Source organism: Pseudomonas sp. NBRC 111130, from assembly GCF_001320485.1.
GTDB classification, from domain to species: Bacteria; Pseudomonadota; Gammaproteobacteria; order Pseudomonadales; family Pseudomonadaceae; genus Aquipseudomonas; species Aquipseudomonas vlassakiae.
Genome location: NZ_BCBG01000014.1, coordinates 1 through 56,906 on the forward strand (window position 1 = coordinate 1; position 56,906 = coordinate 56,906).

At 63.2% G+C, this 56,906-nt stretch carries 52 protein-coding genes and 1 other RNA gene (1 of these 53 running past the window's edge); 17 read left to right on the forward strand and 36 right to left on the reverse strand.

Going from position 1 to position 56,906, the window contains the following annotated elements; all coding sequences use genetic code 11:
- Nucleotides 1-155 precede the first annotated feature (155 nt).
- The 5 genes from APH33_RS07840 to APH33_RS07860 all read left to right on the forward strand — a co-directional run bounded on the left by APH33_RS07840 (nt 156) and on the right by APH33_RS07860 (nt 8,197).
- Nucleotides 156-1,583: a di-heme oxidoredictase family protein gene (locus tag APH33_RS07840; RefSeq protein WP_054884591.1), complete on the forward strand. Its 1,428-nt coding sequence runs from the start codon at nt 156-158 to the stop codon at nt 1,581-1,583.
- 19 nt (nt 1,584-1,602) lie between these two features.
- Nucleotides 1,603-2,667: an imelysin family protein gene (locus APH33_RS07845; protein WP_054884592.1), complete on the forward strand. Its 1,065-nt coding sequence runs from the start codon at nt 1,603-1,605 to the stop codon at nt 2,665-2,667.
- A 2-nt stretch (nt 2,668-2,669) separates the two neighbouring features.
- On the forward strand, nt 2,670-3,767 hold the full coding sequence (locus APH33_RS07850) for a DUF1513 domain-containing protein (protein ID WP_054884593.1): 1,098 nt from the start codon (nt 2,670-2,672) through the stop codon (nt 3,765-3,767).
- A 223-nt stretch (nt 3,768-3,990) separates the two neighbouring features.
- On the forward strand, nt 3,991-5,139 hold the full coding sequence (locus APH33_RS07855; RefSeq protein ID WP_054884594.1) for an efflux RND transporter periplasmic adaptor subunit: 1,149 nt from the start codon (nt 3,991-3,993) through the stop codon (nt 5,137-5,139).
- Nucleotides 5,140-5,152: 13 nt separating this feature from the next.
- Complete coding sequence (locus APH33_RS07860) at nt 5,153-8,197, forward strand: multidrug efflux RND transporter permease subunit (protein WP_054884595.1); 3,045 nt, start codon at nt 5,153-5,155, stop codon at nt 8,195-8,197.
- A gap of 207 nt (nt 8,198-8,404) precedes the next feature.
- On the opposite strand, the gene APH33_RS07865 is transcribed toward APH33_RS07860, so the two are convergent.
- The 5 genes from APH33_RS07865 to colR all read right to left on the reverse strand — a co-directional run bounded on the left by APH33_RS07865 (nt 8,405) and on the right by colR (nt 12,090).
- On the reverse strand, nt 8,405-8,623 hold the full coding sequence (locus tag APH33_RS07865) for a hypothetical protein (RefSeq protein ID WP_054884596.1): 219 nt from the start codon (nt 8,621-8,623) through the stop codon (nt 8,405-8,407).
- The gene (locus APH33_RS07870; protein ID WP_054884597.1) at nt 8,620-9,321 is read right to left on the reverse strand and encodes a lipopolysaccharide kinase InaA family protein; all 702 of its coding nucleotides are present in this window, start codon (nt 9,319-9,321) and stop codon (nt 8,620-8,622) included. The genes APH33_RS07865 and APH33_RS07870 overlap by 4 nt, the downstream gene beginning before the upstream one ends.
- Before the next feature lie 6 nt (nt 9,322-9,327).
- Nucleotides 9,328-10,008, reverse strand: coding sequence for a class I SAM-dependent methyltransferase (locus APH33_RS07875; RefSeq protein WP_054884598.1), 681 nt, complete (start codon nt 10,006-10,008; stop codon nt 9,328-9,330).
- 107 nt (nt 10,009-10,115) lie between these two features.
- Nucleotides 10,116-11,417 (reverse strand): HAMP domain-containing sensor histidine kinase, encoded by a 1,302-nt coding sequence (locus APH33_RS07880; RefSeq protein WP_054884599.1) that lies wholly within the window; start codon nt 11,415-11,417, stop codon nt 10,116-10,118.
- On the reverse strand, nt 11,407-12,090 hold the full coding sequence (colR, locus tag APH33_RS07885) for a two-component system response regulator ColR (RefSeq protein ID WP_003255215.1): 684 nt from the start codon (nt 12,088-12,090) through the stop codon (nt 11,407-11,409). Before colR ends, APH33_RS07880 begins: the two co-directional genes overlap by 11 nt.
- A 180-nt stretch (nt 12,091-12,270) precedes the next feature.
- Between colR and APH33_RS07890 the strand changes: the two genes are divergently transcribed.
- The gene (locus tag APH33_RS07890; protein ID WP_054884600.1) at nt 12,271-12,999 is read left to right on the forward strand and encodes a phosphatase PAP2 family protein; all 729 of its coding nucleotides are present in this window, start codon (nt 12,271-12,273) and stop codon (nt 12,997-12,999) included.
- A 58-nt stretch (nt 13,000-13,057) separates the two neighbouring features.
- On the opposite strand, the gene groL is transcribed toward APH33_RS07890, so the two are convergent.
- From groL to APH33_RS07915, 5 genes are all read right to left on the reverse strand, one after another.
- Complete coding sequence (gene groL / locus APH33_RS07895) at nt 13,058-14,698, reverse strand: chaperonin GroEL (RefSeq protein WP_054884601.1); 1,641 nt, start codon at nt 14,696-14,698, stop codon at nt 13,058-13,060.
- 50 nt (nt 14,699-14,748) lie between these two features.
- A complete protein-coding gene (locus APH33_RS07900; RefSeq protein WP_054884602.1) occupies nt 14,749-15,042 on the reverse strand; it encodes a co-chaperone GroES in 294 nt (97 codons plus the stop codon).
- 251 nt (nt 15,043-15,293) lie between these two features.
- Nucleotides 15,294-15,755 (reverse strand): FxsA family protein, encoded by a 462-nt coding sequence (locus APH33_RS07905; RefSeq protein WP_054884603.1) that lies wholly within the window; start codon nt 15,753-15,755, stop codon nt 15,294-15,296.
- Nucleotides 15,756-15,822: 67 nt separating this feature from the next.
- Complete coding sequence (locus tag APH33_RS07910; protein ID WP_054884604.1) at nt 15,823-16,554, reverse strand: HugZ family protein; 732 nt, start codon at nt 16,552-16,554, stop codon at nt 15,823-15,825.
- Between the two features lie 93 nt (nt 16,555-16,647).
- Nucleotides 16,648-17,658 carry a DUF481 domain-containing protein gene (locus APH33_RS07915; RefSeq protein ID WP_054884605.1) on the reverse strand — a complete coding sequence of 337 codons (1,011 nt, stop codon included), beginning with the start codon at nt 17,656-17,658 and terminating at the stop codon, nt 16,648-16,650.
- 153 nt (nt 17,659-17,811) lie between these two features.
- On the opposite strand from APH33_RS07915, the gene APH33_RS07920 reads away from it, so the two are divergent.
- Together APH33_RS07920 and APH33_RS07925 are read left to right on the forward strand one after the other, a co-directional pair.
- Nucleotides 17,812-18,165, forward strand: coding sequence for an MGMT family protein (locus APH33_RS07920; RefSeq protein WP_054884606.1), 354 nt, complete (start codon nt 17,812-17,814; stop codon nt 18,163-18,165).
- A 43-nt stretch (nt 18,166-18,208) separates the two neighbouring features.
- Nucleotides 18,209-19,756 carry an AmpG family muropeptide MFS transporter gene (locus APH33_RS07925; RefSeq protein WP_054884607.1) on the forward strand — a complete coding sequence of 516 codons (1,548 nt, stop codon included), beginning with the start codon at nt 18,209-18,211 and terminating at the stop codon, nt 19,754-19,756.
- A gap of 127 nt (nt 19,757-19,883) precedes the next feature.
- Here the strand turns inward: APH33_RS07925 and APH33_RS07930 are convergent, their stop codons facing one another.
- The 3 genes from APH33_RS07930 to APH33_RS07940 all read right to left on the reverse strand — a co-directional run bounded on the left by APH33_RS07930 (nt 19,884) and on the right by APH33_RS07940 (nt 22,797).
- Complete coding sequence (locus tag APH33_RS07930; RefSeq protein WP_054884608.1) at nt 19,884-21,128, reverse strand: MFS transporter; 1,245 nt, start codon at nt 21,126-21,128, stop codon at nt 19,884-19,886.
- A 224-nt stretch (nt 21,129-21,352) separates the two neighbouring features.
- Nucleotides 21,353-22,195, reverse strand: coding sequence for a mechanosensitive ion channel family protein (locus tag APH33_RS07935; protein WP_054884609.1), 843 nt, complete (start codon nt 22,193-22,195; stop codon nt 21,353-21,355).
- A gap of 116 nt (nt 22,196-22,311) precedes the next feature.
- Nucleotides 22,312-22,797, reverse strand: coding sequence for a YajQ family cyclic di-GMP-binding protein (locus APH33_RS07940; RefSeq protein ID WP_054884610.1), 486 nt, complete (start codon nt 22,795-22,797; stop codon nt 22,312-22,314).
- A 102-nt stretch (nt 22,798-22,899) separates the two neighbouring features.
- Here APH33_RS07940 and APH33_RS07945 point away from each other — a divergent pair, with 102 nt between their 5' ends.
- Genes APH33_RS07945 through APH33_RS07955 form a run of 3 tightly spaced genes read left to right on the forward strand, consistent with a single transcriptional unit; the run spans nt 22,900 to nt 26,446 of the window.
- Nucleotides 22,900-23,817, forward strand: coding sequence for a putative 2-dehydropantoate 2-reductase (locus APH33_RS07945; protein WP_054884611.1), 918 nt, complete (start codon nt 22,900-22,902; stop codon nt 23,815-23,817).
- Between the two features lie 30 nt (nt 23,818-23,847).
- Nucleotides 23,848-25,878: an ATP-binding protein gene (locus tag APH33_RS07950; protein WP_054884612.1), complete on the forward strand. Its 2,031-nt coding sequence runs from the start codon at nt 23,848-23,850 to the stop codon at nt 25,876-25,878.
- A 1-nt stretch (nt 25,879) separates the two neighbouring features.
- Nucleotides 25,880-26,446, forward strand: coding sequence for a cob(I)yrinic acid a,c-diamide adenosyltransferase (locus APH33_RS07955; protein WP_054884613.1), 567 nt, complete (start codon nt 25,880-25,882; stop codon nt 26,444-26,446).
- A gap of 131 nt (nt 26,447-26,577) precedes the next feature.
- On the opposite strand, the gene APH33_RS07960 is transcribed toward APH33_RS07955, so the two are convergent.
- The 4 genes from APH33_RS07960 to secA form a co-directional block, all read right to left on the reverse strand.
- Nucleotides 26,578-27,522 (reverse strand): Nudix family hydrolase, encoded by a 945-nt coding sequence (locus APH33_RS07960; RefSeq protein ID WP_054884614.1) that lies wholly within the window; start codon nt 27,520-27,522, stop codon nt 26,578-26,580.
- Nucleotides 27,519-28,151 (reverse strand): glutathione S-transferase family protein, encoded by a 633-nt coding sequence (locus APH33_RS07965; protein WP_054884615.1) that lies wholly within the window; start codon nt 28,149-28,151, stop codon nt 27,519-27,521. Before APH33_RS07965 ends, APH33_RS07960 begins: the two co-directional genes overlap by 4 nt.
- 141 nt (nt 28,152-28,292) lie before the next feature.
- The gene (gene argJ, locus APH33_RS07970) at nt 28,293-29,510 is read right to left on the reverse strand and encodes a bifunctional glutamate N-acetyltransferase/amino-acid acetyltransferase ArgJ (RefSeq protein ID WP_054884616.1); all 1,218 of its coding nucleotides are present in this window, start codon (nt 29,508-29,510) and stop codon (nt 28,293-28,295) included.
- 172 nt (nt 29,511-29,682) lie between these two features.
- Nucleotides 29,683-32,418 (reverse strand): preprotein translocase subunit SecA, encoded by a 2,736-nt coding sequence (gene secA, locus APH33_RS07975; RefSeq protein ID WP_054884617.1) that lies wholly within the window; start codon nt 32,416-32,418, stop codon nt 29,683-29,685.
- A 353-nt stretch (nt 32,419-32,771) separates the two neighbouring features.
- Between secA and APH33_RS07980 the strand changes: the two genes are divergently transcribed.
- Complete coding sequence (locus APH33_RS07980) at nt 32,772-33,233, forward strand: DUF721 domain-containing protein (protein WP_054884726.1); 462 nt, start codon at nt 32,772-32,774, stop codon at nt 33,231-33,233.
- 53 nt (nt 33,234-33,286) lie between these two features.
- Here APH33_RS07980 and lpxC read toward each other — a convergent pair whose 3' ends face one another.
- From lpxC to rsmI, 18 genes are all read right to left on the reverse strand, one after another.
- The gene (gene lpxC / locus APH33_RS07985; protein ID WP_054884618.1) at nt 33,287-34,198 is read right to left on the reverse strand and encodes a UDP-3-O-acyl-N-acetylglucosamine deacetylase; all 912 of its coding nucleotides are present in this window, start codon (nt 34,196-34,198) and stop codon (nt 33,287-33,289) included.
- Nucleotides 34,199-34,312: 114 nt separating this feature from the next.
- Nucleotides 34,313-35,509 (reverse strand): cell division protein FtsZ, encoded by a 1,197-nt coding sequence (ftsZ, locus tag APH33_RS07990; RefSeq protein WP_003260772.1) that lies wholly within the window; start codon nt 35,507-35,509, stop codon nt 34,313-34,315.
- Between the two features lie 55 nt (nt 35,510-35,564).
- Nucleotides 35,565-36,827 (reverse strand): cell division protein FtsA, encoded by a 1,263-nt coding sequence (gene ftsA, locus APH33_RS07995; RefSeq protein ID WP_027594020.1) that lies wholly within the window; start codon nt 36,825-36,827, stop codon nt 35,565-35,567.
- 14 nt (nt 36,828-36,841) lie between these two features.
- Nucleotides 36,842-37,711, reverse strand: a complete 870-nt coding sequence (locus APH33_RS08000; protein ID WP_054884619.1) for a cell division protein FtsQ/DivIB — start codon at nt 37,709-37,711, stop codon at nt 36,842-36,844.
- 5 nt (nt 37,712-37,716) lie between these two features.
- On the reverse strand, nt 37,717-38,673 hold the full coding sequence (locus APH33_RS08005; protein ID WP_054884620.1) for a D-alanine--D-alanine ligase: 957 nt from the start codon (nt 38,671-38,673) through the stop codon (nt 37,717-37,719).
- Nucleotides 38,670-40,118, reverse strand: a complete 1,449-nt coding sequence (gene murC, locus APH33_RS08010; RefSeq protein WP_054884621.1) for a UDP-N-acetylmuramate--L-alanine ligase — start codon at nt 40,116-40,118, stop codon at nt 38,670-38,672. The genes APH33_RS08005 and murC overlap by 4 nt, the downstream gene beginning before the upstream one ends.
- On the reverse strand, nt 40,111-41,190 hold the full coding sequence (gene murG, locus APH33_RS08015) for an undecaprenyldiphospho-muramoylpentapeptide beta-N-acetylglucosaminyltransferase (protein WP_054884622.1): 1,080 nt from the start codon (nt 41,188-41,190) through the stop codon (nt 40,111-40,113). Before murG ends, murC begins: the two co-directional genes overlap by 8 nt.
- Nucleotides 41,180-42,391, reverse strand: coding sequence for a putative lipid II flippase FtsW (ftsW, locus tag APH33_RS08020; RefSeq protein WP_176508371.1), 1,212 nt, complete (start codon nt 42,389-42,391; stop codon nt 41,180-41,182). Before ftsW ends, murG begins: the two co-directional genes overlap by 11 nt.
- Nucleotides 42,391-43,737 (reverse strand): UDP-N-acetylmuramoyl-L-alanine--D-glutamate ligase, encoded by a 1,347-nt coding sequence (murD, locus tag APH33_RS08025; RefSeq protein WP_054884624.1) that lies wholly within the window; start codon nt 43,735-43,737, stop codon nt 42,391-42,393. Before murD ends, ftsW begins: the two co-directional genes overlap by 1 nt.
- 6 nt (nt 43,738-43,743) lie before the next feature.
- Nucleotides 43,744-44,826, reverse strand: coding sequence for a phospho-N-acetylmuramoyl-pentapeptide-transferase (gene mraY, locus APH33_RS08030; protein ID WP_054884625.1), 1,083 nt, complete (start codon nt 44,824-44,826; stop codon nt 43,744-43,746).
- Nucleotides 44,826-46,193, reverse strand: a complete 1,368-nt coding sequence (gene murF, locus APH33_RS08035; RefSeq protein ID WP_054884626.1) for a UDP-N-acetylmuramoyl-tripeptide--D-alanyl-D-alanine ligase — start codon at nt 46,191-46,193, stop codon at nt 44,826-44,828. Before murF ends, mraY begins: the two co-directional genes overlap by 1 nt.
- Nucleotides 46,186-47,676 carry a UDP-N-acetylmuramoyl-L-alanyl-D-glutamate--2,6-diaminopimelate ligase gene (locus APH33_RS08040; protein ID WP_371263240.1) on the reverse strand — a complete coding sequence of 497 codons (1,491 nt, stop codon included), beginning with the start codon at nt 47,674-47,676 and terminating at the stop codon, nt 46,186-46,188. Before APH33_RS08040 ends, murF begins: the two co-directional genes overlap by 8 nt.
- A complete protein-coding gene (locus APH33_RS08045; protein ID WP_176508370.1) occupies nt 47,673-49,406 on the reverse strand; it encodes a penicillin-binding protein 2 in 1,734 nt (577 codons plus the stop codon). The genes APH33_RS08040 and APH33_RS08045 overlap by 4 nt, the downstream gene beginning before the upstream one ends.
- Complete coding sequence (gene ftsL / locus APH33_RS08050) at nt 49,406-49,699, reverse strand: cell division protein FtsL (protein ID WP_054884628.1); 294 nt, start codon at nt 49,697-49,699, stop codon at nt 49,406-49,408. Before ftsL ends, APH33_RS08045 begins: the two co-directional genes overlap by 1 nt.
- Nucleotides 49,696-50,643 carry a 16S rRNA (cytosine(1402)-N(4))-methyltransferase RsmH gene (gene rsmH / locus APH33_RS08055; RefSeq protein ID WP_054884629.1) on the reverse strand — a complete coding sequence of 316 codons (948 nt, stop codon included), beginning with the start codon at nt 50,641-50,643 and terminating at the stop codon, nt 49,696-49,698. Before rsmH ends, ftsL begins: the two co-directional genes overlap by 4 nt.
- Entirely contained in the window at nt 50,640-51,095 is a 456-nt protein-coding gene (gene mraZ, locus APH33_RS08060) for a division/cell wall cluster transcriptional repressor MraZ (protein WP_011535546.1), read from the reverse strand. Before mraZ ends, rsmH begins: the two co-directional genes overlap by 4 nt.
- 309 nt (nt 51,096-51,404) lie before the next feature.
- Nucleotides 51,405-51,764: RNase P RNA component class A (rnpB, locus tag APH33_RS08610), an RNA gene on the reverse strand.
- A 67-nt stretch (nt 51,765-51,831) separates the two neighbouring features.
- Nucleotides 51,832-52,674 carry a 16S rRNA (cytidine(1402)-2'-O)-methyltransferase gene (rsmI, locus tag APH33_RS08065; protein WP_177332364.1) on the reverse strand — a complete coding sequence of 281 codons (843 nt, stop codon included), beginning with the start codon at nt 52,672-52,674 and terminating at the stop codon, nt 51,832-51,834.
- Between the two features lie 221 nt (nt 52,675-52,895).
- Between rsmI and APH33_RS08070 the strand changes: the two genes are divergently transcribed.
- The 5 genes from APH33_RS08070 to APH33_RS08090 all read left to right on the forward strand — a co-directional run bounded on the left by APH33_RS08070 (nt 52,896) and on the right by APH33_RS08090 (nt 56,644).
- Nucleotides 52,896-54,713, forward strand: a complete 1,818-nt coding sequence (locus tag APH33_RS08070; protein WP_054884631.1) for a penicillin-binding protein activator — start codon at nt 52,896-52,898, stop codon at nt 54,711-54,713.
- Nucleotides 54,713-55,084: a YraN family protein gene (locus tag APH33_RS08075; RefSeq protein WP_054884632.1), complete on the forward strand. Its 372-nt coding sequence runs from the start codon at nt 54,713-54,715 to the stop codon at nt 55,082-55,084. The genes APH33_RS08070 and APH33_RS08075 overlap by 1 nt, the downstream gene beginning before the upstream one ends.
- Nucleotides 55,085-55,170: 86 nt before the next feature.
- Nucleotides 55,171-55,764, forward strand: a complete 594-nt coding sequence (locus APH33_RS08080; RefSeq protein WP_054884633.1) for a phosphoheptose isomerase — start codon at nt 55,171-55,173, stop codon at nt 55,762-55,764.
- Nucleotides 55,761-56,339 carry a BON domain-containing protein gene (locus APH33_RS08085; protein WP_054884634.1) on the forward strand — a complete coding sequence of 193 codons (579 nt, stop codon included), beginning with the start codon at nt 55,761-55,763 and terminating at the stop codon, nt 56,337-56,339. The genes APH33_RS08080 and APH33_RS08085 overlap by 4 nt, the downstream gene beginning before the upstream one ends.
- 86 nt (nt 56,340-56,425) lie before the next feature.
- The gene (locus APH33_RS08090) at nt 56,426-56,644 is read left to right on the forward strand and encodes a YgdI/YgdR family lipoprotein (RefSeq protein ID WP_054884635.1); all 219 of its coding nucleotides are present in this window, start codon (nt 56,426-56,428) and stop codon (nt 56,642-56,644) included.
- Between the two features lie 47 nt (nt 56,645-56,691).
- Here APH33_RS08090 and APH33_RS08095 read toward each other — a convergent pair whose 3' ends face one another.
- Nucleotides 56,692-56,906, reverse strand: partial view of a ClpXP protease specificity-enhancing factor gene (locus APH33_RS08095; RefSeq protein WP_054884636.1) — the 3' portion only. 217 nt of this gene lie beyond the right edge of the window; the window shows 215 of its 432 coding nt (coding positions 218-432); the start codon falls outside the window, past its right edge; its stop codon occupies nt 56,692-56,694.

Consider the following 56,906-nt stretch of genomic DNA (forward strand, 5'->3'; position numbering starts at 1 on the left):
CGATCCGACTTGCCCGCGAAGAGGCCGGTGCAGACTGATGAAAATGCTGGCATTTAACATTCTTTTCACCCGGGTAATTGCAAATTGCTCTTATTCAAACAAGGCTGGCCTGCTAAGCTTGCACGCCGGTTTTTCGTCCACGCCCAGGATTTTGCATGTCCTCGTCGCTGTCCCGACTCTCCCCTCTGCTGCTGGCCCTCGCCCTTGCCGCCTGTGATGACGCCCCGCGTTTCACCCAGGCCGAGCCCGGCGAAGCGCTGTCTGGCGGCCAGGCAACGGTTCAGCGCGACGACCGCAAGGCGTTTTCCCTGCCCTCGGCCAACCTTTCGGCCGAGCGGCGCCTGGACTTCGCCGTGGGCAACAGCTTCTTCCGCAGCCCTTGGGTGATCGCCCCGTCCACCACCACCGCGCGTGATGGCCTAGGCCCGTTGTTCAACACCACGGCCTGCCAGAACTGCCACGTGCGCGATGGCCGCGGGCATCCACCTGGGCCCGATGACAGCAATGCCGTGGGCATGCTGGTGCGCCTGTCGATCCCCGATCAGCCTTACCTGGCCAAGCAGATCGAGCGCCTGGGCGTGGTCCCTGAGCCGGTCTACGGCACCCAGCTGCAGGACATGGCCATCCCCGGCGTGGCGCCAGAGGGCAAGGTGCGGGTGAACTACTCCACCCAGACCGTCACCTTCAAGGACGGCCACCCGGTCGAACTGCGCCGCCCGACCCTGCAGATCACCCAGCTTGGCTACGGCCCGATGCATCCCGACACGCGCTTCTCGGCCCGTGTCGCCCCGCCGATGATTGGCCTGGGCCTGCTCGAAGCCATCGCCGAAGCCGACATCCTGGCCAACGAAGACCCGGACGACCGCAACCACGATGGTATCCGCGGCCGCGCCAACCGGGTCTGGGACGACGCCCAGGGCAAGACCGTGATCGGCCGCTTCGGCTGGAAGGCCGGGCAGCCCAACGTCAACCAGCAGAACGTGCACGCCTTCAACGGCGACATGGGCCTGACCAGCCGCTTGCAACCGAAGGACGACTGCACCCCGGCCCAGGTCGACTGCCTGGCCGCGCCCAATGGCGACGGTGAAGGCGACGAGAAGGAGGTCAGCGACAACATCCTGCGCCTGGTCACCTTCTACACCCGCAATCTCGGCGTGCCGGCACGTCGTGACGTCGCCGCACCGCAAGTGCTGGCCGGCAAGAACCTGTTCTTCCAGGCCGGCTGCCAGGCCTGCCATATCCCGCAGTTCACCACTGCCGCCAACACCGCCGAAGCGGAGCTGGCCAATCAGGTGATCCGCCCCTACAGCGACCTGCTGTTGCACGACATGGGCCCAGGCCTGGCCGACGAGCGAACCGAATTCGCCGCCAACGGCCAGGACTGGCGTACCCCGCCGTTGTGGGGTATCGGCCTGACCGAAACGGTCAGCGGCCACACCCAGTACCTGCACGACGGCCGCGCCCGCAACCTGCTCGAAGCCGTGCTCTGGCACGGCGGCGAAGCACAGTCGGCGCGCGACCATGTATTGACCTTCAATGCCGAGCAGCGCGCCGCGTTGCTGGCTTTCCTGAACTCACTTTGAAACGCGCAAGGAGCCGGGCATGTTCCGACCCAAACTGTTGTTCACCAGCCTCGCCGCACTCGCCTTGGGTGCCTGCTCGCCGCAGGACCCGCAGGCAGTGACTTCCGCCGCCATCGCCAAGCAGGTGATCCTGCCGACCTACAGCCGCTGGGTCGAAGCCGACCGCCAGCTGGCCGCCAGCGCCCTGGCCTACTGTGAGGGCAAGGAAAGCCTGGACACCGCCCGCGCCGATTTCCTCAATGCGCAAAAAGCCTGGGCCGAACTGCAACCGCTGCTGGTCGGCCCGCTGGCCGAAGGCAACCGCGCCTGGCAGGTACAATTCTGGCCGGACAAGAAGAACCTGGTCGGCCGCCAGGTCGAGCAGCTGGTCAATGGCGACAAGCCGGTCGATGCCGCCGCCCTGGGCAAGGCCAGCGTCGTGGTACGCGGCCTGTCGGCTTACGAGTACATCCTTTTCGACAGCAAGCCAGACATCGCCACTGCCGAGCAGAAGGCCCGCTATTGCCCGCTGCTGGTCGCCATTGCCGATCACCAGAAGGCCCTGGCCGAGGATATTCTCAAGACCTGGAACAGCACCGACGGCATGCTGTCGCAGATGACCAAGTTCCCCAACCAGCGCTACGCCGACTCCCACGAGGCGATCGCCGACCTGCTGCGCTCCCAGGTTACCGCCCTGGATACCCTGAAGAAGAAGCTGGGCGCCCCCATGGGCCGGCAGAGCAAGGGCATCCCACAACCGCTGCAGGCCGAAGCCTGGCGCAGCCACTCCTCGCTGAAAAGCCTGGAAGCCACCCTCAAGGCCGCCCAGGCGGTGTGGGTCGGGGTCGACAACCAGGGCCTGCGCGGCCTGCTGCCCAGCGATCAGAAACCCCTGGCGCAGAAGATCGACGACGCCTACGCTACGGCGCTCAAACTGCTGGCCGACAACCAGAAGACCCTCGGCGAGCTGCTGGCCGACGACGCCGGGCAGCAGACCCTCAATCAGATCTACGATGCTCTGAACGCCGTCCACCGCCTGCACGAAGGCGACCTGGCCAAGGCGCTGAACATCCAGCTGGGCTTCAATGCCAACGACGGTGACTGATCATGCTGCGACGCCAGGCCCTCAAACTCGGTAGCGTATTGCTCAGCGCCCTGACCTTGGGCGGCTGGAGCCTGCTGCGCAACAAAGGTAGCGAACCCTTGCTGTTGTCGGCGCGGGACGATGGCGACGGCAAGCATTACGCGGTCGGGTTCCGCCTGGACGGCACCCAGGTGTTCAGCACCCAGGTTGCCCAGCGTTGCCATGCCATCATCAACCACCCCGAGCTGCCGATCGCCCTGTTCGTCGCCCGTCGCCCCGGTACCGAAAGCTACCTGGTCGACCTGCGCGATGGGCGCCTGCTGCAGACCATCACCTCGCAACCAAACCGCCACTTCTATGGCCATGCGGTGATCCACAAGGGTGGCGAATGGCTGTATGCCACCGAAAACGACACCACCGACCCAGGCCGCGGTGTGCTCGGCGTGTACCGTTTCGAGGGCGAGCGCCTGGTGCACAGCGGTGAGATCCCGACCCATGGCATCGGCCCCCACGAGCTGGCCTGGCTGCCGGACGGCGAAACCCTGGTCGTGGCCAATGGCGGTATCCGCACCGAGGCCGAGAGCCGGGTCGAGATGAACCTCGACGCCATGGAACCCAGCCTGGTGCTGATGCAGCGCGACGGCACCCTGCTGAGCAAGGAAACCCTGGCCCAGCAGATGAACAGCGTGCGCCACCTCGCAGTGGGCGACGATGGCACCATTGCCGCCTGCCAGCAGTTCATGGGGGCTGCCGACGAAACCGCCGAGCTGCTGGCGATCAAGCGCCCGGGCGAGCCGTTCAAGGCCTTCCCGGTGCCGGAGCGCCAGCTGCAATCGATGGCCCAGTACACCGCCAGCGTCGCCATCCACAGCGACCTGCGCCTGGTAGCGTTGACCGCACCGCGGGCCAACCGCCTGTTCGTCTGGGACCTGGACAGCGGTGCGGTGAAGCTCGATGCCCCGATGCCCGATTGCGCCGGGGTCGGTGCGGTCGAGGATGGATTTGTCGTGACGTCCGGGCAGGGTCGTTGCCGCTTCTACGATTGCCGCAAGGCCGAGCTCATCGGGCAACCGATGGACCTGCCGTCCGGGTTCTGGGACAACCACCTGCATCTGGTCTGATTTTTCTGCCGCCTGTGCCGGCCTATTCGCGGGCACGCCCGATCCCACAGGGACCGCGCACCCTCTGACTGCGCGGTCCCTGTGGGAGCGGCTTTAGCCGCGAAAGGGCCGGCACAGGCAATCTCCTCCCCCTTCTGCAATACTTCCTCCATCCGCACGTGGGCAGGATCGCCCGTTGTCGTGTTCGAGCGAATAACAATCACGCATCCAAGGAACCGGACTTATGCTACGCCGCCGCATGCTCATCATGTTGGCTGTCGTTCTGTTGATCGTGCTGGCCCTGGGGGGCTACAAGGGCTTCTCGATCTACCAACAGATCCAGATGTTCTCTGCGCCCAGGCCACCCATCACTGTTGCGGCCGCCCCGGCCGAACAGCGCCAGTGGCAGGAGCGCCTGCCTGCCGTCGGCAGCCTCAAGGCCCTGCAAGGCGTCGAACTGAGCCTGGAAGTGGAGGGCATCGTCAAGGCCTTGTACTTCGACTCCGGGCAGAAGGTCAAAGCCGGGCAACCGCTGCTGCAGCTCAACGACGACCAGGAAACCGCCCTGCTCGGCACTGCCCAGGCCGACCTGGGGCTGGCCAAGGTCGACTTCGGTCGCGGCAGCCAGCTGGTCGGTGATGCCGCCATCTCCCGCGGTGAATTCGATCGCCTGTCCTCCCAGTACCGGCGCAATCAGGCGGTGGTTGAACAGCTCAAGGCGCAGAAGATCAAGAAAAGCATCAACGCGCCGTTCAGTGGCACCATCGGCATTCGCCAGGTGGACATCGGCCAGTACCTGGCCGCCGGCACGGTGATTGCCACCCTGCAGGATTTGTCCAGCCTGTACGTCGACTTCAACGTCCCAGAGCAGGCGTTGCCGCGCCTGAGCCTGGGCCAGCAGGTGCTGGTGCAGGTGGCCGCCTACCCTGGCCAGACCTTCCCGGCCAGCCTCAGCGCGATCAACCCCAAGGTCGATGAGAACACGCGCAACCTGCTGGTTCGCGCGACCCTGGCCAACCCGGAAGACAAACTGCTGCCAGGCATGTTCGCCAACCTGCTGATCCTGCTGCCCGACCCGCAACCCGAGGTGGTCGTGCCGGAAAGCGCAATCACCTACACCCTCTATGGCAACTCGGTGTACGTCGCCACGCCGAAGCAGGACAAGGACGGCAACCCCGTCACCGACGAAAAGGGCGAGCCACAGCTCAGCGCCGAACAGCGCACCGTACAGACCGGCGAACGCCGCGATGGGCTGGTGGTGGTCAGCAAAGGCCTCAAGGCCGGGGAGCAGGTGGTCACCGCCGGGCAGCTCAAGCTGACCCCTGGAGCGGCAATCCGGATTGGCCAGGACAGCGCGCTCAAGCCCGAACAGGGCGCACCGCGCAGCGACTGAGCAGGAGGCAGGCATGGCGTTCACCGACCCGTTCATCCGCCGCCCGGTGCTGGCCAGCGTGGTCAGCCTGCTGATCCTGCTGCTCGGTTTCCAGGCTTGGCACAAACTGCAGATCCGCCAGTACCCGAAAATGGAGAACGCCCTGATCACGGTGACCACCGCCTACCCCGGGGCCAACGCCGAGACCATTCAGGGCTACATCACCCAGCCGCTGCAACAGAGCCTGGCCAGTGCCGAAGGCATCGACTACATGACCTCGGTCAGCCGCCAGAACTTCTCGGTGATTTCCATCTACGCGCGCGTCGGCGCCGACAGCGACCGCCTGTTCACCGAACTGCTGGCCAAGGCCAACGAAGTGCGCAACCAGCTGCCGCAGAACGCCGAAGACCCGGTGCTCAGCAAGGAGGCCGCCGACGCCTCGGCACTGATGTACATCAGCTTCTACAGCAAGGATATGAGCAACCCACAGATCACCGACTACCTGTCGCGGGTGATCCAGCCCAAGCTTGCCACCTTGCCAGGCATGGCCGAGGCGGAAATCCTTGGCAACCAGGTGTTCGCCATGCGTATCTGGATCGACCCGGTGAAACTGGCCGGCTTCGGCCTGGCCGCCAGCGACGTGACCAATGCCGTGCGCCGCTACAACTTCCTCTCCGCCGCCGGCGAGGTGAAGGGCGAATACGTGGTCACCAGCATCAACGCGAGCACCGAGCTGAAATCGGCCGAAGCCTTTGCCGCCCTGCCGCTCAAGGTGTCCGGCGACAGCCGGGTACTGCTGGGTGATGTGGCACGTGTGGAAATGGGCGCGGAAAACTACGACACGGTCAGCTCGTTCGACGGCACGCCGTCTGTCTATATCGGCATCAAGGCCACTCCGGCAGCCAACCCGCTGGACGTGATCAAGGAAGTACGGCGCATCATGCCCGAGCTGGAGAGCCAGCTGCCTTCGGCGCTGAAGGTATCGATCGCCTACGACGCCACACTGTTCATCCAGGCCTCCATCGACGAAGTGATCAAGACTCTCGGCGAAGCGGTGCTGATCGTCATCGTGGTGGTGTTCCTGTTCCTCGGCGCCCTGCGCTCGGTGCTGATCCCGGTGGTGACCATTCCGCTGTCGATGATTGGCGTGCTGTTCTTCATGCAGATGATGGGTTACTCGCTGAACCTGCTGACGCTGCTGGCCATGGTGCTGGCCATCGGCCTGGTGGTGGACGACGCCATCGTGGTGGTAGAGAACATTCACCGGCACATGGAGGAAGGCAAGTCCCCCTTCGACGCGGCCCTGGAGGGCGCACGGGAGATCGCCATGCCGGTGGTGTCGATGACCATCACCCTGGCCGCGGTGTACGCCCCCATCGGTTTTCTCACCGGGCTCACCGGTGCGCTGTTCAAGGAGTTCGCCCTGACCCTGGCCGGGGCGGTGGTGATCTCCGGCATCGTCGCCCTGACCCTGTCGCCGATGATGTGCGCCCTGCTGCTGCGCCAGGAGCAGAACCCCAGCGGCCTGGCCCATCGGCTTGATGTGCTGTTCGACGGCCTCAAGCTGCGTTATCAGCGCGTGCTGCACGCTACCCTCGACAGCCGCCCGGTGGTACTGGTGTTCGCCGTGATCATCCTGTGCCTGATCCCGTTGTTGCTCAAGTTCACCCAGAACGAACTGGCGCCCAACGAGGACCAGGGCGTGATCTTCATGATGAGCAGTTCGCCACAGCCGGCCAACCTCGACTACCTGAATGCCTACACCGACCAGTTCACGCCGCTGTTCAAGAGTTTCCCCGAGTACTACTCGTCGTTCCAGATAAACGGCTTCAACGGCGTGCAGAGCGGCATCGGTGGCTTTCTGCTCAAGCCCTGGAACGAACGCCAACGCACGCAGATGGAGCTGCTGCCGCTGGTGCAGGCCAAACTCGAGCAGATCGGTGGGCTGCAGATCTTCGGTTTCAACCTGCCGTCGCTGCCGGGTACCGGCGAAGGCCTGCCGTTTCAGTTCGTGATCAACACCGCCGGGGACTACCCTGCCCTGCTGGAAGTCGCCCAGCGGGTCAAGCAGAGGGCGCAGGCATCAGGCAAGTTCGCTTTCCTCGACATCGACCTGGCCTTCGACAAGCCAGAAGTGGTGGTCGACATCGACCGGGCCAAGGCGGCGCAGATGGGTGTGTCCATGGATACGCTGGGCAGTACCTTGGCCACCCTGCTGGGCGAGGCTGAAATCAACCGCTTCACCCTCGAAGGCCGCAGCTACAAGGTGATTGCCCAGGTGGAGCGGCCCTTCCGGGACAACGCCGGCTGGCTGAACAACTACTACGTGAAGAACGAGCAAGGGCAGCTGCTACCGTTGTCGACGCTGATCACGCTCCGTGACCGGGCCCGCCCGCGCCAGCTCAACCAGTTCCAGCAGCTGAACTCGGCGATCATCCAAGGGGTGCCGATGGTCAGCATTGGCGAGGCGTTGCAGACGGTGCGCGATATCGCCCGGGAAGAAGCACCTGAGGGCTTTGCCTTCGACTATGCCGGGGCGGCCAGGCAGTACGTTCAGGAGGGCAGCGCCCTGTGGGTGACCTTCGGCCTGGCATTGGCGATCATCTTCCTGGTACTGGCCGCGCAGTTCGAGAGTTTCCGCGACCCGCTGGTGATTCTGGTGACCGTACCCTTGTCGATCTGTGGCGCGCTGCTTCCGCTGTTCCTGGGCATTTCCAGCATGAACATCTATACCCAGGTGGGGCTGGTGACCCTGATCGGCCTGATCAGCAAGCACGGCATCCTGATCGTCGAGTTTGCCAACCAGTTGCGAGAGGAACAGGGCTTGAGCATCCGCCAGGCCATCGAGGAGGCTGCCGCCATTCGCCTGCGGCCGGTGCTGATGACCACGGCGGCCATGGTGTTCGGCATGGTGCCGCTGATTCTGGCTACCGGTGCCGGGGCAGTCAGCCGGTTCGACATCGGCACGGTGATTGCCACCGGGATGTCGATCGGGACCTTGTTTACCCTGTTCGTGTTGCCGTGTATCTACACCTTGCTGGCACACAAATCAGCAGCCAAGGAGCCTGTTGTCGCCTGATCCGGCCCCTTCGCGGGCACGCCCGCTCCCACAGAGACAACGTACCCCTTGGGCAATGTGCTGGCCCTGCAGGAGCAACTGTCTTGCTCAATTTCAAAAGCTGGCGCGATCCCTGTGGGAACGGGCTTGCCCGCGAAGAGGCCGGTGAGGCACACAGAAAAAACAAAGGCCTCGCATTGGCGAGGCCTTTATCTTGCTCGAGCTGTATCAGCCAAATGGCCGTAGCCCCTGGCGCATTCCAAAGAGGAACAACAGCAGATCCTGGTCCGGCTCGGCCTTGTTCTGCTGCTTGACCGTATGCGGCACCGCGCATTGGCCAGCCTTGCTGAACACCACAGGCCGCGGCTCTTCCCAGGCAGCTACCGCCGCCGTGGTCACAGCCAACCCAGCCACCAGGAACAAAGCTCGAGCTATTTCTAGTTTCATTGCCCTAACCCTTTGACAGCGCTGCCAAACGCCATCTGGTAAAAATAGAGCAGCGTTTGCCATTCCGTGTCATTTAGCGACGAGTGGCGGCGCAGCTGACGCAGGTCGTTGCCCGCAGCCCGCTGACAGCTGATGCGTCGTCGGCACTTTTCCAGGTCCAGGAGTGCTACCTCGACGCGGGCCTGCTCACCTGCGCCGATGACCTTGATGAAGACGTGCTTGCCGTACAGGCAGCCATGCTGCCAATGCCCCAGGTGCATGCGCGCCAGGTTGTCGGCCAGGTCCTTGAGCATGCGTTCATGCACCACCTGGGGATAACGCTCGCGCGCACCTTCGGCATGCCAGGTGTCGAGCTCGACAAAGCCATCCAGCGCCTCGCTGACCAGCAGCGCACGCCATTGATGCTCAGGATCACGCTCGGCACCACAAAACACGATACGTGGCACGCGCACGCCGAGTTGTTCGAAGCTGTTCAGTGCATCGAGCTCGCGCAACACCGTCGGCCTGCCGAATGGGTGTAACAGGCTGCGATAGATATGGCCAACCTGACGCTTGGCATACAGCACCTTGCCGTTGCCATCCCTCAGACGTTGTACGCCACTTTCACCACCGCGCCGCTGGTTGGGTTCCTCGACCCATTCACCTTGCTGGCGCCAGTAATAATCGAACCGCGACTCCCCATTTTGGGCTACAGCCATCAAACACTACCCCTTACGCAATACATATACCCGCCACATGGCATAGAACGGCAGGAAGTCGAGGCGCTCCTGGATTCTGAAGCCGGCGGCCTTGAATTCTGCTTCAACCGTTTCTGCCGGTAACACGAAACGGTTCTGATAGCTGCCCTGCTCGCCGTTGGCACTGCGCTTTTGCTCGAGCTTCTGGCGGCGCCAAGCCTTGAGGTTACCGTCCACCCACAATGACAGGATTACGCTGTCACGGCTAACCCTTTGAAACTCGTCAAGAATGGTTTGGCGATGAGCCGCTTGGCCGATATGGTGAAACAGCCGCATGCAGAAAATGCTGTCGACTGAATTATCCGGCAAATCGATCGCGAACGCCGAAGTCTGCAAAGGGCGTACCCGCGCCACCACTTCTGGCGGTTGTGCGGCACAGGCGGTCTTGATCATCGCCTCGGAGTTATCGGCGCCGATGATCACCCGGTTCGGCTTTTCCGCCAGCAGCGGCCAGAATCGGCCCGCTCCGCAGGGCAGATCAAGGACCAGGCCCGGTTCGCCGGCCAGCGTCAGGGCCCGACGGGCGAGATGCTCGTCGCGCTTGTGGGACAGGCGTCGTGCCAGTCCATCCTGATGCTTGAGGAAATACGCTTGGGCATGTTGCTGGTCGTACTTCTCGGAAAATTCGAGTTTGATCGGGCTGCGCATCGAGAGGCTCCTATCTTCAATGCGCCTACCTTAGGTAACAAATCGTGGGAAACAGGTCATGCCAATGTGAAAATAACGTCACCAAACGGCAGGACTGTTTCATCATATTACAGGGTGGGATCGGTCTTTTCCGCACTCTGGCTCAGGTCCACCTGGAAGCGGCAGCCGTGCGGCGACGTCGAAGTCAATGTCACCCGCCAGCCTTGGTCATCGCAGATCCGCTGTACCAGCGACAGGCCCAAGCCGAGGCCTTCGCCACGCCGCTCCTCGCCACGCACGAAAGGCTGGAACATGGCCTCGCGCTTTTCCTCCGGGATACCCACGCCACTGTCTTCGACACTGAAGCCGTTGAGCTCCAGGCTCAGGCGGATATAACCGCTATCCGTGTAATGCGCGGCATTACGCAGCAGGTTGCCCATCACCGAGTGCAGGAAGGTGGCGTTGTACAGCAATGGGCCTGCACTGACCTGGCCATCATAGTAGAGCGCCAGGCCCTTCTGCTCGATGGTATCGCGCCACACCCCGATCAAGTCGTCGGCGACTTCGCGCAGGGTTGCCTGGGACGCCACGGCTCCCTGGTCACGCTGGGCACGCGCCAGCATCAAGAAGGTTTTGACCAGCTCGCGCATCTCTTCCGTGGCGCGGGCGATGCGCTCTACCTGATTGCGCGAGCGGGTATCCAGATTGGGGTTTTCCATCAGCAGTTCGCACGAGGTGGCCAGCACCATCAGCGGCGTGCGCAGCTCATGGCTGACATCGCTGGTGAACAAGCGCTCGCGGGTCAGTGCATCACGCAGCCGGCCGAGGGTATCGTCGAACGCCGCCGCCAACTGGCCGACTTCGTCGGCCGCGTAGTCCGGTGCCAAAGGCGGCGCCAGGCCGAGCAACTGGTCACGATGGCGAACCTGGCGCGCCAGGCGGATGACCGGTGCCATGACCCTGCGCGCCAGTAACCAGCCGAGCACCACGGCCAGTACCAGGCTGAGCACGAAGCCCACCACCACCACGGCGAACAGCACCCGCTCGCGCTCTTCGAAATCGCTTTGGTCCTGCAGCAGTACGTAGCGGCGACCATCGACGATCTCGACCATCGCGTGGTAGGACAACTGGTCGCGGAATACTTCATGGAAGCCCACATCGAGGTGGCGCAAGTCCTTGGGCAGCTCGAAATCATCGCGCCCGCCACTGAAGTAGAAAAGCTGGTCAGGCCGTGGCCGGTGGCTCCAGTCACTGACGCTGTCCATGCGCAGCAGGCGCTGCAGGTCGCCGCCGAGCACCGATGAGATCAGGCGCTCCTCAACCAAATGCACGGTGGCGACGATACCGAAGGCGAAGGCGCCGGCCACCAGCGCGCTCATCAACGCAAAGGCGATGATGATGCGCTGGGCAAGGCTTTGCTTAAACTCCATCGCGGCCCTCGGCGAGGCGATAGCCGACGCCATGGACGGTATGCAGCAGCGGTTTTTCAAACGGTTTGTCGATCACTTGGCGCAGCTGGTGCACATGGCTGCGCAGGCTGTCGCTATCAGGGCAATCATCACCCCACAGGGCTTCTTCCAGCACTTCGCGCCGCAACACGTGCGGGCTTTTCTGCATCAGTACGGCGAGCAGCTTGAGGCCGACCGGGTTGAGCTTGAGCAGGCGGCCCTGGCGGGTCACTTCGAGCGTATCGAGATCGTAGCTCAGGTCCGCGACCTGCAGGGTACGGCGCCCGCCGCCCTGGGCCCGGCGCAGCACCGCTTCGATGCGCGCGGCCAGTTCGGACAAGGCAAAGGGCTTGAGCAGGTAATCATCGGCACCAGAGCGGAAGCCTTGCAGGCGATCGTCCAGCTGGTCGCGGGCCGTGAGCATGATCACCGGGGTGTCACGGCGGGCATCCTCGCGCAGGCGCTTGCACAGGGTATAGCCATCGATACCGGGCAGCATGATGTCGAGCACGATCAGGTCGTAATGCTCGGTGGCGGCCAGGTGCAGGCCCGACAGACCATCCTGGGCGCAGTCGACGGTGTAGCCTTTCATGCCCAGGTAATCGGCAAGGTTGGCAAGAATATCGCGGTTGTCTTCAACCAAAAGAATACGCATCGGGTTCTCCTGTGCGGCGCTTCGCTACGGTGCGCGGCAGGCGCAGCTTAAGGCCATCGCCGGTACTGTGCCAGCCCTGGGGCAAATTCAGCGAACTTGACAGTTTTTTCACTGATCCTTCACGGACAGAGAATAGCGGGCGCATGACAATGCCCGGTCTTTTTACCCCCTGGAGCTGTCATGCAACAACGCACTCGTCCGCGTCCGATCAACCTCTGGCTGTACCTGGGCATACCGCTGGCGGTTGCCGCGACCCTGCTCCTGCTGGAACTGACCTCGGTCGACATGGACGTCGCCAACCTGTTCTACGACCCCGCCGCCGGGCAGTTCATCGGACGTCACAGTTATCTGCTGGAAACCGTCATGCATGACCGGGTGAAGCAAGGCGTGATCCTGCTTGGCCTGATCTCGCTGGGCGCGTTCGCCTCGAGCTTCTTCTGGAAGCGCCTGTTCAGCTGGCGCCGCGAGCTGGGTTGCCTGGTGCTGGCGCTGGGGCTTTCAACCGCCTTCGTCACGCCGCTGAAGAAGGTGACCCAGGTGCAATGCCCTTGGAGCCTGACCCAGTTCGGCGGCAAGGAAACCTACAGCAAGCTGCTGGAACATCGCCCGGCAACCGACAAGCCAGGCCTGTGCTGGCCAGGTGGGCATGCCGCCACCGGTTTCTGCCTGTTCGGCCTGTTCTTCATGCTGCGTGATCGCAAGCCGAAGCTGGCGCGGGTGGCGTTCGGGGTGGCTTTGGTGGCGGGCTCGGCGCTGGGGCTGGGGCGGATGCTGCAGGGGGCGCACTTCCTGTCGCATAACGTGTGGACCGCCGTGTTCTGCTGGTTGATTGGCCTGGGCTCGTATTACCTGGTGCTGTACCGCAAGGGCATGGTCGAGGCGCCAGCCGCCGAGCATCGCGTCGCCTGAAAATGAAAAAGCCCCGCACTAGGCGGGGCTTTTTCTTGGTGCAGGGGGTAAGGCTGGCTTACATCATGCCGCCCATGCCACCCATGCCGCCCATGTCAGGCATGCCAGCAGCTGGCTTGTCTTCCGGCAGGTCGGCAACCATGGCTTCGGTGGTGATCATCAGACCGCCGATCGAAGCTGCAGCTTGCAGAGCCGAACGGGTGACCTTGGCTGGGTCGAGGATACCCATCTCGATCATGTCGCCGTATTCGCCGGTAGCGGCGTTGTAGCCGTAGTTGCCCGAACCTTGCTTGACCTTGTCAGCGACAACGCTTGGCTCGTCGCCGGCGTTGGCAGTGATCTGGCGCAGCGGCGCTTCTACAGCGCGACGCAGCAGGGCGATACCGACGTTCTGGTCTTCGTTGTCGCCTTTGAGATCGGCAATGGCTGCCAGGGCGCGAACCAGGGCAACACCACCGCCAGGCACCACGCCTTCTTCGACGGCAGCACGGGTAGCGTGCAGGGCGTCTTCAACGCGGGCTTTCTTCTCTTTCATTTCAACTTCGGTGCCAGCACCGACCTTGATCACGGCAACACCGCCAGCCAGCTTGGCCAGACGCTCTTGCAGCTTCTCACGGTCGTAGTCCGAAGAGGTTTCTTCGATCTGGGCACGGATCTGCTTGACGCGTGCTTCGATGTCGGCGTCAACGCCAGCACCGTCGATGATGGTGGTGTTTTCCTTGGACAGGATGACGCGCTTGGCGTTGCCCAGGTGCTCCAGGGTGGTGGTTTCCAGGGTCAGGCCGATTTCTTCGGAGATGACCTGGCCGCCGGTCAGGACGGCGATGTCCTGCAGCATGGCCTTGCGGCGGTCGCCGAAGCCCGGGGCCTTGACCGCAGCAACCTTGACGATGCCGCGCATGTTGTTGACTACCAGGGTAGCCAGGGCTTCGCCTTCCACGTCCTCGGCAACGATCAGCAGCGGACGGCCGGCCTTGGCAACGGCTTCCAGAACTGGCAGCAGCTCACGGATGTTGGAGATCTTCTTGTCGACCAGCAGCAGCAGCGGGCCTTCCAGCTCGGCAACCATGGTGTCCGGCTTGTTGACGAAGTATGGCGACAGGTAGCCACGGTCGAACTGCATGCCTTCTACTACGGACAGTTCGTTTTCCAGGCCCGAGCCTTCTTCAACGGTGATCACGCCTTCTTTACCGACTTTTTCCATGGCTTCGGCGATGATTTCACCGATGGAGTTGTCGGAGTTGGCGGAGATGGTGCCTACCTGAGCGATGGCCTTGGAGTCGGCGCATGGCTTGGACAGTTTCTTCAGCTCGGCGACAACGGCGGCGGTGGCCTTGTCGATGCCGCGCTTCAGGTCCATCGGGTTCATGCCGGCAGCGACGGCCTTGAGGCCTTCGTTGACGATGGCCTGAGCCAGAACGGTAGCGGTAGTGGTGCCGTCACCGGCAGCGTCGTTGGCCTTGGAAGCAACTTCCTTGACCAGCTGGGCGCCCATGTTTTCGAAGGCGTCTTTCAGCTCGATTTCTTTGGCGACGGAAACGCCGTCCTTGGTGATGGTCGGAGCGCCGAAGCTCTTGGCCAGCACTACGTTACGGCCTTTCGGGCCGAGGGTCGCTTTTACTGCGTCAGCCAGAACGTTGACACCAACCAGCATTTTCTTACGAGCGGAATCGCCGAATTTTACGTCTTTAGCAGCCATGATCGTTTAATCCTTGAAAAATCTTTGGAGTAACGGGAAGTCGGGGAAAATCAGCCTTCGATAACGGCGAGGATTTCGTTCTCGGCCATGATCAGCAGGTCTTCGCCATCGACTTTCACGGTGTTGCTGCCCGAGTAAGGGCCGAATACCACTTTGTCACCGACTTTAACGGCCAGCGCACGTACTTCGCCGTTTTCCAGAACGCGACCGGTGCCAACTGCAACGACTTCACCGCGGTTTGGTTTTTCTGCGGCCGAACCCGGCAGGACGATACCGCCAGCGGTTTTCGATTCTTCTTCGCTGCGACGGATGACTACGCGGTCATGCAGAGGACGAAGCTTCATTGTCGATCTCTCCCAAATAGTGGTTTTCATCGGCCGGTACGAAACCGGCGGGTTAATGCAATCCGGCGATGCCGGGGGTGGCCCGCAAAGGGCGAACCACCTTTGTCATGACTGGTGTTACCACCAGAAACCTTGCGGTGACCACATACATGAGGTCGCCATATGCAATTACAAGGTTTGATATGCAAAAAATTTCAGGGCACTCAAAAAGACCGAGGCCGCTTGCGCGGCCCCGGAAGATACAGTTCTGATTATTGATCGCGGCGCTCGTACTCGCCTTCGATCACGTTCGGCCGATGGCCGCCGTCACGCGGCGGTGCCTGGAACGGCTCGTCCTGGAACGCACGCTGGCGCATGGCCTGGGCTTCGGCGCGTTGGCGCATCTTGCGCGCCGCCAGATGGCGGGTGAACGGCAGCAGGCACAGCAGGCCCAGCACATCGCTGATGAAGCCGGGCAACAGGAGCAAACCACCACCCACGGCCAGCATCAGGCCCTGGAACATGTCCTCGGCGGGCAGTTCGCCGCGCTGCAGGCTTTCACGGGCACGCAGGGCGGTGGCGAGGCCCGCCACGCGGACCACCAGCACACCCAATGCAGAACCGGCGATGATCAGCAGCAGCGCCGGAAAGAAACCGATGGCGCCGGCAACCTTGACGAAAACGAACAACTCCAGCACCGGAAACAGGAGAAACAGCAGTAGAAAAGCACGCATCAAAGCATTCCTCGTCGGAAGAGACCCTTCCTGTAAGACCTACAGATGGATGCATGCGCTCGCTATTTCAAGCCTCGACTTCATTCGCAGTCGGCCATTGGTCGGCGCGCGCCAGCAGAACCAGGGCTTCGCGGACTTGTGTCGGAGTGTTGCAAGGCGCGGGAAATGCCAACCAGTAGATGCCCTGGCCGATACGCAGGTGCATGCCTTCGCTGTCTATGCCGACCATCTGTGCCGGCACGCTGCGCGGCAGGTCGCTCAGCGCGACATAATGAGCGATGGCATTGGCATGGTCGCTGTTCATGTGCTCGATCATGCTCGCCTCGGCCTTGCCCGCAAAGGGATTGGCCAGGGTGACCTGGTCGAGCCAGTGGATCGCACCGAAGCCGCCAATGTAGCGATGACGCACCGGCTGTAAGACCCAGAAGTCGAAATCATGGGCCTTGTGGTAGTTGGCGGCATCGGGGAAGTAGCGGTAGTAGCGCTCGGCGGCGGCCTCGATGGCAGCCTCGTCGACCAGCTTGTGCGCCTCGGCCATCACCGTCAGGCGGCCGACGGCTTGCACGTCTTCAGCTTCGCGCTCGCCGACCAGCAGCGAGCATTTGGGGTCTTTCTGCAGGTTGTGAGTGTGCTGGGCGATGCGGCTGATCAGGATCAGCGGATTGCCCTGGGCATCCAGGCAGTACGGCACCACTGATCCGAACGGGAAGCCAGGCATGGACTTGGAATGGGTCGAAAGCACGCCGCGGTATTCCTTGAGCAGCAGTTCCCGGGCGGGACGAATGGCGTTGGTACTCACGTGAAGGCGGCTCCTGACGGCGGACTGGATGCTGACAAGATAAGCATTATCAGCTGCCAGCGCCAATGGGGCTGCTGTGCAGTCCCCGACGATTTACCAGGCCACACCAAACCCTGCGGTATAGCGGGTCTTGTCCAGGTCGCTGTCGCGCGTCCCGGTGATGATGTCCTTTTCTGCCTTGAGGTTGAGCGAAGCCCATTCGGTGACCTTGTAGCGCAGCCCCACTTCGGCATCCAGCGCATAGTCGGCCACGCCGCCCAGCGGTTTGGCGAACTCGCCATTGGTGAACAGCTGGACGTTCTTGCCGATCAGGTAGCGGGTATAGTCCCACTTCACCGCTGCCGAGTAGAAGTTGTCCTTGGCGCCGTCCTGGTACTCGAAGTCAGTACGGTTGATCAGCGAGCCCAGCGAGAACGCGCCCAGTTCATCGTCCCAGAACTGGTAGCCAGGGCCGGTACCGATCGTGCGCTGGCGGGAGAGGTCTTCGATGCGGTCGCGCTTGTACTCCATGCGCCCCTGCCAGAACCACTTCTCGGTGATGAAGCGGTCGAGCGCGTATTCGGCGCTCCAGTTGTCGGTGGTGGTGACGTCGTCCTTGGATTCGCGGTTGTATTCGCCTTCGGCATTGTGCCGCCAGCGACCGTGGCGGGCAGTGGTCTTGAAGTCGACGTCGTAGTCGTCGCTGTCTGTCTCGGCACGCTTGTAGTCCATGGCCACGTCGACATTGCCTTTCCAGATGAAGTCCTCGACCAGCGGTTTTGGCTTCATGATCTGCTGGACACTGGCGAGGTCGACCGTCTTCGGCGCATCGCCGTTGGCCAGGGTCACCTTGCCCGGCTCGGCAGCCTTCAGCGACTTGGCCTTCTCGCCGCTATAGGCGTCCTGCTTGACCAGCAGTTCCTGGTCGCTCTCCAGGGTCTGGACCTGTTTCCAGTCCAGCGAGATCGAGCCGCCATAGGGGGTTTCCAGCAGCAGCTTGCCACCGTCGAATACACGGATCTTGCCGCTGAGCCGGTCGCCGTTCTTCATCCACACGGTGTCGGCGAACACCGGACTGGCGCACAGGGAAGCGGTCAACAGGCAAAGCAAGGATCTAGAATACATAAGCGCGCTACAGGTTCGATTTGACGAAAAAAGCCGGGCATTATCCAGATACCACCGACCAGAGCAAGGACTGACCCAGGAGCATGCCGTTGAGTTCAACTCTCATTTGCCGCAACCATTCGTCCGGTTTCATCCCAGGCCAGGGCAGCCCTGATGTCTGAGGGATATGAGCACACCCTGGCATCGCCCGAAGCCCGACGAACGGCGCTGTATTCGGTGCTTGGCCAGGTACCAGAGGGCAAGGTGGTCAGCTACGGCGAGCTCGCCGAGCTGGCGGGGCTTGGGCGGGCGGCACGTTGGGTCGGGCGTACCCTTGGGCAGTTGCCAGCCGACACGCGCCTGCCCTGGCACCGGGTACTCGGTGCTGGCGGGCGGCTGAGCCTGGCGCCGGGCACGCCTTCGGGCGATGAACAGCGGGCCAGACTGCGCGCAGAGGGCGTGAATGTGACCAATAATCGTGTGGATCTGACGCTCCATGGCTGGCGTCCGATGGAGCACAGCGGTTAGAGTGCGCGCTTTGTTTTCGCAAATTTGAGGCAGATGTTGGCCCATGCCCCGTAAAACCTGGCGCGCTGCGCTTGCTGCCTATGCCAGCCCGTCAACCTTGGTACTTTTGCTGCTGGGCTTTGCCGCCGGCCTGCCCTACATGCTGGTGTTCTCGACCCTGTCGGTGTGGCTGCGTGAAGCCGGCGTGGCCCGTGAAACCATTGGCTACGCCAGCCTGATCGGCCTGGCCTATGCCTTCAAATGGGTCTGGTCACCGCTGCTCGACCAGTGGCGCCTGCCGCTGCTTGGCGGCCTGGGGCGACGACGCTCATGGCTGTTGCTGTCGCAATCGCTGGTGGTGATCGGGCTGGTCGGCATGAGCTTGTGCGACCCGCAGCAACACCTTTCCTGGCTGATCGCCCTGGCGGTGCTGGTGGCCTTTGCCTCGGCCACTCAGGACATCGCCGTGGATGCCTATCGCCTGGAGATTGCCGACGACCAGCGCCAGGCGGCCCTTGCCGCCAGCTACATGGCCGGCTACCGGGTTGCCGCCCTGCTCGCGACAGCTGGCGCGCTGTTCTTCGCTGAGTGGTTCGGCTCCACCGGTTTCAGCTACCTGCACAAGGCCTGGGCCGGTACTTACGTGCTGTTCGGTGTGTTGATGCTACCGGCACTGTTCACCACCCTGGTGATGCGTGAACCACCGGTGCCAATGCGCACCCAGCTGTCGGCCGCACGCTATGGCCTGATGCATCAGATGGCCTCGGTGTTCGTGCTGATCATCCTGTTGGTGTCGGTGCCGGCCAGCTTTACCCAGATGTTCAACACCGGCTGGTCAAGCGTCATTTCCGGCGATGCGACGCCTCTCGACCTGCTGCTGGAAGACCGTGCCTTCCTGCGCCTGATCCTGTACGTGCTGCTGACCTGGGCCTGCCTTTCGAGCATGGGCCGGCGTGGCCTGGCCCCGGTACTGACACCGGTGCACGACTTCATCTCCCGCTACCGCTGGCAGGCCCTGTTGCTGCTCGGCCTGATTGCCACCTATCGCATGTCGGACACGGTCATGGGCGTCATGGCCAACGTGTTCTACATCGACATGGGCTTCACCAAGGATCAGATCGCCAGCGTCAGCAAGGTTTTCGGCCTGATCATGACCCTGGTCGGTGCAGGCGTCGGCGGCTTGCTGATCGTGCGTTTCGGCATCCTGCCGATCCTGTTCATCGGCGGCGCGGCCTCGGCGGCCACCAACATCCTGTTCCTGATGCTGGCCGACATGGGGCCGAACCTGGAAATGCTGGTGGTGACCATTTCGCTGGACAACTTCAGCTCGGGCCTGGCGACATCGGCGTTCGTCGCCTACCTGTCGAGCCTGACCAACCTGAAGTTCTCGGCCACGCAATATGCCTTGCTCAGTTCGATCATGCTGTTGCTGCCACGCCTGATCGGCGGCTATTCAGGGGTGATGGTGGAGAAATACGGGTATCACGACTTCTTCCTGATCACTGCCTTGCTGGGCGTGCCCACGCTGATCCTGATCGCGCTGCACTGGCGCCAGGAGGTGAGCCGGGGAAAGCAGGTGCCGGCGGATAACCCGGCGGCCGAGCAGCCCTGATCCTTCTCCGCTGCCTGTACCGGCCTCTTCGCGGGTGAACCCGCTCGCACAAGGTTCCCCACTTGCCTTGAAAGCAGCGGTGTACCTGTGGGTTCACCCGCGAAAGGGCCGGCAAAGGCAACGACAGTTATTGAGCGGCCGCACTTTCCCCAGGCCGTCCGCCTACCACGAACCAGAGCGGCCAAAGTGCCAGGGCACCTGCAACGCCAGCCGCGAGGGCAAATTGCAACAGGCTCGCCCCCGCCCCGATCATCGCCAGAACCGCCCCGCCCAGCCCCAGCAAGGCAATGGTGATCATCCCCAGCATCGCCGACACCAGCCCCTTGCTTTGCTCGCTGGCGAACAGCGTCATGCGGTACAGCACCGCATTGGCCACGCCCAGCCCCAACGCATACAGCGACATGCCAGCGACCACGCTGGTCACCGTCGGCCACACCCAGGTCGCCAGCACCATCAGGCACAAGCCGGCCAGGTACGGCCCAAGCGCACCACGCACCAAAGCCGGCAGCGGGTAGCGGTCGGCAATGCGGTTGATGACCAGGTTACCCAGGATCAGCCCACCAAACACCGGCAACTGCCACAGCGCATAGGCCATCGTACTCAGCCCCTCATCGTGGATCAGCAGCACCGGCGACAGGCCGATCCAGCCAATCAGCGGCAAGCCCACCAGACCCAGCGCGGCACTGCCGGCAACGAACTTGCGGTTGGCCAGCAACTGGCCGTAACCGACGAGCAGTGGCAGCAGGTGGATAGGGGTGAACGGCAGACGTGAACCATCGCGACGCTCCACTCCGAGGGTTTCCGGCATCAGCCGATGCAGCAGCAACCAGCACAACACCGCGCCGATGGCAAAGGCTACGAACAGCCAGCGCCAGTCCAGCCATTGCAGCATGAGGGTACCGACCAGCGGGCCGAGCAGCGGCGACAGCAGGGCGATGTTGGCCAGCAACGCCATCATGCGCACCGCGTCCGCTTCACTGAACGACTCGTTCAGTGCCGGGTAGCTGACCGTCACCACGAAGCCCAGGCCGATGCCCTGCAACAGGCGCAGCAGGTTGAACAGGCCGATGTCCTGCACCCAATAGGTGGCCAGACAGGCGCCGCCGAAAAACGCGCAGCCGGCCAGCAACAGTGGACGGCGCCCATAGCGGTCGGCCAGCGGGCCGATCAGCCATTGCAGCACCACGCCACCGAGCAGGTACAGATTGAGTGCATGGGGGATGTACTCGGGGCTGGCATTCAGGTGCTCGACAACCACCGGCATGGCCGGCATCACGGCGTCACTGGCCAGGTAGGTGAGCAGCTCGAACAGGGCCAGGGTCAGGCCGAACAGCAGAGCCCGAAGCGGAGTGATGTACAGCAGTGGTTTCATGATGGTGTATCAGGTGCAGGCTGGGGGACAGGCTATATGCCAGAAATGCCGGGGAATTGCTGTGAACAAGTGTAAGGGAACAGAAATAGCCGGGGCCGCTTCGCGCCCCTTCGCGGGCACGCCCGCTCCCACAGGTACTGCACAAGTCTCGAAGCTTGTGCGATACCTGTGGGAGCGGGCGTGCCCGCGAAGGGGCGCGGAGCGGCCCCGGTTGCAACGCGGTATTACTGCGTTGCAGTCTCCTGCACCACGCGGATCACCCGCTGCGGGAACGGAATGTCGATGCCTTCGGCCTTCAACCGGTCACGGGCATGCTCGTTGAGCATGAACATCACGTCCCAGTAGTCGGCGGTCTTGGTCCACAGGCGCAGCGACACGGTGATCGAGCTGTCACCCAAGGTCGAGACGACCGCCTGCGGCGCCGGGTCTTGCAGCACGCGCGGGTCCTGCGCCAGCTCCAGCAACACGTTGCGGGCCTTCTGCAAGTCAGCCTCGTAGTCCACCCCCACATCGAACACCACCTTGCGTGTCGGCTGGCGGTTGGTGTTGGTGATGATGCCGTTGGACAGGCTGCCGTTCGGCATGATCACGGTCTTGTTGTCACCGGTCCGTAGCACGGTGTGGAAGATCTGAATGCTGTCGACGGTACCGGATACACCCTGTGCTTCGATCCAGTCGCCGATGCGGAACGGGCGGAATATCAGGATCAGCACGCCACCGGCAAAGTTCGCCAGGCTGCCCTGCAGCGCCAGGCCGACAGCCAGCACAGCGCCACCCATGGCTGCCACGAACGAAGTGGTCTCGATGCCGATCATCGACGCCACACTGATCGCCAGCATCACCTTCATGACGATGTTGGCCAACGTGCGAATGAAACCCTGCAACGCCGGGTCCGCGACCCGCAGGCCGACAAGCCTGGCCAAGCGGTCACTGACCTTGTTGGTGATCCACCAACCGATGGCCAAGGTCACCAGCGCAAGCAGCAGACGGCTGCCATACGCCATGATCATGGGAATCCAGGTCTGCGACTGGCGGACCAGCTGATCGACTTCAGCGTTCAAATCCATGTATTCATCTCCTGATGCCGTGCGGCACGTACACAGTAAAGCAGGCCGCCGGTCATCCAGCGGCCACGGCCCCCATGGACATCATTGCGCCATCGAGGTTCCGGGCAACCCAGCGATCAGTCGCGGAAGTTGTTGAACTGCAGCGGCATGTCGAATTCCTTGGTGCGCAGCAGGGCAATGGCTTCCTGCAGGTCGTCACGCTTCTTACCGGTGACACGCACCTGCTCGCCCTGGATCGCGGCCTGGACCTTGAGCTTGCCGTCCTTGATGGTGGCGACGATCTTCTTGGCCAGGTCCTTGTCGATGCCTTCGCGGAACTTGGCTTCCTGTTTCTTTTCCTTGCCCGAGGCGTACGGATCCTTGGTTTCCAGGCACTTGACGTCGATCTTGCGCTTGACCAGCGCCAGGCGCAGGATTTCCAGCATGGCTTCGAGCTGGAACTCTTCCTCGGCGGTCAGCACCACGGTCTGCTCCTTGTCCTTGAACTCGAAGCTGCCCTTGCCCTTGAGGTCATAGCGGCGATCGAGGTCCTTGATGGCGTTGTCGACCGCGTTCTGCACTTCGTGCTTGTCCAGTTCCGATACCACGTCGAACGAAGGCATGGGTAATCTCCATAAAATAAACGCGCGCTCAGTCTGAACATGGAGCGCGTCGGTGTTAGCGGGTTAAAATGCGGGCTCATTATAACGGGTTGCGAAACGCAGATGAGCAGCACCTGGCATATTCTCGGCGCCGGTAGCCTCGGCAGCCTCTGGGCCTGCCGCCTGGCACGCGCCGGCAAGGCAGTGCGCCTGATCCTGCGTGATGCGCAGCGCCTGCAGGCCTACCAGCAGGCCGGCGGCCTGACGTTGGCCGAGCAGGAGCAAACCCGCCGCTACGCCATCCCGGCCGAAACGGCCGAATCCGGCGGCCCCATCCATCGCCTGCTGGTAGCCTGCAAGGCCTACGATGCCGCTCCCGCCGTCGCCGGCCTGGCGCCGCGCCTGGCTGAGGGCGCAGAACTGGTGCTATTGCAGAACGGCCTGGGTAGCCAGGACGAAGTGGCCGACCAGGCCCCCCTCGCCCGCTGCATCTTCGCCTCCAGCACCGAAGGTGCATTCCGCGAGGACGACTGGCGAGTGCGCTTCGCCGGTCATGGTTTCAACTGGCTGGGGGACCCGGCCAACCCCACCCCACCAGCATGGTTCGATGACCTGAACGACGCGGGCATTGCCGCTGAATGGACGGTCGACATCCTTACCCGCCTGTGGCGCAAGCTGGCGCTCAACTGCGCCATCAACCCGCTGACGGTGCTGCACGATTGCCAGAACGGCGGTCTGCTCGGGCACCTCGGCGAGGTCGAAGCACTGAGCACGGAACTGGCCGAGCTGCTGCGCCGTTGCGGCCAGCCCGAAGCCGCAGCCGATCTGGGCGAAGAAGTGCTGCGGGTGATCCTGGCCACTGCGGCCAACTACTCTTCCATGTACCAGGACGTGCGCGCTGGCCGGCGTACCGAAGTGCACTACCTGCTGGGCCATGCCTGCCGGGCAGCCGAGCGCCACGGCATGGCGTTGCCGCAGCTGGAACACCTGCACCAGCGCCTGGTCGATAACCTGCGAGCGCGTGGTTTGCCCAGCGCCTGACGTCAACCCAATACGGACATTGCCTTGCCCATGAGCCTGCGCCAACGCCTGGAAAACCTCCCGGTCGGGCAGAAACTGCTGGCAGCCCTGCTGGTACTGCTGGTGACCATCCTGCTGGTCGCCAACCTGACCTTCATCAGCGCCGCCTACTGGATCACCCAGGAGAGCATGGCGCCGCAGGCGTTACAGACCATCGGCAAGCTGGTGGCCAACCCGCAACTGTCGGCCCGTGCCGGCGACTCGACCGAGACCGCCACGGCCCTGCTCAAGGAGCTGGACAGCTACACGCCGCTACGCGCCGCGGCCATCTACGGCGGCGACGGCAACATGCTGGCCCAGCTCCAGCACGGCGAGTCTTTGGCCCTGCCCAAGCGCTACCGCAACATCGACGGCTGGCGCCTGATGGAGTTTCGCAGCACCCAGCTGATCCGCATCCCGCGCGACGCCAGCCCACCGGCGCACCTGCTGCTGGTGGCCAGCAGTGAGCTGCCCACGGCGTTCTACACCGGCACGCTCAGCGCCAGCCTGGCGATCCTGGTGTTCAGCATCCTGCTGTGGCTGGTCATCGCCAGGCAGATCAAGCGGTTGATCACCCAGCCGATCAACCAGCTCGAAGAACTCAGCCGTCAGGTCACCCGCGAAGAAAGCTATGCCTTGCGTGCTACCCGCGGCAACGACGATGAGATCGGCAGCCTGGCCGAAGCCTTCAACACCATGCTTTCGCGTATCGAGGCCCGCGAGCAGCAACTCAAGCGCACCCGCGATGAATTCCAGACCGCCTACGACCAAGCCCAAGGCCTGGCCGAGGAAACCCGTAACACCAATCGCAAACTGGAGCTGGAAGTCCAGGTGCGCAGCAAGATCGAGAAGAAGCTCACCGGGTTCCAGAACTACCTCAACAGCATCATCGACTCCATGCCCTCGGCACTGATCGCCCTCGATGAGCAACTCTATGTAACGCAGTGGAACCACGAGGCCACGGTGCTTTCCGGCACGCCGCTGGACGAAGCGCTGAACCAGCCGATCTTCATCGCCTTCGAACCACTCAAGCCGTTCCTGCCGCAGCTCAAGGAAAGCGTCGAAAAGCACCGGGTGGCGAAAATCGAGCGGGTCACCTGGCCCAAGGGCGACGACCTGCGTCATTACGCCCTGACCTTCTACCCGCTGATGGGCGGCGGCGGTCGCGGCGTGGTCATCCGTATCGACGACATCACCCAGCGCCTGTCGCTGGAAGAGATGATGGTGCAGTCGGAGAAGATGCTCTCGGTCGGCGGCCTCGCAGCCGGCATGGCCCATGAAATCAACAACCCGTTGGGCGCGATCCTGCACAACGTACAGAACATTCGCCGACGCCTCTCGGCAGAGCTGCCGCGCAACCAGGAACAGGCCAGTGAGCTGGGTATCGACCTGGCCAACGTCAACCGCTACCTGGAAAACCGTGAAGTACCGCAACTGCTCGACGGCATCCAGCAGGCCGGCGCTCGCGCGGCGAAGATCGTGACCCACATGCTCAGTTTCAGCCGTCGCAGCAACCGCCAACTGGCGCCTTGCGACTTGCCGGCGCTGATCGACCAGGCCGTGGAGATCGCCAGCAACGACTTCGACCTGACCATCGGCTTCGACTTCAAGGGCCAGGCCATCATCCGCCAGTTCGACCCAAACCTGGGCCCGGTGCCCTGCACTGCCAACGAGCTGGAGCAAGTGCTGCTGAACTTGCTCAAGAACGCCGCCCAGGCCATCCATCAGCGGCCGCAGCCCAGCGAGCCAGGGCGCATCATCCTGCGTACGAAGCTGAATCCGCCGTGGGCCGAGATCGAGGTCGAGGACAACGGCGTGGGCATGCCCGAAGCCGTTCGCAAGCGTACCTTCGAGCCGTTTTTCACCACCAAGGAGATCGGCCAGGGCACCGGCCTGGGGCTGTCGGTTTCGTACTTCATCATCACCAACAACCACAAGGGGCAGATGGAAGTGCAGTCCACGCCCGGCCAGGGCACCTGCTTCACCCTGCGCCTGCCCCTCGGCCAGCCGCCAGCGGCTGCGCCGACCCACACGGAGGCATGACATGGGCTATCGCCTGTCGAAGATCTATACCCGCACTGGCGACAAAGGCGAAACCGGCCTGGGCGACGGGCGACGGGTACCCAAGGACCACCCACGGGTCGAGGCGATCGGTGAGGTGGACAGCCTCAACAGCCAGCTCGGGCTGCTGCTGGCTGGCCTGGATGAGCACAAGCTGGATGAGGTGAGCAGTGTTCTGGCGCCATGCCAGCATCGCTTGTTCGACCTTGGTGGCGAGTTGGCGATGCCCAGCTACCAGGCCTTGAACCAGGTTGAGGTGGAGCGGCTCGAAGCGGCGATCGATGTATGGAACGAAGAACTGGGGCCACTGGAGAACTTCATCCTGCCCAGTGGTTCGGCGCTGGTGGCGCAGGCCCATGTGTGCCGCAGCCTGGCGCGCAGTGCGGAGCGGCGCTGCCAGCAGTTGAATGCGCTGGAGCCGTTGGAGGGGGTTGGGTTGGCGTATATCAACAGGCTTTCGGATCTGCTGTTCGTGGCGGCGCGGATCATTGGGCGGCGGCAGGGTGTTGCAGAGGTTTTGTGGCAGCCTGCGGAAAAGCCTAAAGGCTGATATCGCCGGGGCTGCTCTGCAGCCCATCGCAGGCAAGCCAGCTCCCACTGGTACTGCGCCGATTTCTCGGACAGTGAGATCCCTGCGGGAGCTGGCTTGCTTGCGATGGGTCGCAAGCCGACCCCAATTACTCAGGCCTCAGGCCAGAATGCGCGGATCCCGGCAACACCTTGGGCACCGGCCTCCCAGGCCTTCTCCCGCTCACCCGGCCCAACCCCACCCAACAGGTAAACCGGCTGGTTGAAGCCGGCAATAAGCCGCTGCGCCTCATCCCAGCCCAACGGCACCGCCTCGGGGTGGGTCTGGGTTGCCTGCACCGGCGACAGGGTGACGAAGTCCACGCCCATCTGCTCGGCCAGCGCCAGCTCTTCGGCACTGTGGCACGACGCTGCCAGCCAGCGTTCCTTGGGGAACGGGCGGCCATTTGCTGCGTACTTGCGTAGCTGTGAGGCGGTCAGGTGCCAGCCAGCGGACGGGAAGTCGCCCAGCCACTCCAGCGGCCCCTTGAGCATCAGCTGCGCCTTGCCGGCGCACAACCCGACCGCGTCCACCGCCACATCGCGGTACTTGGGGTCGTACATGTCCGGGGCGCGCAACTGGATCAGGCGGATGCCACTGGCCACGGCCTTCTGAATACCCTTGAGCATCTGCGGCACTTCCAGGCCATCCGGCGTGATCAGGTACTGATCCGGCAAGCGCGCAGCAGCGACGATCGGCTTGTTGGCCTCAGGGAATTCGTATTGCCCCAGGTCCCGTGGCGCGACCCAGGCCAGTGGCTGGCCTTCGGCGCCGTGGGGCTCACCGGTGAACGCATCGACCTCACGCACATCCAGCAGCACCTGCTTGTCCGGGTAGTCGTGGCTGACCTTGATCAGCGCCCGCGAACGGGTCACTTCGATGCCCAACTCTTCGCGCAACTCACGGGCCAGGGCCGCTTCGACGCCTTCACCCTCTTCCACCTTGCCGCCCGGGAATTCCCACAGGCCGCCTTGGTGCTGGGTATCGGCACGGCGGGCAATCAGAATGCGCCCGTCACTACCGCGGATCACCGCGGCGACTACATGGATTCTTTTCAACCTGCACGCTCCGCCAGGCCAGCTTGCCGCCAGGCCTGGAAGGCCGGCCACTGGTAAATGGTTTCGATATAGGTGGCTGCCTCGGCGGGCACCTCTACGCGGTAGCTACGCAGGCGCACCGCCACCGGGGCGAAGAATGCATCGGCCAAGGTCGGCTTGCCGAACAGGAAGGGGCCGCTGTCCTTGGCCACCAGGCGGCATTCGGACCACAGCGCGACGATGCGGTCGATATCCACTTGGACCTCCAACGGGATGTTATCCAGCCCCTGGTCACGTGTCAGGTCGAACGGCATGGCACCGCGCAGGGCGAAAAAGCCGCTGTGCATCTGCGCACAGGCCGAGCGGGCCTGGGCACGGGCGGCAACGTCTGCCGGCCACAGCTGGGCCTCGGGGTGGCGTTCGTTGAGGTACTCGGCGATGGCCAGGGAGTCGGCGATCACACCGTGCTCAGTCTTGAGCAGCGGCACCTTGCCGGTAGCGGAGAATTCGAGGATGCGTTTGCGGGTGTCGGGCTGGTTCAACGAGATAAGCGTTTCTTCATAGGGCACGCCAGCCAGCTCGAGGGCCAGGGCGCCACGCAGCGACCAGGAGGAATACAGCTTGTCGCCGATGATCAGGTGATAGCTCATGGTTCGGCTCCATGTATTTGGGGATTTTGGGGCTGCTTCGCAGCCCTTTCGCGCCACAAGGCCGCTCCTACAAGGGAGCGCGATCTCTTGTAAGAGCGGCCTTGTGTCGCGAAAGGGCCGCAAAGCGGCCCCAGCATTACATCAGGTGCGGTATTCGGCGTTGATCTTCACGTATTCGTGGGACAGGTCGGTGGTCCAGATGGTTTCGCTGCACTGGCCACGGCCAAGCTCGATACGGATGGTGATCTCTTCCTGAGCCATCACCGCCGAACCTTGTGCCTCGGTGTAGCTCGGGCTGCGGCCGCCTTTGCTGGCGATGCACACGTCACCCAGGTAAACGTCGATCAGGCTGACATCCAGTTCTGGCACACCGGCACGGCCCACGGCAGCCAGAATCCGGCCCCAGTTCGGGTCGGAAGCGAACAGCGCGGTCTTGATCAACGGCGAGTGGGCCACGGCGTAACCGACATCCAGGCACTCCTGGTGGTTGCCACCGCCATTGACCTGCACGGTGACAAACTTGGTGGCGCCTTCGCCGTCACGGACGATGGCCTGGGCCACTTCCATGCACACTTCGAACACGGCCTTCTTCAGCGCTTCGAACAGCGCTCCGCTGGCTTCGGTGACTTCCGGCAGGTTGGCCTTGCCGGTCGCGATCAGCATGCAGCAATCGTTGGTCGAGGTGTCGCCATCGATGGTGATGCGGTTGAACGATTTGTTGGCGCCGTCGAGGATCAGGTCCTTGAGCACGGCCGGAGCGACTTTGGCGTCGGTGGCGATGTAGCCGAGCATGGTGGCCATGTTCGGACGGATCATGCCGGCGCCTTTGCTGATGCCGGTGACGGTGACAGTCACACCATCGTGCTGGAACTGGCGGCTGGCACCTTTGGGCAGCGTGTCGGTGGTCATGATGCCAGTAGCGGCTTCAGCCCAGTGGTTTTCCGACAGGTCGTCCAGCGCGGCTTGCAGCGCGCCTTCGATCTTCTCGACCGGCAGGGGCTCACCGATCACACCGGTGGAGAACGGCAGCACCGACTCGGCCGGCACCCCGGTCAGTTCAGCGAGCTTGGCGCAAGTACGTTCGGCAGCTGCCAGGCCTGGCGCGCCGGTACCGGCGTTGGCATTGCCGGTGTTGGTCAGCAGGTAGCGCACGGTGCCCTGCACGCGCTGCTTGGAGAGGATCACGGGAGCGGCACAGAAGGCGTTGAGGGTGAACACGCCAGCCACGCTGGAGCCTTCGGCGCAGCGCATGACCACCACATCCTTGCGCCCAGGACGCTTGATGCCGGCAGAAGCGATGCCGAGTTCAAAACCCGGAACCGGGTGCAGGGTGGGCAAAGGACCAAGACCAACAGCCATTAGAGCGCTCCTAGAAAAATCGGTTGATTGCAAAAAACGGGGCCGCTTCGCGCCCCATCGCGACACAAGGCCGCTCCTACAAGATTGTTGCGATTCCTGTAGGAGCGGCCTTGTTTCGCGAAAGGGCCGCAAAGCGGCCCCCGGTTTGTCACGTTACAGCGAGTGAATCAGATCATTCAATCTGACCATGGCAATGCTTGAATTTCTTGCCCGAACCACACCAGCACGGCTCGTTGCGGCCCAGCTTCAGGTCGTTGCGCACCGGGGCAGCGGCCACGGCCACTTCGGCGCCCTCCTCGCTCAGTTGCTCGCTTTCAAGGCCTGGCGCAGGGGCATGCTGGAACTGCATGCGGCTGGCCAGCTCTTCGGCTTCGCGGCGCAGGCGGGCTTCTTCTTCGGCCGGGTCTTCGCGGCGCACCTGAACGTGCGACAGCACGCGGATGGTGTCGCGCTTGATCGACTCGAGCAGTTCCTGGAACAGCGCGAACGACTCGCGCTTGTACTCCTGCTTCGGGTTCTTCTGTGCATAACCACGCAGGTGGATACCGTGACGCAGGTGGTCCATGGTCGACAGGTGGTCTTTCCACAGGTCGTCCAGCACACGCAGCAGGATCTGCTTCTCGAAGGTACGCAGGGCTTCGATACCGGCCTGGTCTTCCTTCTCGGTGTAGGCGGTGGTGATCTCGTTCAGCAGCTTCTCGCGCAGGGTCTCCTCGTAGAGGTGATCGTCTTCGTCCAGCCACTGCTGGATCGGCAGCTTCATGCCGAAGTCGCTGGCCAGCGAAGCTTCGAGGCCGGCCACGTCCCACTGCTCCGGCAGCGACTGCGGCGGAATATGCTGGCTGATGGTGGCGTCCAGGACTTCCTGGCGGAACTCGACGATGGTGTCGCCAATGTTCTCGGCCGCCAGCAGGCTGTTGCGCATGTGGTAGATCACCTTGCGCTGTTCGTTGGCCACGTCATCGTATTCGAGCAGCTGTTTGCGGATGTCGAAGTTGCGGCCTTCGACCTTGCGCTGGGCTTTCTCGATGGCATTGGTGACCATGCGATGCTCGATGGCCTCGCCGGACTGCATGCCCAGTGCCTTCATGAAGTTCTTCACCCGGTCAGAGGCGAAGATGCGCATCAGGCTGTCTTCCAGCGACAGGTAGAAGCGGCTCGAACCCGGGTCGCCCTGACGGCCGGCACGGCCACGCAGCTGGTTGTCGATACGGCGTGACTCGTGGCGCTCGGAAGCGATCACGTGCAGGCCACCGGCTTGAATCACCTGCTGGTGACGCTTCTGCCAGTCGGCCTTGATCTGGGCGATCTGCTCAGGGGTCGGGTTCTCCAGTGCAGCCACTTCGGCTTCCCAGTTACCGCCCAGCAGGATGTCGGTACCACGGCCGGCCATGTTGGTGGCGATGGTCAGCGCACCCGGGGCACCGGCCTGGGCGATGATTTCGGCTTCCTTCTCGTGGTACTTGGCGTTCAGTACCTTGTGGTCGATACCTTCCTTCTTCAGCAGGTTCGACATGTGCTCCGAGGTTTCGATGGTGGCGGTACCCACCAGGATCGGGCGGCCCTGGGTCATGCTCTCTTTGATGTCGGCGATGATCGCGGCGTATTTCTCGTCAGCGGTCAGGTACACCAGGTCGTTGAAGTCTTTACGCGCGAGTGGCTTGTTCGGCGGAATGACCATGACGTTGAGGGCGTAGATCGACTGGAACTCGAACGCTTCGGTGTCGGCGGTACCGGTCATGCCGGACAGCTTGGTGTAGAGACGGAAGTAGTTCTGGAAGGTGGTCGAAGCCAGGGTCTGGCTTTCGGCCTGGATGTTCAGGTTTTCCTTCGCCTCGATGGCCTGGTGCAGGCCTTCGGACAGGCGACGGCCGGGCATGGTACGGCCGGTGTGTTCGTCGATCAGCAGGACCTGGCCGTCCTGGACGATGTACTCGACGTTGCGGTGGAACAGCTTGTGCGCACGCAGGCCGGCGTAGACGTGGGTCAGCAGGCCGAGGTTATGCGCCGAATACAGGCTCTCCCCTTCGGCCAGCAGGCCAGCCTGGGTGAGCATTTCTTCGATGAACTGGTGACCGGCTTCGTTGAGCTCGACCTGGCGGCTCTTCTCGTCGATGGTGAAGTGGCCTTCCTGGGTGACCTGGCCTTCGACTTCTTCGATGTGCTGGGTCAGGCGCGGGATCAGGCGGTTGATCTCGATGTACAGCTTGGAGCTGTCTTCGGCCTGGCCGGAGATGATCAGCGGAGTGCGCGCTTCGTCGATGAGGATCGAGTCGACTTCGTCGATCACGGCGAAGTTCAGTTCACGCTGGAACTTCTCTTCCTGGCTGAACGCCATGTTGTCGCGCAGGTAGTCGAAACCGAATTCGTTGTTGGTGCCGTAGGTGATGTCGGCAGCGTAGGCGGCGCGCTTTTCTTCGGGCGGCTGGAAGGCCGAGACGATGCCTACGGACAGACCGAGGAATTCGTACAGCGGACGCATCCAGTTGGCGTCACGGCGGGCCAGGTAGTCGTTCACCGTGACCACGTGCACGCCCTTGCCGGACAAGGCATTGAGGTAGACGGCCAGGGTACCGACCAAGGTCTTGCCTTCACCGGTACGCATTTCTGCGATCATGCCCTCGTGCAGGGTCATGCCGCCGATCAGCTGCACGTCGAAGTGGCGCATGCCCATCACACGCTTGCCAGCCTCACGGGCCACGGCGAAGGCTTCGGGCAGCAATTGGTCCAACGTCTCGCCTTTGGCCAGGCGCTCCTTGAACTCTGCGGTCTTGGCCCGCAGTTGCTCATCGGAGAGGGCCACCATCTTCTCTTCGAAGGCATTGACGATAGCTACCGTCTTGAGCATGCGTTTGACTTCACGCTCGTTCTTGCTTCCAAAAAGTTTTTTTAACAAAGGCGCAAACATATCGGCAGGATCTTCCACACGTAGGGATGGAGGGCGGCCCCATGAGTCGCCCGTGCAGCCCTGAGGCCGCATGCGAACGAGCATTCTACCCGGAAACGATGGTGAGGAAAGTGGTCGATTGCCACGATGCTGGCACAGCGCTTTGGCGGGGGCTTTTCTAAGATAGGGGCATTTTCCCTGAGTTCAACCCGCAGCTTGATGAAACGTAGCGGGAATGACTCTTATCCTGCACTGGCCTCTTCGCCACGCCCGCTCCCACAGGGATCAGCGAATCCTGTGGGAGCGGGCGTGCCCGCGAAGAGGCCAGTGCAGGCATGCTAGACTGACCACCTTGCCACCTCATGCACACCGCCATGGCCTACAAACCCTCCGCCGCCCAGCCGCCCGCCACCCTGCTGCGCCAGAACCGCCCGCTGCGCCTGCTGCTGAACCAGGCCGAACGCCTGGCGCATCTGCAGCGCCAGCTGGAAAGCCAGCTGCAGCCGGCTGCCCGCGAGCACTGTCATGTGGCGTCGTGGCGCGATGGCACGTTGTTGCTGGTGGTGACCGACGGCCATTGGGCGACTCGCCTGCGCTACCAGCAAAAGCGTCTTCAGCGCCAGCTGCAGGCCCTGGAAGCCTTTGGCAACCTGCAGCGCATCCTCTATAAGGTGCAGCCACCGCTGGTGCCGGCCAAGCGTGGCGGCAACACGACCGAGCTGTCGAACGATGCCGCCGAAAGTATCCGCGATTCCGCCGAAGGCATCGCCGATCCGAAGCTGCGTGCCGCCCTGGAGCGGTTGGCCAGCCACGCCAAACACAAAGAAAAACCCTGAAAATAAAAAAGGCCACCCGAAGGTGGCCTTAATGAACTAGAGAGTGTTCGAACTTACACAGCCGCAACAGGGCGCATGTACGAGATCGGTGCCGTGCTGGCATCTTCGAAAGTGACCACTTCCCAGGCATCGGTTTCAGTGATGAGCTTGCGCAGCAGCTGGTTGTTCAGCGCGTGGCCGGACTTGTAGCCCTTGAACTCGCCAATCAGGCTGTTGCCCAGCAGGTAAAGGTCGCCAATGGCGTCGAGGATCTTGTGCTTGACGAATTCGTCATCGGAACGAAGGCCGTCTTCGTTGAGCACACCAGTCTCGTCGACCACGATGGCGTTCTCGACACTGCCACCCAGCGCAAGGTTGTGCTTGCGCAGGTACTCGATGTCACGCATGAAACCGAAAGTACGGGCGCGGCTGACTTCCTTCACGAACGAGGTGCTGGAGAAGTCGACGACCGCACTCTGGGTCTGGCCCTTGAGGACCGGGTGATCGAAGTCGATCTCGAAGCTCACCTTGAACCCGTCGAACGGCAGGAAGGTGGCGCTCTTGTCGCCCTCCGTCACTGTCACTTCGCGCAGGATGCGGATGAACTTCTTGGCTGCGTCCTGTTCTTCCAGGCCGGCAGACTGAATCAGGAATACGAAGGGACCGGCGCTGCCATCCATGATCGGCACTTCCGAGGCGGAGAGCTCGACGTAGGCGTTATCGATGCCCAGGCCCGCCATGGCGGAGAGCAGGTGCTCGACCGTATCGACCTTGACGTCACCGTTGACCAGCGTGGTGGACATGGTGGTCTCACCGACGTTGGCCGCACGCGCCGGGATCTCGACCACAGGGTCAAGGTCGGCGCGACGGAAGACGATGCCGGTGTCGACAGGCGCAGGCTTGAGGGTCAGGTAGACCTTCTCCCCGGAGTGCAGGCCGACGCCCGTGGCACGGATGGTATTCTTCAGGGTGCGTTGTCTAATCATGGCATTGGCCGCTTCAGCGCAAATAATGCGAACAGGTATCAACAAAGGCTGGGGATGATAACAGACCCGGCCTTTGCTGAACACCAATCACCCTTATACCCCTGATAAATTCCATCAATCGGCCTGACGACGCAGGAAGGCTGGGATATCGAGGTAGTCCAGATCATCCTGAGGGTTGAGTTTAGCTGCCGCAGCGGCACCTGCGTGGGCCTGGTTGCGCATCACGGTAGGGCGCTCGAGGTCACGATAGTTGACGGCTGGCTGCTCCTGGCGCACCGGCGCCGGGTTGGAAGCCTCATACACCTGCTGTGCAGTCTGCAGGGTGTTGTCGACCACCTTGACCGGTTTTTCGATGCGCGCGCCCAGACCAGTGGCTACTACGGTCACGTGCAGTTCGTCACGCATGTCAGGGTCGATCACGGTGCCGACCTTGACCATGGCGTGGTCGGAGGCGAAGGCTTCGATGATGCTACCCACGTCGGAGTATTCACCCAGCGACAGGTCAGGACCTGCGGTGATGTTCACCAGGATGCCGCGGGCGCCCTGCAGGTTGACGTCTTCGAGCAGTGGGTTGCGGATTGCAGCCTCGGTAGCTTCGCGCGCACGGTTCGGGCCGCTGGCGCAGCCGGTACCCATCATCGCCATGCCCATTTCACCCATCACGGTGCGTACGTCGGCGAAGTCGACGTTGATCATGCCTGGGCGCTTGATGATGTCGGAGATACCGCGAACGGCACCGGCCAGCACATCGTCTGCCTTGGCAAAGGCGGACAGCAGGCTGGCATCCTTGCCCAGGATGGTCAGCAGCTTCTCGTTGGGGATGGTGATGAGCGAGTCGACGCTCTCAGCCAGCATCCGGATGCCTTCATCGGCGATCTGCATGCGCTTGCGGCCTTCGAACGGGAACGGACGGGTCACCACAGCAACGGTGAGGATGCCCATTTCCTTGGCCACTTCGGCGATGATCGGCGCCGCACCGGTGCCGGTACCGCCGCCCATGCCGGTGGTGATGAACACCATGTTGGTGCCCTGCAGCACCTCGGCGATGCGCTCGCGGTCTTCCAGCGCGGCCTGACGGCCGACTTCCGGATTGGCACCGGCACCCAGACCTTTGGTCACGCCGGTACCCAGTTGCAGGATGGTGCGTGCGCCGATGTTTTTCAGCGCCTGGGCATCGGTGTTGGCGCAGATGAACTCGACGCCTTCGATGCTGCTCTTCACCATGTGGTTGACGGCGTTGCCGCCGCCACCGCCAACACCGATCACCTTGATGACCGGACTTTGCGGGACGTTGTCTACGAGCTCGAACATTTTCCCTCTCCTTACAGTTCTCTAGTTGTCGCGCCTACCACTACTGCTTTGAAACTTAGAAGTTGCCCTGGACCCAGCGCTTGAAGCGTTCAAGCACTGGGGCCTTCGGTTCATCGCCATAGCTGTTGCTGCTGCTGTTGCTGTTACCGGTCAGGACCATGTCCTCGGACTGCTTGAGCAGGCCGTAGGTGAGCAAGCCCACGCCGGTGGAATAGATCGGGTTGCGCACCACGTCGCTCAGCCCCCGAACGCTGTGCGGTACGCCCAGGCGTACCGGCATGTGGAAGATTTCCTCGGCCAGTTCCACGGCACCTTCCATCTTCGCGGTGCCGCCGGTGAGGACGATGCCGGCTGGCACCAGGTCCTCGTAGCCGCTGCGGCGCAGCTCGGCCTGGATCAGGGTGAAGAGCTCGTCGTAACGTGGCTCCACCACCTCGGCCAGGGCCTGACGCGACAGCTCGCGAGGTGGGCGATCGCCCACGCTCGGCACCTTGATGGTCTCACCGGCGCCGGCCAGTTTGGCCAGGGCGCAGGCGTAGCGGATCTTGATTTCTTCGGCGTACTGGGTCGGCGTACGCAGGGCCATGGCGATGTCGTTGGTGACCTGGTCGCCAGCAATCGGGATGACCGCGGTGTGGCGGATCGCACCTTCGGTGAAGATGGCGATGTCGGTGGTGCCGCCACCGATGTCGACCAGGCACACGCCCAGCTCTTTCTCGTCGTCGGTCAGCACCGAGTAGGCCGAGGCCAGCTGCTCGAGGATGATGTCGTCGATTTCCAGGCCGCAGCGGCGTACGCACTTCTCGATGTTCTGCGCCGCGTTGACCGCGCAGGTGACCACGTGAACCTTGGCTTCCAGGCGCACGCCGGACATGCCCAGCGGCTCGCGCACGCCTTCCTGGTTGTCGATCACGTAGTCCTGCGGCAGGGTGTGCAGCACGCGCTGGTCAGCCGGAATGGCCACGGCCTGGGCAGCATCGAGCACGCGCTCGAGGTCGGCGACGCTCACCTCACGGTCGCGGATGGCGACGATGCCATGGGAGTTCAGGCTGCGGATGTGGTTGCCGGCCACGCCGACGAACGCCGAGTGAATGCGGCAGCCAGCCATCAGTTGGGCTTCTTCCACCGCGCGCTGGATCGACTGCACGGTCGATTCGATGTTCACCACCACACCCTTCTTCAAGCCGCGGGATGGATGGGTGCCGATACCCACGATCTCGAGGGTGCCGTCTTCGCCCACTTCACCCACCAGCGCCACCACCTTGGAGGTGCCGATGTCCAGCCCGACGATCATTTTGCCGCTATGCGCGTTTGCCATGGTCCTGCCTCTCTCTAATTCTTCGCAACGGCGGGTTTGGCCGTCGTCGGTGCGTTCGGTTCCCGCCAACCAACGGCAAGTCCGTTGGAATAACGCAGATCAATGCGGGCGATATTGGTGATCTGCTCTTTGAGTGTCTTGTCGTAAATGGCAATGAAACGGCGCATCTTCTCCACCAGGTGGTCGCGCCCCAACAGCAGCTCGATACCCGGCCCGGCACTGCTCGCACCGGTGGTCAGGAACCAGCTGCCCCGCTCGCGCAGCTCCAGGCGAGCGATGGAAAAGCCCATGGGGCGCAGCATCTGGCTCAATACCTGATATTGCTGCATGACTTGTTGCTGAGCGCGCTGCGGCCCGGCCAGCTGCGGCAGGTGCTCATAGTTGGCCAGTTCGCGCGGGGTAAAGGCCTGGCCCTGGTTATTGAGCAAGGCCTCGTCACCCCAGCGCGCCACCGGCAGCTGTTCTTCCAGGCGGATCACCACTTCGTCGGGCCACACGCGGCGCACTTCGGCGTGGGCGATCCATGGCATCTGTTCGAGTTCGGCGCGCATCGCCGTGAGGTCGACGCTGAAGAAGCTCGCCGCCACATACGGCGCAATGCGCTGCTGCACCGACTGCTGGCTGATGTAGCTGAGGTCACCCTGCACGTCGATCTTGGTGATCGGGCGGTCGGCATACGGCATCAGGCGGATGGCGCCTTCATAGGCACCAAAGCCCGCAGCTACCAGCACCAGCGGCCACAACAAGCGCTTGAGGCCACCCAGGCTGGGCCGCGGCAGGCGCGCCGATACGGGCTCGTCGGCCACCAGTCGGCTGGCACCGCGCGGCACCGGCTTGCTGCGGCCGGTAACGGGTTGCTGCTGACGTATCATTGCGCCTTGCATGATGGTTAACCTCGCGTCTTCACGCTTTCGGCCAGGATCGCCAGCACCAGTTGCTGGAAGTCCAGGCCGGCCGCGCGGGCCGCCATGGGCACCAGGCTATGGTCGGTCATGCCGGGTGCGGTGTTGACTTCGAGCAGCCAGAACCGGCCTTGCTCGTCCTGCATCACGTCCAGCCGGCCCCAGCCCTCGATGCCGATGGCATCGCAGGCGCGCGCGGTCAGGTCGATCAGTTCCTGCTCCTTGGAACTGTCCAGGCCGCACGGGATGCGGTACTGGGTGTCATTGGCGATGTACTTGGCGTCGTAGTCGTAGAACACGTGCGGAGTGCCCAGGGCGATCGGCGGCAGCACCTGGCCACGCAGCACGGCGATGGTGAACTCCGGGCCGTGAATCCATTGCTCGACCAGGACCTGCGAATCGTAACGGGCAGCATCCTTCCAGGCTGTGACCAGCTCTTCCACGCTGTTCACCTTGGCCATGCCGATGCTGGAACCTTCATGGGCCGGTTTGACGATCAACGGGAAGCCCAGTTCCGTACCGGCGGCAACACAGTCGTGCTCGCTGGCCAGCACCGCGTGACGCGGCGTCGGAATCCCCAGGCTCTGCCACACCTGCTTGGTGCGCAGCTTGTCCATGGCCAGCGCCGAAGCGAGGATGCCGCTGCCGGTGTAGGGGATGCCCAGGCACTCGAGCAGGCCCTGCATGCTGCCGTCTTCACCGCCACGGCCGTGAAGGATGATGAAGGCGCGGTCGATCTTCTCGCGCTGCAGGCGCACCAGCAGGTCATCACCGACATCGATGCCGACCACGTCGACACCGGCGGTGGTCAGCGCTTCGATTACCGCGGCGCCAGACTTCAGCGACACTTCACGCTCGGCGCTCTTGCCACCGTACAGCACGGCTACACGGCCGAACGCTTTCACGTCCAGGGTCGAATGCAGTTGTTCGTAGGCGCTGGTCATTTCGACTTCTCCTGCTTGGCGCCAGCGAACAGCGGGCTTTTCATCAGTTGCGGGGCCAGGCCACCGACGTCACCGGCACCCTGGCAGATCAGGATGTCGCCGGCGCGCAGCAGCGGTTTGACCAGCGGTGCCAGTTCGGCGCCACGTTCGATGTAGATCGGGTCCAGCTTGCCGCGCTGGCGGATGCTGTGGCACAGCTGGCGGCTGTCGGCACCGGGGATCGGCTCTTCGCCGGCCGGGTAGACCTCCATCAACAGCAGCACGTTGGCATCGCCCAGCACCTGGACGAAATCGTCGTACAGGTCGCGGGTACGGCTGTAGCGGTGCGGCTGGTAGACGATCACCAGGCGGCGGCTTGGCCAGCCACCGCGCACGGCCTTGATCACCGCAGCCACTTCGGTCGGGTGGTGACCGTAGTCGTCGACCAGCATCACGCTGCCGCCGTCGACCGGCAGTTCGCCATAGACCTGGAAGCGTCGGCCGACGCCCTGGAAACCGGACAGGCCCTGGACGATGGCGTCATCGCTGATGCCTTCGTCAGTGGCGATGGCGATGGTGGCCAAGGCGTTGAGCACGTTGTGGTTGCCGGGCATGTTCACCGACACTTCAAGCGGCTCGCAGTCGCGGCGCAGCACGGTGAAGTGGGTCTGCATGCCTTGCTGGCGCACGTTGATGGCGCGCACGTCAGCCTCTTCGCTGAAGCCGTAGGTGACAGTCGGGCGCTTGACCTGCGGCAGGATCTCGCGCACCACAGGGTCGTCCAGGCACATCACGGCCAGGCCATAGAACGGCAGGTTGTGCAGGAACTCGACGAAGGTTTTCTTCAACTTGTTGAAGTCGCCTTCGTAGGTCGCCATGTGGTCGGCGTCGATGTTGGTGACCACGGCCACCATCGGCTGCAAGTGCAGGAAGCTGGCATCGCTTTCATCGGCTTCAGCAATCAGGTAACGGCTGGTGCCGAGCTGCGCATTGGTGCCAGCAGCGGTCAGGCGCCCACCGATGACGAAGGTCGGGTCCAGGCCGCCGGCGGCGAAAACCGACGCCAGCAGGCTGGTGGTGGTGGTCTTGCCATGGGTACCGGCAACCGCCACGCCGTGGCGATAACGCATCAGCTCGGCGAGCATTTCGGCACGCGGCACCACTGGAATTCGCCGCTCCAGAGCGGTGGCGACTTCCGGGTTGGCCGGGTTGATGGCACTGGACACCACCAGCACATCGGCATTGGCAGCGTTTTCGGCGCGGTGGCCGACGAAGATTTCAGCGCCGAACGACTCCAGGCGCTCGGTCACCGGCGACGCCTTGAGGTCGGAACCGGATACCTGGTAGCCCAGGTTCAGCAACACTTCAGCGATACCGCACATGCCCACGCCACCGATACCGACGAAGTGGATGCGATTGATGCGGCCCATCTTTGGCTGGGGCATGGCTTTCTGGCTTTCAACCATGGGCCACCTCCAGGCAGATATCGACCACGGTGCTGGTTGCAGCAGGTTTGGCCAGGCGCCGTGCGGTACCTGCCATGGTGTTGAGTTTCTCGGGTTGCATCAGCACCTCGTTCAGGCGTTCAGCGAGTTGCGCTGCGCCAGTTGTCGCTTGTGGCATGAGGAAGGCAGCACCTTCCCGGGCCAGATATTGGGCGTTGTAGGTCTGGTGGTCGTCGATTGCGTGGGGCAAGGGCACCAGCATCGAAGGCAGGCCCGCCGCCGCGAGTTCGCTGACGGTCAGGGCACCGGCCCGGCAGACCACGATATCGGCCCAGCCATAGGCATGGGCCATGTCCTTGATGAACGGTTCGACCTGGGCCTCGACCCCCACCTCGCGGTAACGCTCGGCAGTCGCCGGCGCATGCTGCTTGCCGGCCTGGTGAAACACCTCCGGGCGCAGGTTCGCCGGCACTTCGGACAGGGCCTTAGGCAACAATTTGTTCAATGGTTCCGCACCCAGGCTGCCCCCCATGACCAGCAGCCGTGCGCGGCGCTCGGCCAGAGGAGCGCGCACGGCGTCCATGAACAGCTCCGGACGCACCGGGTTGCCGGTGGTACGCAGCTTGTCGCTGGCGTCAAAGGTCGCCGGGAAGGCTTCGCAGACCCGCGACGCCAGCGGCAACAGCAGGCGGTTGGTGGTGCCGGCGCGGGCGTTCTGCTCGTGGATCACCAGCGGCACACCGCATAGCCGTGCGGCAACACCACCCGGGCCGGTCACATAACCGCCGAAGCCAACCACGCACACCGGCTTGAGCTCGCGCACGATACGACGTGCCTGGAGCACCGCCTTGAACAGGGTGAACGGCGCCTTGAGCAGGGAGAGCTTGCTCTTGCCACGCAGGCCGCTGACCTGGATCAGGTGCAGTGGCAAGCCGGCCTGCGGCACCAGTTCGTTCTCGATGCCGCGCGGGGTACCCAACCAGTGCACCGAGTAGCCCCGGGCCTGGAACTCACGGGCGCAGGCCAGGGCCGGGAAGACGTGGCCCCCGGTGCCGCCCGCCATGATCAGGACGTTCTTGCCGTCAGCGGCCATGGGTGGTCTCCTCGGCAAAATCGCTCTCTTTGAATTCATGCTCCTCGCTGCCCAGATGCGTGCGGCTCTCCCATTCGATGCGCAGCAGCAACCCCACGCAGGCACAGCAGATCACCAGCGAAGAGCCGCCATAACTGAGGAACGGCAGCGTCAGGCCCTTGGTCGGCAGCAGCCCGACGTTCACCCCGATGTTGATCAGGAACTGACCGATCCACAGGAACGCCAGGCCGAACGCCATGTAGGCGGCAAAGAACTGCTTGGCTTTCTCCGCCCACAGGCCGATGTACAGGGCGCGAATGGTGACGAAGACGAACAGCGCGATGGTCACCAGCGAGCCAACCACACCCAGCTCTTCGGCCAGTACCGAGAACACGAAGTCAGTGTGTGCTTCAGGCAGGTAGAACTGCTTCTGTACGCTGTTGCCCAGGCCGACGCCCAGCCATTCGCCACGACCGAAGGCGATCAGCGCCTGGGTCAGCTGGTAGCCGGAGCCGAACTGGTCGGACCAGGGGTCGGTGAAGGTGATCAGACGCGCCATCCGGTACGGCTGCGCCTGTACCAGAATGAACACTGCAGCCACCGCCAGCACCACCATCAGGCTGAAGCGGAACAGGCCTACCCCGCCGAGGAACAGCATCGCCGCAGCAGCCCCCATCATCACCACGGTGGCACCGAAGTCCGGCTCCATCAGCAGCAGCGCAGCCATTGGCAGCAGCACGATGAACGGCTTGAAGAAGCCCATCCAGGTTTCGCGCACCTCGGTCTGACGGCGCACCAGATAGCCGGCCAGGTAGATGACCACGAAGACCTTGGCGATTTCCGAAGGCTGGACGTTGAAGAAGCTGAAGCCGATCCAGCGCATCGAACCGTTCACTTCACGGCCGATCCCCGGCACCAGCACCAGCACCAGCAGGCCGAAGGCGCCGATCAGCATCATGAAGCCCATGCGCTGCCAGGTGGCGATCGGCACCATCATCGTCGCGCCACAAGCGGCCAGGCCGAGCAACACGTACACCAGGTGGCGGAACATGTGATACAGCGGGTTGCCCGATTGCACGGCGGCAACTTCCGATGACGCCGAGGTGATCATCACCAGGCCCAGCCCCAGCAGCGCCAGGCAACCGGCCAGCATGGCAAAGTCGAGGTCGACGCCGCGGCCGCTGATCAGCGGCGAAGGGTACGGCTTGAGGACGCCGAAGATCATGCCAGCCCTCCCGCCGCCTGGGCGAACAGGCGCCCGCGTTCTTCAAAGTTCTTGAACATGTCGAGGCTCGCGCAGGCCGGCGACAGCAGCACTGCGTCGCCTGGCTGGGCCAGCTCGGCGCACTGCTGCACAGCCTCATCCAAGGTCTTCACTCGCACCAGCGGCACGCCATCGCCCAGGGTATCGGCCAGGCGTTCGGCATCACGGCCAAGCAGCACCACAGCGCGGCAGAAGCGTTTGACCGGCTCGCGCAAGGCGGCGAAATCGGCGCCCTTGCCGTCGCCACCGGCGATCAGCACCAGCTGGCCGTCGATGTCCGCGCCCAAGCCTTCGATCGCCGCCAGGGCAGCACCGACATTGGTGGCCTTGGAATCGTCGTACCAGTTGACGCCGTTGCGCTCCCGGATCCACTGGCAACGATGAGCCAGGCCCTTGAATTCACGCAGCGCTTCGAGCATCGGCGCGAACGGCAGGCCGGCGGCATGGCCGAGGGCCAGGGCCGCCAGGGCATTGCTCTGGTTGTGGGCGCCACGGATCTTCAGCTCACGCACCGGCATCAGCGCCTGGAATTCGTACGCCAGGTATTTCTCGCCGTCGACCTCACGCAGGCCAAAGGCCTTGAAGTCTGGCTGGTTGAGGCCGAAGGTGAAGCATGGACGGCCTTCCACCGGCAGCGGCCGGCTCAGGGCATCCTGGCGGTTGACCACGACCTGACGGGCACCACGGAAGATCCGGTGCTTGGCCAGGTGATAGGCCGGCAGGCCGCTGTAGCGGTCCATGTGGTCTTCGCTGATGTTGAGCACGGTGGCTACTTCGGCGTTGAGCTGGTCGGTGGTTTCCAGCTGGAAGCTCGACAGTTCCAGCACGTACAACTCGACATCGTCGCTCAGCAGGTCCAGCGCCGGGGTGCCCAGGTTACCCCCCACCGCCACGCGCTTGCCGGCCTTGGCGGCCATCTCGCCGACCAGGGTAGTGACCGTGCTTTTCGCGTTGGAACCGCTGATCGCCACGATCGGCGCCTTGGCATGGCGGGCAAACAGTTCGATGTCTCCGGACAGCTGCACGCCACGTGCTGCCGCCTGCTGCAGCGCCGGGGTGGCCAGCGCCAGGCCCGGGCTCACGTACAGTTCGTTGGCGCGGCACAGGAAGTCCACGTCCAGCTCACCACAGCGCACTTCCACCTGCGGGTAATCACGACGCAGGGTTTCCAGTTCCGGCGGTTGCTCGCGGGTGTCGGCGACCGCAAAGGCAATGCCCCGGTTCGCCAGGAAGCGAACCAGGGACATGCCGCTCTTGCCGAGGCCGACAACGATGCGGAATTGGTCGGAAGCGATCAGTGACACGCTTTTCTACCTCAGTTTCAGGGTTGCCAGGCCAATCAGCACCAGAATCACGGTAATGATCCAGAAACGGACGATCACGCGTGGCTCAGGCCAGCCTTTGAGTTCAAAGTGGTGGTGAATCGGCGCCATGCGGAACACGCGCTTGCCGGTGAGCTTGAACGAGGCGACCTGGATCACCACCGACAGGGTTTCCATCACGAAGATGCCGCCCATGATGAACAGCACGATTTCCTGGCGCACAATCACGGCGATGGTGCCCAGCGCGGCGCCCAGCGCCAGCGCGCCGACGTCGCCCATGAACACCTGGGCCGGATAGGTGTTGAACCACAGGAAGCCCAGGCCGGCACCGATCAACGCCCCGCAGAACACGATCAGTTCGCCCGAGCCCGGCACGTAGGGGATCAGCAGGTATTCGGCGAACTTCACGTTACCCGACAGGTAGCAGAAGATGCCCAGCGCACCACCCACCATCACGGTCGGCATGATCGCCAGGCCATCGAGGCCGTCGGTCAGGTTGACCGCGTTGCTGGAGCCGACGATGACGAAATAGGTCAATACGACAAAGCCGATACCCAGCGGGATGGTGACATCCTTGAGGAACGGCACGATCAGCGTGGTCTCGACAGTGGTCGGGGCGGTCATGTACAGGAACACCGCAGCGCCCAGGCCGAACACCGATTGCCAGAAATACTTCCAGCGGCTCGGCAGGCCACGCGAGTTCTTCTCGATCACCTTGCGGTAATCGTCGACCCAGCCGATGGCACCAAACAGCAAGGTGACGATCAGCACGGTCCAGACATAACGGTTGGACAGGTCGGCCCACAGCAGGGTGCTGACCCCGATGGCCGACAGGATCAGTGCGCCGCCCATGGTCGGGGTGCCAGACTTGGACAGGTGCGATTGTGGGCCGTCGTTACGCACGGCCTGACCGATCTGGCGAATCTGCAGGGTACGGATCATCCACGGCCCCAGCCACAGTGCCAGCGACAACGCGGTCAGTACGCCAAGAATCCCGCGCAGGGACAGGTACTGGAAGACCGCGAAGCCTTTGTGGAACTGTTGCAGATACTCGGCCAACAGCAGCAGCATTAATGTTTCTCCCCGCTGGCACCGCACAGTGCGGCCACGACGTTTTCCATCGCAGCGCTGCGCGAGCCCTTGATCAAAATAGTGGTTTCGCTGGCAGTTTCGGCGCGAACAGCGTCGATCAACTCAGCTTGCGTTGCGAAATGGCGGCCATGGGCGCCGAACGCCTTGACCGCATGAATCATGTTGGAACCCACCGCATAAAGGGCATCGACCTTGCCGTGCGCGTACTCGCCCACCTGACGGTGGCCTTCTTCCGCCCACTGGCCAAGTTCACCTATATCCCCCAGCACCAGAACGGTGCGCCCGGAAAAGGCGCGGAGTATATCAATGGCCGCGCACATGGAGGTGGGATTTGCGTTGTAGCTGTCGTCGATTACGCGCACACCGTTGGGGGCGATTTGCGCCACGGTGCGGCCCTTGACCGGCTGCACTGCGTTGAGGCCCGCGGCGATACCGCTGAGGCTCAGACCAACGGCATGGGCAGCGGCGGCAGCAGCCAGGGCGTTGCTGACATTATGGGTACCCAGCAGGTTCAGCTGAACCGGCACACTGCCATCAGGGCCATGCAGGGTAAAAGACGGGCAGCCACGGGCATCACGGCCGATGTTGCTGGCATGGAAGTCGGCCTGCGGGTTGTCCAGGGCGAAGCTGAAGATACGATGGCTGCCAGCGCGCTTGCGCCAGATGTCGAACGCCTTGTCGGCCAGGTTGAGGATGGCGGTGCCGCCCTCGCCGAGGCCTTCGAGAATCTCGCCCTTGGCTTCGACGATCTTGTCCGGGCCGCCGAATTCACCGACATGAGCAGTGCCGGCGTTGTTGATGATCACCACCTGCGGCTGGGTCAGGCCGACGGTATAGCGGATCTCGCCGATGCGCGAAGCACCCAGTTCGATCACGGCGGCGCTGTGCTCCGGAGAGATTTCCAGCAGCGTCAACGGAGCACCGAGGTCGTTGTTCAGGTTGCCGCGGGTGGCATGCACCAGGCCACGGGTGCGCAGGATGCTGGCCAGCATCTCTTTGACTGTGGTCTTGCCGCTCGAACCGGTGATGGCGACCACTGGCTTGTCGAAGGCAGCGCGGTTCAGCGCACCAAGCTGGCCGAGTGCGATACGGCAGTCGGCGACCACCAGCTGCGGCAGATCGACATTGACAATTTCGCGCTCGACCAGCGCAGCGACGGCGCCCTTGGCTTGCACGTCGGCAAGGTAGTCATGGCCATCGAAGCGCGGCCCGGTCAGGGCAACGAACAGCTGGCCGGCAGCGACGCTACGGCTGTCGATGCTGACCCCGGTGAAGCTGGCGTCGGCGTTGACCAGGCGCGCGTTCAAGGCGCCGGTCAGCTGGCTGAGGGTCATGGGCTTAAGCATGCGGAGCCTCCCAGGCTGCAAGTGCCTTGTCGGCTTCGATCAGGTCGGAGAACGCATGGCGCTCGCCATTGATCTCCTGGTAATCCTCATGCCCCTTGCCGGCCAGCACGATCACGTCATCGGCGCCAGCGGTGGCGATCAGATGGGCAATGGCTGCGCCACGGCCAGCGACGAACTCGACGCCCGCAGGCTTGGCGAAACCAGGTCGAATGTCGTCGAAGATGCGCAGCGGGTCTTCGGTACGCGGGTTGTCGTCGGTGACCAGTACGCGGTCGGCCAGGCGCTCGGCCACTTCGGCCATCAGCGGGCGCTTGCCGCGATCACGGTCGCCGCCGCAGCCGAACAGGCACAGCAGTTTGCCGTGAGCATGCGGACGCAGGGCTTCGAGGACTTTTTCCAGCGCATCGGGCGTATGGGCGTAATCGACCACTACCAGCGGCTTGTCACCGCCCCCCAGGCGCTGCATGCGGCCGACCGGCCCTTGCAGGTGCGGGGTGACCTTGAGAACCTCATCCAGCGAGTAGTCCAGTGCCAGCAGCGTGGCCACAGCGGCAAGCATGTTGCTCAGGTTGAAGCGGCCAAGCAGCTGGCTGCGCAGGGTGCGTTCGCCCTGCGCGGTGACGATGATGGCGCGCACACCATCGTCGTCGAAATGCGCTTCGCGGCAGAACAGCGAAGCGTCCGGGTTTTCCAGGCTGTAGCTGAGCAACCGGGTCTCGATATGGTCCACGCTCGGGCGGCGGGCGAAGTCTTCGGCCAGGCGGCGACCGAAATCATCATCCAGGTTGACCACCTGGCAACGCAGGCTCGGCCAGGCGAACAGCTTGGCCTTGGCGGCCTCGTAGGCCTCCATGCTGCCGTGGTAGTCAAGATGGTCGCGTGACAGGTTGGTCATGACCGCGATGTCGAATTCCAGCGCGGCGACCCGGCCCTGCTCCAGGGCGTGGGAGGACACCTCCATGGCCACGGCTTTGGCGCCGCCTTTCTTGAGGTCGTTCAGGGTCGACTGCACGGCGATCGGGTCGGGCGTGGTCAGGCGGCCGCTCTGCAGCTCGCCATAAAAGCCGGTGCCCAAGGTGCCGATCAGGCCGCAGCGCTGACCCAACGCATCGAGCGCCTGGGCCACCAGCTGAGTGACGCTGGTCTTGCCGTTGGTGCCAGTGACGCCCACCAGGTTCAGCTGGCGGCTCGGCTCGCCGTAGAAGCGCCCGGCAATCTGCGACAACTGGCCGATCAGGCCTTTCACCGGAATCAACGGCACGTCGGTAAGCGGCAGCACGTTGACGCCCTGCTCTTCATAGGCCACAGCCGCAGCGCCACGGGACAGGGCATCGGCAATGTGCTCACGGCCATCAACCTTGGCACCTGGCACGGCCAGGAACAGATCACCCTGGCGCACCTGACGGCTGTCCAGGGTCAATTCACGGATCAGCGGATCGCGGCTGGCGTGGGCGAAAAGCTTGCTCAAAGGCATTGTCATCATCCACGCCCTCCCTTGGCGGGTGCTGCGCTGGCCTGCTGTGGATCGCTTGGCGGCGGCAGGTTGTCTGGCGGCACGTTCATCAGGCGCAGGGTGCCCGACATGACCTTGCTGAATACGGGGGCCGATACCAGGCCACCGAAATAACCACCTTTGCCCGGTTCGTCGATGACCACGACGATGGCATAGCGCGGGTCGCTCATCGGGCCGAAACCGGCGAACAGCGAGCGGTAGGCGTTTTCGGTGTAACCCTTGGAGCCGACGGTGGCCTTACGTGCAGTACCGGACTTGCCGGCCACGTGGTAGAACGGCACCTGGGCACGGAACACGCCGCGCGGCGCTTCGATCACCTGCTGCAGCATGCCTTGGACGGTTTCGGCGGTTTCCTTCGGAATGGCCTGCACCGCTTCGGGCGCCTTGTCCACCTTGAGGATCGACAGCGGCACCATCTTGCCGTCGTTGGCCAGCGCGGCGTAGGCATGCACCAGCTGCAGGGCGGTCACCGACACACCGTAGCCGTAGGACAGTGTCGCGGTTTCAGCCTTGCGCCACTCGCGGTGGTTAGGCAGGTTGCCGACGCGTTCGCCCGGGAAGCCGAGGCCGGTGTACTGGCCAAGGCCCACTTGGGACATGACCCGGTAGATAGCCTCGCCGCCGATATCGAAGGCGATCTTGCTCATGCCGACGTTGGAAGAGTTGATTAGGATGCCGGTCAGGTCGAGGATCGGCCCCTCGCTCTTGGACACGTCCTTGATGGTGTAACGGCCGATCTGCAGGCTGCCCGGATACACTTCGACCTTGTCGGTCGGCTTCCAGCGGCCGCTCTGCAGCGCCGCGCTCATCGAGATCGGCTTGACCGTCGAGCCTGGCTCGAACACGTCGATGATCGCCCGGTTACGCATGGCAGCCGGGAACATGCTACGGCGGTTGTTCGGGTTGTAGGTCGGCTGGTTGACCATGGCCAGGACCTCGCCGGTCTTGACGTCCATGATCACCAGGCTGCCGGCCTTGGCGTCCTGTTCGGCGATGGCGTTGCGCAGTTCGCGGGTGGCCAGGTACTGCAGGCGCAGGTCGATCGACAACGCCAAGGTCTTGCCGGCCTTGGCGTTCTTGGTGACCTGGATGTCCTTGATCAGGCGACCACGCCGGTCCTTGATCACTTGCCGCTTGCCGGGCACGCCGGCCAGCCATTCATCGTAGGCCAGCTCCACACCTTCGCGGCCGTGGTCGTCGAGGTCGGTGAAGCCAACCATGTGGGCGGTCACGTCACCGGCCGGATAGAAACGGCGGAATTCTTCCAGGCCATACACGCCCGGTACCTTCAGGTCGAGCACGTGCTGGCCCTGCTCCGGGGTCAGGCCGCGGACCAGATAGATGAACTCTTTGTTGGCCTGCTGGGTCAGGCGCTCGGTCAGCTGCTGGGCGTTCTGCCCAAGCGCCGCGGCCAGCTGTGGCCAGCGATCCTTGGCCGCCTGCATTTCCTTGGGGTTGGCCCAGAGGGTGGTGACCGGGGTACTGACCGCCAGCGGCTCGCCGTTGCGGTCGGTGATCAGGCCACGGTGCGCAGGAATCGGAATATGACGCAGACTGCGGGCGTCGCCCTGTCCCTTGAGGAAGTCACGGTCGACCACCTGCAGGTCGATGATGCGCCAGCAGATGGCGCCCACCATCAGCGCGAGCAAGCCGATCACGACCCGGAAGCGCCAGGGGTAGAGTGCGCCTTCGAGCTTCATCATGGCGCCACCATCCGTACTTCGTCAGCCGCAGGCACACGCATTTTCAGTTGCTCGGAGGCCAGGCTCTCGATACGGCTGGAGGCGGTCCAGGTGCTTTGTTCAAGAATCAGCCTGCCCCACTCGGCCTGAGCCTTGTCGCGCTCATTCAATTCGCCGTACAGGGTGTTGAGCAACTGGCGATTCCAGTGGGCGCTGTAAGACACGGCGATGGCCGAAACCAGCACACCGATAAACAGCAGAAGCATCAGGAAGCTTCCGCCTGGCAGAGGTTTGGCGAAAAGCCGGCTCACCGAAGCTTCTCCGCAACCCGCATCACGGCGCTGCGCGACCGTGGGTTGGCCTTGAGTTCGGCCTCAGAGGCAAACTGGGCCTTGCCGATCAGCTTGATCTTCGGCTCGAAGACCTTGTGCTGTACCGGCAGATTGCGCGGCAGATTGTCGGCCTCGCCCTTGACCAGCTTGCGCATGAACAGTTTGACGATGCGGTCTTCCAGTGAATGGAAGCTGATGACCGCCAGGCGGCCGCCCACTTCCAGGGCATCGAGCGCTGCTTCGAGGCCAGCCTCCAGGTCACCCAGTTCGTTGTTGACGTGGATGCGCAGGCCCTGGAACGCCCGGGTCGCCGGGTTCTTGCCCTTTTCCCAGGCCGGGTTTGCAACCTTGAGCACTTCAGCCAGGTCAGCGGTGCGGGTGAACGGTTGCTTTTCGCGGCGCTCGACCACGGCACGCGCCATGCGCCCGGCAAAACGCTCTTCGCCGTATTCCTTGAACACGCGGGCAATTTCTTCGACAGGTGCGGTAGCAATGAACTCGGCGGCACTGATGCCCTGATGCGGGTTCATGCGCATGTCCAGCGGGCCGTCATTGAGAAAGCTGAAGCCGCGCTCAGGGTCATCCAGCTGCGGTGAAGACACGCCCAGATCAAGCAGGATGCCGCTGATCTTGCCGTGCAGACCACGCTCGGCGACTTCCGAACCAAGCTCGGCAAAGCTGCGCTGCACAATGACAAAGCGGCCGTCTTCGGCCGCCAGCGCTTGCCCGGTGGCAATCGCTTGAGGATCTTTGTCGAAGCCCAGAAGCCGCCCTTGCGGCCCGAGCTTGCTGAGGATCAGGCGGCTATGGCCACCACGCCCGAAGGTGCCGTCCAGATAGCAACCGTCGGCGCGCAGGGCCAATGCCTCGACAGCTTCGTCGAGCAGGACGGTGATGTGGTTGAAGCCGCTATCTATGGTCACAGGATCAGGTCACGCAAATCGTCGGGCATGGCACCCGGTTGTTGGATAGCTGCAAGGTCGGCTGCCGAAACCGCGTTCCAGGCATCCTCGTCCCACAGCTGGAATTTGTTCAGCTGCCCCACCAACATCGCCTTTTTGTCCAGCTTGGCGTACTCACGCAGGCGGGGCGGCACCAGGAAACGCCCACTGCCATCGAGCTCCAGGTCAACCGCATTGCCGATCAGCAAACGCTGCAGGCGGCGGTTTTCCTCACGCAACGACGGCAAGGCACGCAACTTGGCTTCAATCTGTTCCCACTCATCGAGGGGATAAACACACAAGCAGGGGTCTACGGCGTCGATGGTCACGATCAGCTGACCATTGCAACGCGAATCGAGCTCGTCACGGTACCGGCTCGGCATGGCGAGACGGCCCTTGGCATCGAGGCTGACGGCGTTGGCTCCGCGGAACACGGCTGCGATTCCCCACAATGTTAGCTTTTTTGTGTCAGAAAACCCACTTCATCCCACTTTCTGCCACTTGCGCACACTATAGGAATCCGTCCGCTGCACCGTCAAGGCACGTTCATAAGGAAATCCCTTACAGGACCGAGATTTAGCGCAACAAAGGAACGAGGAAAGACTGCCAGGAGGGGAAAAACGCGAGAAAAATCAAACCGACTCAAACAAATGTCGTTCGAAGTTAAAGTGAATTATTAAGAGTAAGATCTTTTTGGTATTACCAGGAGCTATCTGCTATCGATTCAAGCAGGACAGGAAAAGGTGGAGAGTCGATCTGTAAGCCGGGTTTTGTCGAGGACAGTCATTCCTCTACGACGGCCATCACTGGACGCCTCTAGCAACCTACCCGGTTCCGACGCGGGCCACGCCTGATGGAACCCTATTTGGTCTTGCTCCGAGTGGGGTTTACCTAGCCACGCACTGTTGCCAGCCGTGCGGTGCGCTCTTACCGCACCTTTTCACCCTTACCGGCACCGAAGTGCTTAGGCGGTTATTTTCTGTGGCACTTTCCGTAGGCTCGCGCCTCCCAGGCGTTACCTGGCACTCTGCCCTATGGAGCCCGGACTTTCCTCCCCCATCTTTTGCGGAACAAAAGACGGCAGCGACTGTCCGATCGACTCTCCGCCGACAAGGTTAACGGCACGCGCGCGCAAGAACAAGCGATACCGTCAACTATGCCTGATTGCCACTACTGCGCTTTCTGCTTTTCCAGGGCCACCTGATACAGCAGGTTCTTGCGCACACCAGTAATTTCCGCCGCCAATGCCGCCGCCCTTTTCAGCGGCAACTCGGCCAGCAACAGGTCCAGCACGCGCCGGGCCTCGGCGCTGATTGCATCTTCGCCCTCAGGCGCACTCCAGCCACCCACCAGCACCACGCACTCGCCCCGTTGCTGATTGCTGTCGCCGGCGACGAACGCACGCAGCTCAGCCAACGGCAGCCCCTTGAGGGTCTCGAAGGTCTTGGTCAGCTCACGGGCCAGCAGCGCCGGACGTTCGGCACCGAACACCAGCTCCATGTCCTCGAGGCACTCCAGAATGCGGTGTGGCGCCTCGTAGAAAATAAGCGTGCGAGGCTCCTCCTTGACCTGCTCCAGACGCGCACGACGACCCGCGGCCTTGGCGGGCAGGAAGCCTTCGAAGATGAAGCGGTCGGATGGCAGGCCGGCTGCCGACAGCGCGGCAATCAGGGCGCAGGCGCCAGGCACGGGCACCACGCTGACACCGGCGGCACGGGCCTGACGCACCAAGTGGTAACCCGGATCGGAAATCAGTGGCGTACCGGCATCGGATACCAGCGCCACATCTTCACCGGCCAGCAACTTGCCAATGAAGCGGCTACCCTCGTCGCGCTCGTTGTGTTCATGGCAGGCCGCCAACGGCGTGTCGATGCCGAAGTGCTGCAGCAGGCGGATCGAATGCCGGGTGTCCTCGGCAGCGATCAGGGCGACATCGGCCAGCACCTTGAGCGCCCTGGCGCTCATGTCATCAAGGTTGCCAATGGGCGTCGCGACCACATAAAGCGTCCCCATGGTGGATTTCGAAGTCCCGGCCACATCAGTCACTGCACACACCCTGCCTTTCGGATCAAAGGCGTCATTGTAGCCCGAGCACCGGTAACAGGGCGCAAAGAACTTCTTCGGCCCTCCTGCGCACGCCACCTATAGTGAAGGTTCCGCTAACGGCAGATCGCGCCCCGGCTGCTGCTTGGGTACAATTGCCGGCCAACTTGATCGAGTAACAGGACCTTTACATGATCGCTTGCCTGCGGCTGTTCACAGCCCTCTGCCTCGCTGCCCTGCTGGCAGCCTGCGCCAGCTCGCCCTCATCCAGCCTGGGCGAACTGCCACGCACCCCGGATGCCAGCATCGAGCAACTGCTCGAGAAGGCCGCCACCAGCAAGTCCGCGGAAGACGCTGCCCTGCTGCGCCTGAGCGCAGCCGACCTGGCTTACAAGCAGAAGGACTTCCCACGCGCGGCACGCATCCTCGAACAGGTGCCGATGGACACGCTCAAGCCAGCCCAGCAGATTTTCGCCGCCACCCTCGGCGCGGAACTCGCCATGAGCCGCAACCAGCCCAAGGCGGCCCTGACCGCGCTGTCCCATCCGAGCCTGCAACACATTGCAGAGCTGCCGGAGCAACAGCAGGTGCGCACCTACAGCGTCCATGCCGCCGCCCTCGAAGCCGATGGCCAGGCCATGGCCGCCGCCCAGCAACGCGTGCTGCTGAGCCCGCTGCTCAGTGGCCAGGCCGCCAGCGCGAACCATGACGCGATCTGGGCCCTGGTCGCCTCGCTGCCGGCCGAGCAGCTGCAACAGCCAGCCAACAACGAAATCCTGGCCGGCTGGGCCAGCCTGGCGCTGGCAGTGAAAAGCGCCGGTACCCTGGAGCAGCAGCAGGCTGCCATCGAAGCCTGGCGCAAACAGCACCCTGATCACCCAGCCGCCAAGCAGCTGCCAACGGCGCTGACCAAGCTCAAGGAACTGGCCAGCCAGCCGCTGACCAAGATCGCCCTGCTGCTGCCCCAGGAAGGCCCGCTGGCCGGCGTTGCCCGAGCCCTGCGTGACGGCTTCATGGCCGCCCACTTCCAGGCCCAGCAAGCGGGCGGGCAAGCGCCTGCCGTGCAGGTCTACGACAGCTCACGCATCGGCTCGCTCGATGCCTTCTATCGCCAGGCCCAGGCCGATGGCGTGCAACTGGTGGTCGGCCCGCTTGAAAAGCCGCTGGTCAAGCAACTCGCTGGCAACAGCCAACTGCCCATCACCACCCTCGCCCTGAACTACGCCGACGCCGGCCAGAAAGCACCACCGCAGCTGTTCCAGTTCGGCCTCGCCGCCGAGGACGAAGCCCGTGAAGTGGCGCGCCGCGCCCGTGCTGATGGCATGGTCCGCGCCGTTGCCCTGGTACCGAGCGGTGAGTGGGGTGACCGCGTACTGGCCGCCTTCCGCCAGGACTGGGAAGGCAATGGTGGCACCATCATCGCCGCCGAGCGCATCGCCCAGCCGGTCGCCCTCGCCCAGCAGATCGCCAACCTGTTCCAGCTGCGCCAGAGCGAAGGCCGCGCCCAGAGCCTGCAGAGCACCGTGGGCGGTACTATCGCGGCACAACCGTCGCGCCGCCAGGACATCGACTTCATCTTCCTCGCCTCGACCCCGCAGCAGGCGCAGCAGATCAAACCGACGCTGAACTTCCAGTACGCCGGGGACGTACCGGTCTACGCCACCTCGAACCTGTACAGCGCCAGCGGTGACGTCAACCAGTACAACGACATGAACGGCATTCGCTTCTGCGAAACCCCATGGCTGCTCGACACCAGCAACAGCCTGCGCCAGCAGGTGGTACAGCAGTGGCCACAGGCTGCCGGCAGCCTCGGCCGCCTGTATGCGATGGGTGTCGACGCTTACAGCCTGGCGCCGCGCCTGGGCCAGCTCAAGGCACTGCCAGACAACCGCGTGCAAGGCCTGTCCGGCAGCCTGAGCATCAACGCCAGCCAGCGCGTCGAGCGCCAGTTGCCATGGGCCGAGTTTGCTGGTGGCCAGGTCAAGCGCCTGCCAGATACCTCGCGCTGATGCCCGCAGCATCGCCAAGCAGCGCCGGCCAGGCAGCAGAAAACCAAGCCCTTGAGTACCTTCAAGGGCAAGGCCTGCAACTGCTGACGCGCAATTGGCGATGCAAAGGCGGCGAGCTTGATCTGGTCATGCTCGACGCCGATACAGTAGTATTCGTCGAAGTCCGCTACCGGTTGCACGCGGACTTCGGTGGCGCCCTCGGCAGCATTGACGGGCGCAAGCAGAAACGACTGGTGCTTGCCGCCACACTGTTCCTGCAGAAGGAGTCCCGCTGGGCCAATCACCCCTGCCGCTTCGACGTTGTCGCCCTGCAGGGCAGTCACCATGCAGGCCGGCCACTTCAATGGCTGAAAAACGCCTTCGAATGCTGAACCCACTCCGATTTTTTTGCTCTATGTTTCGCGGGCTGGTCCTTGTTGCGCGTAGCAAAGGCCACCGCCCCACTTAAGGTCACCCGATGGACATGCAATCCCGAATTCGCCGGCTGTTCCAGGCCAGCATCGACACCAAGCAACAGGCAATGGACATCCTGGCACCGCACATCGAGCAGGCTAGCCTGGTCATGGTCAATGCGCTGCTCAACGAAGGCAAGATGCTCGCCTGCGGCAATGGCGGCTCAGCCGGCGATGCCCAGCACTTCTCTTCGGAGCTGCTCAACCGTTTCGAGCGTGAGCGCCCGAGCCTGCCGGCCATCGCCCTGACCACCGACAGCTCGACGCTGACTTCGATCGCCAACGACTACAGCTACAACGAAATCTTCTCCAAGCAGATTCGCGCCTTGGGCCAGCCCGGCGACGTACTGCTGGCGATTTCGACCAGCGGCAACTCTGCCAACGTGATTCAAGCGATCCAGGCCGCACATGATCGCGAAATGATTGTCGTAGCATTGACCGGACGTGACGGCGGCGGCATGGCATCGCTGCTGCTGCCGGAAGACGTGGAAATCCGCGTACCGTCGATGGTCACCGCACGTATCCAGGAAGTCCACCTGCTGGCGATCCACTGCCTGTGCGATCTGATCGACAGCCAACTGTTCGGGAGTGAAGAATGACCCCCATGCGCCTCGGCCTGATGGCCCTTACCCTGTGCCTGAGCGTCACCGGCTGCAGCTCGGTACTGACCTCGACCCGCAACTCGCCGATCGAGGATGATCGCGGCACCCGCACCATCGGCAGCAAGATCGACGACTCGCTGATCGAAACCAAGGCTTCGGTGAACATTGCCAAGGCCAGCCCTGACCTGGACAAGAGCTCGCACATCGTCGTCAGCAGCTACAACGGTATCGTCCTGCTCGCCGGGCAAACCCCGCGTGCCGACCTCAAGAGCCTGGCCGAACAGACGGCCAGCCAGGTCCAGCGAGTGAAGAAGGTACACAACGAACTGCAGGTGATGCAGCCCTCGTCGATCCTGGCGCGCAACAACGATGCCTGGCTGACCACCAAGATCAAGGCCCAGATGCTCACCGACAATGCCGTGCCCAGCTCGCGCATCAAGGTCATCACCGAGAACGGCATCGTCTACCTGCTGGGCCTGGTGACCCAGCAAGAGGCCAACTCCGCCACCGCCGTGGTTCAAGGTGTCTCTGGCGTGCAGAAGATCGTCAAGCTGTTCGAGTACATCGACTGATTCAGTTGCCGCCGCTGCCCGCTGCCCGCTACCGGCTGGCATCGGCGGCAACTTGCCCCACCCGTTCAATTTCCAGGAAATACCGCATGAAAAAGCTTCTGCTGCCCGCCCTGCTGCTCGGCACCTTCGCCACCCTGGCTGGCTGCTCGACCCCAAGCCTGATCACCCTCAACGACGGCCGCGAAATCCAGGCTGTCGACGCCCCGCACTTCGACAAGGACTCGGGCTTCTACGAATTCCAGCAGCTCGACGGCAAGCGCACCCGCATCAATCGGGACCAGGTTCGCACCATCAGCGACCTGTAAGCTCAGCTTGGCAAAAAAAAGGCGATCCATGCGGATCGCCTTTTTTATTACTTGACCACCTTCAGGCTGGGTCGCCCACTTGGACGTGGAGGCTGGCCACCCCCTTCCGGCGGGCCATCGTCATCCGGTTCGACAGCATCGTCTTCCAGTTCATCGCTATCCATCAGCGGTGGCTCCAGCTCGAAGACCATGCCTTGGCCATTCTCGCGAGCATAGATCCCCAGGATGGCACCTGCTGGCACGAACAACGAGTGGGCAACGC

Coding starts and splice junctions, on each gene's coding strand:
- APH33_RS07840 (WP_054884591.1), top strand. CDS start 156: ATGTCCTCGTCGCTGTCCCGACTCTCCCCTCTGCTGCTGGCCCTCGCC.
- APH33_RS07845 (WP_054884592.1), top strand. CDS start 1,603: ATGTTCCGACCCAAACTGTTGTTCACCAGCCTCGCCGCACTCGCCTTG.
- APH33_RS07850 (WP_054884593.1), top strand. CDS start 2,670: ATGCTGCGACGCCAGGCCCTCAAACTCGGTAGCGTATTGCTCAGCGCC.
- APH33_RS07855 (WP_054884594.1), top strand. CDS start 3,991: ATGCTACGCCGCCGCATGCTCATCATGTTGGCTGTCGTTCTGTTGATC.
- APH33_RS07860 (WP_054884595.1), top strand. CDS start 5,153: ATGGCGTTCACCGACCCGTTCATCCGCCGCCCGGTGCTGGCCAGCGTG.
- APH33_RS07865 (WP_054884596.1), bottom strand. CDS start 8,623: ATGAAACTAGAAATAGCTCGAGCTTTGTTCCTGGTGGCTGGGTTGGCT.
- APH33_RS07870 (WP_054884597.1), bottom strand. CDS start 9,321: ATGGCTGTAGCCCAAAATGGGGAGTCGCGGTTCGATTATTACTGGCGC.
- APH33_RS07875 (WP_054884598.1), bottom strand. CDS start 10,008: ATGCGCAGCCCGATCAAACTCGAATTTTCCGAGAAGTACGACCAGCAA.
- APH33_RS07880 (WP_054884599.1), bottom strand. CDS start 11,417: ATGGAGTTTAAGCAAAGCCTTGCCCAGCGCATCATCATCGCCTTTGCG.
- colR (WP_003255215.1), bottom strand. CDS start 12,090: ATGCGTATTCTTTTGGTTGAAGACAACCGCGATATTCTTGCCAACCTT.
- APH33_RS07890 (WP_054884600.1), top strand. CDS start 12,271: ATGCAACAACGCACTCGTCCGCGTCCGATCAACCTCTGGCTGTACCTG.
- groL (WP_054884601.1), bottom strand. CDS start 14,698: ATGGCTGCTAAAGACGTAAAATTCGGCGATTCCGCTCGTAAGAAAATG.
- APH33_RS07900 (WP_054884602.1), bottom strand. CDS start 15,042: ATGAAGCTTCGTCCTCTGCATGACCGCGTAGTCATCCGTCGCAGCGAA.
- APH33_RS07905 (WP_054884603.1), bottom strand. CDS start 15,755: ATGCGTGCTTTTCTACTGCTGTTTCTCCTGTTTCCGGTGCTGGAGTTG.
- APH33_RS07915 (WP_054884605.1), bottom strand. CDS start 17,658: ATGTATTCTAGATCCTTGCTTTGCCTGTTGACCGCTTCCCTGTGCGCC.
- APH33_RS07920 (WP_054884606.1), top strand. CDS start 17,812: ATGTCTGAGGGATATGAGCACACCCTGGCATCGCCCGAAGCCCGACGA.
- APH33_RS07925 (WP_054884607.1), top strand. CDS start 18,209: ATGCCCCGTAAAACCTGGCGCGCTGCGCTTGCTGCCTATGCCAGCCCG.
- APH33_RS07930 (WP_054884608.1), bottom strand. CDS start 21,128: ATGAAACCACTGCTGTACATCACTCCGCTTCGGGCTCTGCTGTTCGGC.
- APH33_RS07935 (WP_054884609.1), bottom strand. CDS start 22,195: ATGGATTTGAACGCTGAAGTCGATCAGCTGGTCCGCCAGTCGCAGACC.
- APH33_RS07940 (WP_054884610.1), bottom strand. CDS start 22,797: ATGCCTTCGTTCGACGTGGTATCGGAACTGGACAAGCACGAAGTGCAG.
- APH33_RS07945 (WP_054884611.1), top strand. CDS start 22,900: ATGAGCAGCACCTGGCATATTCTCGGCGCCGGTAGCCTCGGCAGCCTC.
- APH33_RS07950 (WP_054884612.1), top strand. CDS start 23,848: ATGAGCCTGCGCCAACGCCTGGAAAACCTCCCGGTCGGGCAGAAACTG.
- APH33_RS07955 (WP_054884613.1), top strand. CDS start 25,880: ATGGGCTATCGCCTGTCGAAGATCTATACCCGCACTGGCGACAAAGGC.
- APH33_RS07965 (WP_054884615.1), bottom strand. CDS start 28,151: ATGAGCTATCACCTGATCATCGGCGACAAGCTGTATTCCTCCTGGTCG.
- argJ (WP_054884616.1), bottom strand. CDS start 29,510: ATGGCTGTTGGTCTTGGTCCTTTGCCCACCCTGCACCCGGTTCCGGGT.
- secA (WP_054884617.1), bottom strand. CDS start 32,418: ATGTTTGCGCCTTTGTTAAAAAAACTTTTTGGAAGCAAGAACGAGCGT.
- APH33_RS07980 (WP_054884726.1), top strand. CDS start 32,772: ATGGCCTACAAACCCTCCGCCGCCCAGCCGCCCGCCACCCTGCTGCGC.
- lpxC (WP_054884618.1), bottom strand. CDS start 34,198: ATGATTAGACAACGCACCCTGAAGAATACCATCCGTGCCACGGGCGTC.
- ftsZ (WP_003260772.1), bottom strand. CDS start 35,509: ATGTTCGAGCTCGTAGACAACGTCCCGCAAAGTCCGGTCATCAAGGTG.
- ftsA (WP_027594020.1), bottom strand. CDS start 36,827: ATGGCAAACGCGCATAGCGGCAAAATGATCGTCGGGCTGGACATCGGC.
- APH33_RS08000 (WP_054884619.1), bottom strand. CDS start 37,711: ATGCAAGGCGCAATGATACGTCAGCAGCAACCCGTTACCGGCCGCAGC.
- APH33_RS08005 (WP_054884620.1), bottom strand. CDS start 38,673: ATGACCAGCGCCTACGAACAACTGCATTCGACCCTGGACGTGAAAGCG.
- murC (WP_054884621.1), bottom strand. CDS start 40,118: ATGGTTGAAAGCCAGAAAGCCATGCCCCAGCCAAAGATGGGCCGCATC.
- murG (WP_054884622.1), bottom strand. CDS start 41,190: ATGGCCGCTGACGGCAAGAACGTCCTGATCATGGCGGGCGGCACCGGG.
- mraY (WP_054884625.1), bottom strand. CDS start 44,826: ATGCTGCTGCTGTTGGCCGAGTATCTGCAACAGTTCCACAAAGGCTTC.
- murF (WP_054884626.1), bottom strand. CDS start 46,193: ATGCTTAAGCCCATGACCCTCAGCCAGCTGACCGGCGCCTTGAACGCG.
- APH33_RS08040 (WP_371263240.1), bottom strand. CDS start 47,676: ATGATGACAATGCCTTTGAGCAAGCTTTTCGCCCACGCCAGCCGCGAT.
- APH33_RS08045 (WP_176508370.1), bottom strand. CDS start 49,406: ATGAAGCTCGAAGGCGCACTCTACCCCTGGCGCTTCCGGGTCGTGATC.
- rsmI (WP_177332364.1), bottom strand. CDS start 52,674: ATGGGGACGCTTTATGTGGTCGCGACGCCCATTGGCAACCTTGATGAC.
- APH33_RS08070 (WP_054884631.1), top strand. CDS start 52,896: ATGATCGCTTGCCTGCGGCTGTTCACAGCCCTCTGCCTCGCTGCCCTG.
- APH33_RS08075 (WP_054884632.1), top strand. CDS start 54,713: ATGCCCGCAGCATCGCCAAGCAGCGCCGGCCAGGCAGCAGAAAACCAA.
- APH33_RS08080 (WP_054884633.1), top strand. CDS start 55,171: ATGGACATGCAATCCCGAATTCGCCGGCTGTTCCAGGCCAGCATCGAC.
- APH33_RS08085 (WP_054884634.1), top strand. CDS start 55,761: ATGACCCCCATGCGCCTCGGCCTGATGGCCCTTACCCTGTGCCTGAGC.
- APH33_RS08090 (WP_054884635.1), top strand. CDS start 56,426: ATGAAAAAGCTTCTGCTGCCCGCCCTGCTGCTCGGCACCTTCGCCACC.